Raw genomic sequence first — 57,671 nt, 5'->3', positions numbered from 1 at the left:
GGAAACGTATATGCGGATTTCAGACCTACCGGCGGGCATGGTAGTGACTATTGTACGAAACCTGTAATTTTGGATGTTATTCAGAAGATGATAAAAAAAAGAGAAATTCGTCCGAAAGAATATCTTTCCTATAAATACTTACCGGAAGTGGAAAAAAATTACAGAAATAAGATGCTATTCCTTCTTCGATCGGTTTTGTCAAAATTACGTCTGCTTTCGCTTGTTCGAAAGATTCGGTCGCGCTTTCGCGATTGGAATTAATCGGCCGTTTTAAGTATAGTTTATAAATAATTTTTAATGCTTTTTTGGTTGAGTCGATGCGTATAATCGTCAACGGATTCCATAAGCCTCAATATTTCCCTATTATATCCTTCCTTGTGGATTTTGTCGGAGCGGAAGTCTGTCATATTATTTATGAGGAAGAAAAGATTCCCTTACGAGTCGAAACGAAATATTATGCATGCGCTGTTCTTTCGCATGAGTATATTTATGAGCCTCTTGGCGTGGAGCTTTTACCCTTGGATTCGGATTTGCTGAAGCGATTGTCGGATTGCGAGGCAGTAGCTTTAAAAATGATGGAGCGAGATGAAATTCGGGGCGAGTGGTCTTACGATAAGCGGAAGGAAGTGTATCTCCGGCACTTACGATATTGGAACCATGTGATCGAAACGGAACAGATCAAATTATTTGTTTCTTCCAATATACCGCACGTTGTATATGACTATATAATTTATTGTTTATGCAGAGTGAAGGGGATTCGGACAGTTCTTTTTTATCAATTCCAGCCTGGACTTTCATTCTCAATGAGCGATTGGAAGGACCCGACTCCCGGTATCAGAGAGCGTATCGCTGCTCTGTCGTGTTCCGGAGAGATGGCTCTGTCTCCGAGGTTGGAGCATGAATGGCAAATGAATGTGGTGAATCGAATCAGCGAAATTCCGTTTTATATGCTCACTCCTCCGAACCAGCAAATAAATGAATTTAGTAAAGGAAGATTTCCTTTTTTTAAAAGCAGAATGAAGAATCTATTGATTAAGCCCTGGCGCTTGGTTCTTTTTGTTTGGAACCTGCGTCAAAGGTTGAATCAATACTATAGCCTATTGAAGGAACATTACTTGCTAGATAGGTCGGAAAAAATAAATGATTACTATCGAAATCTCTGCGTAAGTCCTGATCTGAGTCAAAAATTTATTTATTTTCCTCTTCATTTGCAGCCGGAATTATCTACCTCTCCAATGGCCGGGGTGTATGTGGATCAGTTGTTAATAGCTCAATTGATGAGTGCATATCTTCCCGAGGGCTATTACATTTATGTGAAAGAGCATCCGAATCAGAATATGCTATATCGTAGCGAGGATTTCTATAAAACTCTTTCAAGTTTAAAATCGGTGAAGATCGTTCCGAGGAGCTATGATACGTTTAAATTAATTGATAATAGCTTTGCTGTTGCAACTTGTACGGGAACCGCGGGTTGGGAGGCTTTTTTAAAAGCTAAAAGTGTTTTTCTTTTTGGTTATACTTTCTATCAGAATGCGCCTAATGTTTTTCCGGTTAGATCGAAAGAGGATTTCGAGAAGGCTCTGCGGGATATTTTAAGTTATCCGAGAAAGGAGGATTGGACTTCGATTCGAGCTTTTTTGAAGGCGCTGGATACTCATGCAGTGTACGGAAATATTGATCCGGACTATATGCAGAATTCTGAATTAAGCTGGAAACAGAATTCGTCCATAATTATTGAATCTTTGAAAAAGAGCTTATCTGCCGATTATAGATGAATCTTATTATATACGGACTTTATAATTCGTATCACTTTCCCATGATTGAGGCCTTGCATGAGGAATTTGAAATCGACTATTGTGAAATAATAGGAAACGCGGAGTCTAACGCAACCCAGGCAAGTTTTTCCGAAGGATATACGTTTCATGATTGGCATGCGATCTCTGGAGGTTACTCCGGGTTGGACTGGAATTTGATTGATCCTTTGGATCAGAATTTGATCGAATCCATGCGCGAATGTGAGGTGGAGGTCTATCGGATGATGGACAGGAAATCCAGGAACATTCTCGATGCATGGCCATACGAATTTCGTAGAAAAATCTATTATGAACATTTGCGATATTGGAACCATGTCTTAACCAAACGTGATTTTGATGCTTTCGTTGCATTGAATATTCCGCATGAAGTTCTTGATTTTATAATATTTCATCTATGCAAAGTTAGGGGCATTTCCACCTTTTTCTTTTATCAATTTCAGTATGATATGACCTTTTTGATGTCCGACTGGAGGGAACCGCTCCCTGGCTATTGTGAAATTGAAAAGAAGCTTCGCGATAAATGGGAGAAAGGTGGATCGGTAGAACTTGAGTTGTCGGAGCGATTGTCTGAAGAAGTGCATTTTCAGACTGATGAAAATGGCCAGCACATCCCTTTTTATATGCGTAAAAAGAAAAAAACCTTAGGAAAAAGGCTGCTCAGTGGTTTTACTGAGTTCGCACTTTTTTTAACAGGTCTCTATAAAGACTTGCGATATTTAGTTAAATTGATGGACATTCATTCTCTTCGACAAGTCGTAAGGAAAAATAATTTTAGAAAGGCTGTTAGTAGACTTGAAAAAGATTCATTGATAGCGCTCCAGGGATTACATTATATTCCGAATAAAGAAGATCGTTATATTTATTTCCCTTTGCATTTACAGCCGGAACTATCGACTTCGCCTTTGGCAGGAAGATTTGCTGATCAAAATTTAATTTTAGAAATGCTCTCGTATTATTTACCCGAGGATGTTCTGATATATGTTAAAGAACATCCGAACCAAGATTTTTCTAGAAGAGGTCGAGATTTTTACAAAAGGTTGTCCGAGATTAGATCTGTTCGGATGATTCCGAAGGAATTTAGCTCGAAGGAGCTTTTGTCAAATTGCATCGCCGTTGCAACGGCAAGCGGCACTGTCGGCTGGGAAGCCATCTTTAAAAATAAACCGGTTCTGCTTTTTGGAAACACTTTTTATCAATATGCTCCCGGCATTTATCAGATTCGTAATTCCATAGATTGCAAGTTCGCAATTGCCGAAATAATTTCTCGAAAGCATACAACTTCTGAATTTGATCGAACGGTATTTTTGAAACTGGTCGATTTATTTTCAATTAAAGGAAATGTTGATATTGAATACCGAATCGCCAGCAAGCTGGATTTTTCCCGAGACATCGAGGCATTGAGCGCCGCCTTGATACGAGTAATGCGCGAAAAGATTAAGGGAGTCGGACCGGAAGGGGTTTAATGTAATTTGAAAATCTTATTTTTTTCCCCGCATGCCGCCATATGGGTACATTCATTCCCGGAAGCGCTTATTGCGGAGGCTTTGCAAAATTACGGACATGAGATTGTTTACGTGGGATGTAATTCTTCCTATAGTGAATATTGTACCGTGATGAGCGCACTGGGGTTAACCCAAGATTCGATCGCATCTTTAAAATCTGCGGCGTGCAAAAATTGCTCCTCTCACCGAGCTTTGTTGCGTCATAGATTCAATTTTCGTGAAATCGAAATAGGAGACAAGTTAACGGATCGGGAACGAAGTTTTGTGAAAGAAACCTCGAATAAACCTATAACATTTCTCAAAAATTACAGTGTAGATAATGTTCCTTTGGGAAAAAATTCACTATATGAATTACTGTTGCAATTGAAAAAAAGTGACCTTGAGCTTTCTACCGAGGAGGAGGAATTTTATCGAATTGCCTTTCGGAATGCTTTGTTAACACATTTAGCGGCTAAACGAATTATAGATGAAGAAAAGCCGGAGTGTTTGTTTGTATATAATTCGCTCTACGTCGTTAATCATTCCTTTGCTATGGTAGCACAAGGTAAGGGGATTCCGTTCTATTTTTTACACGCAGGCGAAAATATCGCTTCCAGACTTTCTTCGATGATCGTCTACAAGGGATATACTTTCGAATACAGAAAGGATCTGATCAAATACTGGCCAATCTTTAGAGAAATACCTCTCGATTTGCAAGCAATTCGAAATGTTGGAAAGCATTTTCGCGAATTATTTAAAGGATCACATTTTTTGGTGTATTCGTCAAAATTAAAAGGAACTTTAAGTATCAGGGAAAGTTTAGGAATTCCTAAAGAATCGCGGTTAGTCGTCGCAACACTAAGTAGTAACGATGAGCGCTATGCTTCAGCTTGTGCTGGGGTGAGTATAGAGGATACGAAGAAGGTGTTTTCGAATCAAATCGAATGGATCGAGGCTACGATAAATTACTTTAAGACAAGAAAAGATTTGTATCTTTTGATTCGGGTCCATCCTCGGGAATTTCCGAACAAGCGAGACTCCGTTAAATCTACTCATGCAAAAGAATTAGAAAAAGTACTACAAGATTTACCGCATAATGTGATTATAAATTGGCCTGAAGACGGTTTATCTTTATACGATCTGTCGAAAGAGACCGACCTTTTTTTAAATGCATGGTCTAGTGTGGGCGAGGAAATGACCTTGCTTGGGATTCCGGTTCTAATTTATTCGAATGATTTGATTTTATATCCTGCAGATTTGAATTTAACCTGTAATGATAAGGAAAGTTATTTTCGGCAGTTGGAAAGGGCGTTGAATGAAGGATTTGATTTTAATCGGATTATTCACGCGTTTCGGTGGTACGCAATGAAATTTTCCGCTGGAACATTTCAGGTTTCCACTTTTCTTCACAGTGGGGAAGCGAGAAATGCTTTGTCTCACCGATTAAAATTACTTCAAAGTAAACTTCAAACGATATGGTTACTTTTTTCATCCAAGTTTTCGGCTTCGTCCCGCCAGAAATTGTGTTTGAAGAGATCGTTACCGCTAGAGTTTCGGGAAATGAACTACGAACGAAATATAGTGGATAAAAGCCTTTTAAGTCGTGTGATTGTTGGTTCCCTAAACAGTAAATTGGATTTGATGCTTCCCTCTAAGTCTAAGGTATCGCAGGGAAAGGAATTGCAGTTTGTGAAGAGGGAGATGAAGGGATTGGTGAAGGTTCTTTTTTCAAATGAATTGGAAAAGGGTTCCGCATCAACAGAGACCTTGTATGCAAATCTTCAAACCTGGATTTCTTCGGCTAATTAACAAAGTATTCATTAAGCGTTATTGAGAGTTTGGTGCCAGTTTAATATGCGTCTGTATCGGTAGAGGATCGTGCTGAGAATTATTAAGAAAATCGTTATTTTCTTGTTTTATCGCGATAGAAAAATCGCTGAAGAGTTTGGGAAAATTTCTTGGTCGCAAGAAGGTGAGGACGTCGTACTATGCGAGTTGATCGGAAATCGTACTTCGGGATTTTACGTTGATATAGGAGCGCACCATCCGTTCCGTTTTTCTAACACTCAATTCTTTTATAATAAAGGTTGGCGAGGGATCAATATTGAACCTACTCCGGGCGCTATTATCGAATTTGAAAGATACAGGCGGGAAGATATAAATTTACAGATCGGTATCGGTGTTTCGAAAAATCCTATCGATTTTTTTTGTATGACCGATCCCGCTTTGAATACGTTTAATCGGGAAAGAGCTCTCGCCTTGGAGAGTTCGACAACGTATAAGATCGATAAGACCGTATCTATTCCGGTTTTTGAACTTAAAGAGATTTTATCTAAATATTGTCATGGGCGAAAGATCGATTTTCTGACTATGGACGTCGAGAGTAAGGAGGAAGAAGTCCTCCTTTCAAACGACTGGGAATCGTATCGTCCGGAATATTTAATGATTGAAATATTGAATTTCGATCCGGAAAACCCAGGGAAGAGTAAAATTCATGAATACCTTCGCGCGCAGGGATATTCATTAGTTGCTTATACAGGACGGACAATTTTTTATAAAAACGGCCGTGGTATCTAGAGAGTGCGTTCATTGTACGTATAGTATACGTGTACGCATGTGAGGTTGATTGAAAAACGAGTTTGCACCCATTGCCTTATTTGCCTATCGTCGGTTGGCTCACACCAAGCGGACAATTGAGGCGTTACTTGAAAACGCGGAATCGAAGTATTCTGAAATCTTTCTATTTTGCGACGGCCCTAAGAATAAAGAGGTAGAAGATAGCGTTCTGGAGGTGAGAAATTACCTAAGCATAGTCTCCGGATTTAAGTCCGTAAAATTGATTTTTAGGGAGCGCAATCTTGGGTTAGCAAAGTCAATTTTAACGGGAGTTACGGAAGTATTAGCTCAATACGATTCTGTAATCGTCTTAGAAGACGATATTGTTACACACCCTCAGTTTTTAACCTACATGAATTATTATCTGAAATTGTATGAAAACGATGACAGAATTTCCTGCATTAGTGGTTATAGTTATCCGATCGCCGACCTTCCCGAATTTTTTTTTCTAAAGGGAGCCGATTGCTGGGGATGGGCAAGTTGGAGTAGGGTTTGGTCTAGATTAAATTCGAACGGTTCTGAACTTTTGCATCAAATCGAGGGGAAAAATCTGGAAAACGATTTTGATTTCTACGACTCTTTTCCTTATACTCAAATGTTAAGAGACCAAATACAAGGAAAAAACGATTCTTGGGCAATTCGCTGGTATGCGGATTGTTTTCTTAAAAATTTACTTTGTCTCTATCCGGGAAGATCTTTAGTACAAAATATCGGTCTAGATCTTACGGGTACTCATTCTGGTTTGAATATGGATCTTTCTCCCGAAGTTTCAAAAAGTCGTTTTCTTTTTACGCCAAATTTAAAAGTGGAAGAGTCGATTGTTGCCAAAAAAAAATTCGCACGTTATTTCAAACCGCGTAAATTCCCTTTTTTCCGTTTAATCCGAAGAATAATTTTGAAATTGCGATAGTATATGCGTGATTTACGGCATTTTATCGGAAGAGTATTGCGCAAACTTTCTCTCTATTTTTTAGAGAGTCCAAAGGAACATCTTTGGTTTAACGGGAATTTTACTTCGTGGAGTGAAGCTAGTAAAGAATGCGATACTTATGCTTCCCCAAATATTTTAGAGGCTGTAAAAAATTCGTTATTGAAGGTCAAATCCGGCGAGGCTGTGTACGAAAGAGATTCAGTCTTATTCGATAAAATCGAATATTCGCTTCCCGCTTTGATAGGGCTTCTCTATGCTACCGCCTCTGAGAAAGGCCGGTTAAATGTACTGGATTTTGGCGGTTCTTTAGGCAGTAGCTATTTTCAGAATCGAGGTTTTTTGAGTTGTATCAAAGATTTAAAATGGTCCATCGTGGAACAAAAGCATTTCGTGGAGGAAGGTCTACGCAATTTTAAGGACGGAATTTTAAATTTCTATTATTCTATAGAGGAATGTATGGAAGAAGTTCGTCCGAACGTTTTACTTCTTTCCAGTGTATTACCCTACCTTCCCGATCCGTACGCGACGCTCCATAAACTATTGTCGCATGATTTTAAATACGTGATAGTAGATCGAACTCCATTTCTTTTAAACGGAAAGCCAGATCGTATTTTAATTGAAACCGTGCCTCCGGAGATATATGAAGCTGAATATCCGATATGGTTTTTCAACCGTGAGCGCTTTTTGGAATATATGAATTTCGCGTATGAGCTGAAAGGGGAGTTTTTTGCATTGGACCCGATGACATTGAAGGGGGAAGACACTGCATATAAGGCTTTTATATTCACTCGAAAATGATCTTCTTCAATTTTTATTTAGAAACGCCGCATTTTAATTTTACTAATATTTAGAATATATGCTAGACCCGATAATTGTAAAAAATTCTGAGTATATTTTTTTGAAGACTCAACAAGGAGGGAAAAAAGGCGCCTTAACAGTTCTCGAAGGGGAGAAAGACGTCCCTTTTTCGATCAAACGAGTATATTATATAACTAAAATCGAAGCCTTGACTCAGGTAAGAGGACTGCACGCACATAAAAAATTAGACCAAGTAATATTTTGTATGAATGGAAGTTTTCTACTGCACCTCGATGATGGAATACGGAAGCAAGATATTTTAATGAACTCTGAAGCTGTAGGGGTAAGGCTAGGTCCGGAATTATGGCATTCGATGAAAGATTTTTCTCCAGATTGCATTATCATGGTAGTAGCATCGGATCATTATTCCGAAGACGATTATATTCGAGATTACGGGGAATTTATTAAGTATTTGGAATTTAACCATTGATAGAATATGAAAATTTACGAGAGGTGAATCGTCCGTTTTTCGAGGAGTTCCAAGAGGAGGCTCTTCGAGTAATCGAGTCGGGCTGGTATATTTTAGGGGAATCAGTTCGGAATTTTGAAAAAGAATTCGCGGATTGGAATGGAAATGAATTTTGTATCGGTACGGCGAACGGATTGGATGCTTTGATTCTTTCTTTGGAGGCCTTGTGTTTGCCTAAAGGTTCGGAGATAATTGTTCCGGCAAACACATATATCGCCACCGTGATTGCCATAATAAGGGCCGGGCACCGTCCGGTTTTTGTAGAGCCGGACCCTGAGACATTAAATATTGATTCGGCTCGAATTTATGCAGCAATTACTCCTAAGACCAAAGCCATACAACTTGTACACATGTATGGACGTATTTGCGATATGGTCACGATCCAGGAAATTGCGGATCAATTTAACCTGCTTGTTTTGGAGGATTGCGCTCAATCTCATGGAGCGTGTCAGAGCGGAAAAAAAACCGGAACATTCGGAATCTTGAATTCGTTTAGTTTTTATCCGACTAAAAATTTAGGAGCTTTGGGCGATGCAGGAGCTGTCGTTACGGATGACCCTGGCCTCGCAGACCGTGTAAGAGCGCTAAGAAACTATGGTTCTAAGATTAAATATCACAATGATTTCATAGGTTATAATTCTAGATTAGATGAAATACAAGCGGCTTTTTTACGGGTGAAATTGAGAAAAATAGACGCAATCAATTCGCATAAAAAAAAATTAGCGGCCCTATATCGAGAGAAAATTCGGAATCCTTTAATCTGCGTTACAGCTCCCTGTCCTGAGGAAGAGAACGTTTATCATATATTTCCAATCCTTTGCTTTCAGCGAGATCGGCTTAGAAAATATCTATTGGACTCGATGGTTAAAACCGAAATTCACTATCCTCTTCCTCCGTATAAACAGCCTGCAATGTTGGAAGCTCTTGCAAGGGCGGACTGGAAAGCCGATCCGAGCGGCTACCCGATCTGCGACAAGATCCATCAGAACGAGCTAAGTTTACCTATTTCTTATGCGACAACGGAATCCGAAGTCCAAATAGTCTGCGACATATTGAATCAATTCCGTTAAATTTAAAACCGCTGTATTAAAAATCTATATGATTAGGGGCTAGGGTCTTTCGATGGAAAAGGATGCTAAAATTTATATTGCGGGTATATATGGTATGGTAGGCTCGGCTATCGCTAGAGCCTTGCGCGAAAGGGATTTTAAAAATATTATAGGACATTCTTCGGAGGAATTAAACTTAATCCGTCAGGTGGATGTGGAGGAATTTTTTAGAAAGGAAAGGCCCGACTATGTCTTTCTCGTGGCGGCCAAGGTTGGGGGTATTTATGCCAACAATACATATCCGGCTGATTTTATTTATAATAATCTACAAATTCAAAATAACGTATTCCATAGCTCCTACGTATATCGAGTTAAAAAGCTCTTCTTTCTCGGGTCCTCGTGTATCTATCCTAAGTTTGCGGAACAGCCGATCAGGGAGGATTCTCTTTTGACGGCTCCTTTGGAGCCAACCAACGAGGCTTACGCGATTGCGAAGATAGCGGGGGTAAAGATGTGCGAATTTTATAATAAGCAATATCATACATGCTTTATATCTGCAATGCCCACTAATTTGTACGGAAAAGGGGACAATTATAATGCAATGAATTCTCACGTGATTCCTGCTTTAATTAGGAGATTCCACGAAGCAAAGATGGCTAATTTGCCGGAAGTGGTTATGTGGGGAACAGGTAAGCCTTTGCGAGAGTTTTTATATGTCGATGATTTGGCGGATGCTTGCGTCTTTTTGATGGATAATTATCAGGATGACCGAACCATAAATATTGGTAGCGGGCGCGAAGTTTCCATTTTCGATCTGGCCGACATCATTAAGAAAGTGGTAGGTTATCAAGGAAATATCGTTATGGACGCTACGAAACCGGATGGTACTCCTCGAAAATTATTGGATTCCACTCGGTTGAAAGAAATGGGGTGGTCTCCGAGGATTGACTTAGTCGAAGGACTTTCCGTTACGTATAAGGATTTTCTTTCGGGTAACGTCAGAATCTGAAAACTTAGCTTATGCTAAATTTTTGTACTCTTTTTGATTCCAAATATTTTTCTAGAGGAATCGTCTTGCTTAAGACTCTCGAAGAGAGTTGCAGGACAAAATATCATATCTATGTATTTGCATTCGATCAGGATACGTTTATTGGATTAAAGAGATTAAACCTACCAAACGTCACTCCGATATCTTTGGGGGATTTTGAAAATACAGAACTTCTGAACGTAAAAAAGGAACGAACTAAGCAAGAATACTGTTGGACTTGCACCCCTTCGACTATTTTTTACTGCATTCAAAAATTCAAATTGGATCAATGCACTTATATCGACGCTGATCTGATGTTCATGCAGGATCCAAAGATTCTTTTGGATGAAATGCCTGCGAATAAATCGATACTTTTGACTGAACATCGTTACACTCCGAAATACGACCAAACAGACCAAAACGGGATTTATTGCGTTCAGTTCATATCTTTTAAGAACGATACGAACGGTATTAGAGCGCTGGATTGGTGGAGAGAAAAATGTATAGATTGGTGTTACGCTATTCCGGACAAAGGAAGGTTCGGAGATCAAAAATATCTAGATAATTGGCTCAGTATGTTCGAAGGTGTTCACGTCTTGCAGCATTTAGGCGGGGGAATTGCTCCTTGGAACGTCCAACAGTATGCTTTTTTTTCAGAAAACGATCAAGTTTATGGAATGGAATTTAACACTAAAAGGGAATTTAAAACAGTATTTTATCATTTTCATGATTTTAAGCTGCTTGAGGACGGATGGTGGGGGCATTCGGGAAATTACGATATATTCGATTCCGTATATTTTTTCTTTTATAGACCTTATTTATTCAAATTATTAGAGTTCGAAAAGTTGTACGAAAATATACGGACCGACAAGGTTAATCTGCCGGAAAATTTAGAAACTAAATTCTCCAAGGAAATCTTATCTTTGTTTGGACGTTTAAACCGTCGGGAGGATATTTCTTACGGATTGTCCATCTTGAATCGAAATCGAACCGAAGACGTTAAAACAGAACTCGTTTCGTATTTCATAAAGCATAGCCTGAGATTAACTCACGCAGACAATATTTATAATATAGAAAGAAGAGATAATATATTTGATCCTCAGAAATATAATGCGTCAATTTTTTTTCCTGCGGAGAGAAATACCACTTATTGGAACCGAAGATGTGAGGTTCAGCCGTTCGATTTTGATACTTCATTCTTTAAAATACGCTTCAATTTAAAAGATTTAGGTGTCAATCTTTCACAAATCTCCTGGGCTCCTGTTAAGTGGGGCTATGTTTCAATTCGGATAGAGAGTATCGAATTTAGGGCGTCTGAAGATAAAGAAAATTTGAAATTTAAGATTGCCGTTAAGGGAATTTCTCATAACGGAATTAGGAGAGCGGGAGGGTGGGTAGATTTTTTGCGCCTAAATCCTGTATTCATGAATATACCTGTGCCCGAAACCGCTGAGATATTATATATTTTGGGGCAATGGAAATGGCATTCTCCCGATGAGTTGGGTGAACGGGTTTTTCAGGAGATTAAGAAAAATCCGATTTACTGGTTGAATTATTTTTTTACGGACCCGAAAGCATTCCTCCAAAAAGGACTTTTACGCGTCCGAAATCTCCTTAATTAATGAGAATTGATGTAATTAGCCTTTTGAAAGATTTTTTCGGAAACGTGTTCATGAAATTTGAAAGGCAATTGCAGCTGCTTAGGAGGCTATTTTGAAATGATTTTACCCAAGATTATATCGATTGTTACTCCTTCTTTTAATCAGGATAAATACTTAGAACGAACGGTTCATTCTGTTCTATCACAGAGCGGTGATTTTTATTTGGATTATATTATCATGGACGGAGGGTCGACCGATTCTTCGCGAGAAATTATTAAAAAATTCGAAACTATCGTTTTATCCGGTAAAAAAGTGGCAAACTTTGAGGGATTAGAGTTTTATCTTCCGGCTAAAAACCTGGGAGGAATTGGGTGCAAAGGTGTTAGCTATCGCTGGTTCAGCGAAAGGGACAATGGGCAAGCAGATGCTATTAACAAGGGTTGGTCGATTTCTAAGGGATCTATTCTTGGCTGGTTAAACTCGGACGATATATATCTTGAAAATGCGTTCGAAACCGTCCTCAAGAGTTTTGCTAAACCAGACGTGTTCTTTATCTACGGAGGAAGCTTTCATATAACCGTAGATGATTTAATTATCCAACAATATCCGATGGAGTCATACGATCGTGGCAGATTGGTGGATTATTGTTATATTTCTCAGCCGGCTGTTTTCATGAGAAAAGAGATCATAGATAAAGTTGGATTATTGAACCAGAATCTCATGTATTGTATGGATTATGAGTATTGGCTTAGAATTTCCGCAACGATTCCCTTGACTTTCGTTAACAAAATGCTCGCTTGCACGCGTATTCACGGAGAAACAAAGACAAGTTCAAAAATGAAGGTGCTTTCTGAAATTGTCCGCATGCAGAAAGCACTCATTGGAAAGGTTTCGAGATATTGGTTGGATTCCTATGTTGATTTTTGGTTGACAAAAAAAATTAAGATCGATCCTTCATTTACTTTTCTTCGCAGAGTCGTTTATATTTTCTTTTTTGTATTATTTGATGTCAGATTTAATTACGGTAGATTTACTTTGAAACGTATATTTCTCTGAATTGTTGGAGGGATTTTGAAAGAATTTTACAAAAGTGTTCAGGAAATTCCTTACGGAGATAAAATTATTTCTTTATTGGAAGTGGAAGGGGGCGTTATTCGAAGAATCATTAGTTATAATACTTGGAATAAGGAAATTCTTTTGTATTCAAACTCCGTTAATTTACGTTTATCTGGACCCGAATTTTTCTCAAAGATCGATAAATCCGAATTTGAAAAATACGAAAACTATCTTTGATATCTTTTTTTTCGCTTAATCGTGGAAGCCGATGAATATATTTTTTATTCTTCAAGAAGCTGGTTAATGGAAAAGAAAGAAATTCCGCAATATCGAAATCACAACTCAAATTTGTGAAAAGCGTATAAATAATGCAAAAAATCCTAATAACCGGTGGAGCTGGCTTTATCGGTTCGAATTTAGTCCATTCTATCCTGCGGGATTCTATTAATACGAAAGTCGTTGTTTTAGATAAGTTAACCTATTCGGGAAACTTGAATAATCTATCTGAATGGTTTTCCGTAGAAAACTTTGAGTTCGAGCAATTGGATATAACAAATCCTACTGCAACTGATAGCGTATTTGAAAAGCATTCCGACTTTAAAGCGGTAATTCATTTAGCGGCCGAAAGCCATGTGGATAGGTCGATTGTTCATCCAGGAGATTTTATCAACACAAACGTGGTCGGTACTTTTAATCTATTAGAGTCTTTTAAAAAAAGAGCGGGCAATAAGAGAGGTCCACGATTTCTGCATGTTTCCACCGATGAAGTTTTTGGCTCCTTATCTCTTTCCGAGCCTTCCTTTACAGAGCATTCCAATTATAAACCGAATTCTCCTTATTCAGCGTCTAAAGCCGCTTCCGATCATTTGGTCCGGTCCTATTTTCATACCTATCATCTGGATGTTCTTACTACGAATTGTTCCAATAATTTCGGACCGTTCCAGTTTCCCGAGAAATTAATTCCCGTGACGATTATTAGCTGTTTAGAATGGAAAAAGATCCCTATATACGGTAATGGAGAGAACATAAGGGATTGGCTCTATGTTGAGGATCATTGCGATGCCTTGAGATTGGTTTTGGCGGACGGCATTGCCGGAGAGACATACAATATAGGAGGTCGAAACGAATACAAAAACATCGAGATAGTATCTTTTATTTGTGAAATTATGGATCGGCTTATTCCTAAGTCGGAATCTTACAAATCCTTGGTCTATTTTGTAGGAGATAGACCTGGACACGATTTCCGTTATTCTATTGATCCTGCCAAGATGGAGTCTGTTTTAGGTTGGACTCCAAGATCCATATTTAAGGATGCGCTCGAAGTTACCGTTCAATGGTATATTGAAAATGAGGAATGGTGGCGGGACATTCGGTCCGGAAAGAAAAGACGGAACTTCGAAAGTAAATTTTAAAGGGAATAGAATTGACTATTAGAAAAGGTATCATTCTTGCCGGAGGAACGGGTAGTAGGTTGTATCCTGTTACTCAAGCGGTTTCCAAACAGCTTCTTCCGATTTACGATAAACCGATGATTTATTATCCTTTAGCAACGCTGATGCTTGGCGGAATTCGCGAATTGTTATTAATAACCGACAACGAATCGATCGGTTTATTTAAACGATTGTTAAATGACGGTAGTCAATGGGGTATTCAAATTGAGTACGCGATTCAAAGCCATCCTAACGGGATTGCCGAAGCGTTTCTTATCGGTCAAAAATTTATCGGCAATGATCCCTCGGTATTGATTTTGGGAGATAATATCCATTTCGGAAATGCTCTGTCCGAAATGTTAGAAAGAGCCGATTCGAATCGGGAAATATGTACGATATTTGCGTATCCGGTAAACGATCCCGAGAGATATGGGGTAGTAGAATTTAGTAATGATCGGAAAGCTATTTCGATCGAAGAAAAACCTTCTTCACCGAAATCGAATTTTGCCGTTACCGGTCTTTATTTTTATAATTCCGAAGTGATAGAAATTACAAAATCTCTGAAACCTTCTGCAAGAGGGGAGCTGGAAATCACCGACGTGAATAAGGTATATCTAGAGAGAAATAAATTGAATGTGGAAGTGATGGGAAGGGGTTACGCTTGGCTCGATACCGGAACCCCCGAATCGCTTTTGGATGCATCCGTTTTTATCGGCACTATTGAAAGAAGACAAGGGCTTAAAGTAGCTTGTTTGGAAGAGATTGCATATCGAAAAGGTTATATTTCCGCTGAGAACTTGGAGGAGAGAATCCGAGCTTTGAAAGGAAATTCTTATAGTCAATATTTGAATAGAATTTTGAAAGAAAATATATTTTGAATTTTTTGCAAGAGTTCTTTCTATACGCCGTGTCTTTCCGCTTTAAAAATTACCAATATCTTACCGATAAAATATGAAAGTTCTGTATGATCATCAGATTTTTTCCATACAAGCTCATGGAGGAATCTCCAGATATTTTTCAGAATTGATCAAAAGTTTTAAGGAAGATTCCAGTCTCGGAGTGCAGACGGAATTAAGTCTGCGGGTCAGTGCGAACGAATACATCCGCTCGGTATGGAATCCTAGATTTGAAGATCGGTTTTTCCCACATCGACAACATTTTCCCGGAAAGAGAAAGCTGACTCGGATCGCAAATCTACCGAATACTCTTATCGAACTATTTTTAAATCGTTTCGATATTTTTCACCCGACCTATTATTTCCCCTATTTCCTGCCCTTTCTCGGGAAGAAGCCTTTCGTTTTGACTGTCTATGATCTAATACACGAAAAATTTCCGCAGGACTTTGCGGGAGATCGGACCTCGGAATACAAGCCTATTCTTATCGAAAAGGCGGACCAGATTATTGCGATTTCCGAATGTACTAGGAAGGATCTTCTGAAGATTTACGACGTTCCGGAAGAGAAAGTGCAGACTGTCCATTTGGCGATCGAACCTAAGGTCGGAAACTTTAAGAATTCCAATATTGAATTACCGTCGGGGGATTTTATATTGTTTGTCGGAGGTAGGGGAACCTATAAGAATTTTAAATTTTTATTAAAATATTTACCTGAATTTTTCCGTTCATATCCGGAGGCTTTTTTGTTCTGCGCGGGTGGGGGAGAATTCGATTCGGAAGAAAGATTGTTGATTGAAGAGGCAGGTCTTGGCGGGAAAGTGCTTCGGAGGACTGTGACCGACGACCAGTTGGTATACCTTTATTCCAAAGCGAGAATCTTTGTATTTCCGTCTCTTTATGAAGGTTTCGGGCTTCCGGTTTTGGAGTCCATGGCTTACGGCTGTCTGCCAGTGTTGGCCGATAGAAGCAGTTTGCCGGAGGTTGCTGCCGACGCCGCGATTTACTTCGATCCGGAATCAGGGAATTCTTTGCTAAGCGCAATGGAAAGAGCTTGGGTAGACGAAGGGACTCGAAAAAGGATATTGAAGTCGGGAGAATCGAGATGGAAGGATTTCTCTTTGCGTAAGACAGCAAAGGAGACGGTGGAAGTGTATCGAAAGATTGGAAAATAAGGAACTCTGAATCGAAAAGATAAAATGAATTTGGAATATTTTAAAGGACGGAAATGCTACGTAGTAAATTAATTATATATATATTGATTTGTCTTAGACTTCCTGCAACAGTATTCTTTTATATACGATTGAGTCTTCTGAGTAGGAATTTGGGAAAAAAAATCATAATATATACATCTCCCTACGGTCAATTAGGAAATCGTTTAATTCTATTTCTACATTTTATACAATATTGCAAAAGGAAGAACGCAGTTTTTCTTTTTCCTGCCTTTTCCGAATATTCTGATTATTTCGCTAATTTCGAGGATGGTTCCGTTTCAAGTTACCCAAAGATTGGAAGACATTCCTTATTGAATCCGTCCAACTGGAAAAAATATTCAGTATATATAGATATTTTAGTGGCAATACAATCTAGATTGCCGCGGAGTTTTCCTACGTTTTTCGCGAAGAAACTTCCGTTTTTCGAATATTCTGATTCTACGAATAATCGATCCAAAGTCTCAAACTATTCCGATAAAATCGAGTTTTTAGATTCGGAAAGTTTCGAAACTGAAATCCAAGGGAAGGACCTCATCGCATTGTTCGGATGGAGATTCCGGATGAAGAATTTCGAAATCGATCCGGAAACGAAACGTTCGATTCTCGAATACCTGGCTCCGAATGCGGAGATTCTTTCGAAATCGGACCGATTGCTTTTTTCTTATAGAGAGAATTTCGATCGGATTATCGCCGTCCATCATAGACGAAAGGATTATCGAATCTGGTTGGATGGAAAATTCTATTTCGAACCCGAGTTGATCCGAAAAAAAATGGAGGAGCTGCGATCCGAACTGGAATCCCAAGGGTTTCGAAAAATTCTTTTTCTGATTTTTTCGGATGAAAAAGGGGAAGACTATTCCGTTCCCGGCGCATCCGTGATTCCCGCCCAAGGTTCGATGGTGGAAGATCTGTACTGCATGTCGCGCTGCGATCTGATCTTAGGACCGCCTAGCACGTTTTCAGGTTGGGCTGCGTATTCGGGAGGGGTTCCTATTCTCCCGATCTATTCTTCCGAAGACCCGGTTCGATTGGATCTTTTCCGGAAAATAGAAGTTTGGAACGGAGTGGAGATCCCGTTGGTATCGGGAGAAAAATTCATCCTTTAATCGGAGATGTTCAGTGTTTGAAATCCAAAGGATCGTCGGCCCCGTATTGAAAGGTTCCGAACGATTGTTCTTAGAATATACCGGCAAGTGTCCGAAGCAGGAAAATCAAAACGGCCAAACCGTTTTCGATCTGGAAGAAGGAACGAAAGTCTCGTTCGGAACCTACTTTAACGCCTTGTTCCCTAGATACGCGGAGGAGGCGTACGGTACCGGCACTTACCGTTTCGAATGTGAGGCGATCGGAAACGGCTTTCTCTCTTTGGAGGCGTCCGAAGGAGGAAAAGAGAAATCGAATCTTTACGGCAAGGAAATCAAACAAGGTAAAAATCGAATCTCCATCGAATTCGAAGTGAAGAAAGGAGGATCGGGGTTCATCTATCCGGTTGTGGAAGCCAAAAAGGGAGGATTGAGATTTTCTTCCGGACGGTTTTTAACGCTAAACAATAAGGAAAGAAACGGACGATTGGCCGTTTGTATCTGTACTTTTAAGCGAGAAGAATATCTGATCGCCAATCTCAAGGCCTGGGCTCAAGATTCGGAAATCGTAAAGAGAGCAGTTTTTTATATTTCGGATAACGGACAAACGCTCAAGCCGAGAGATCTTCCTTCCGGCTGCGAGTTCCGTCTTTTTCCGAATCCGAATCTTGGAGGTTCCGGAGGCTTTGCCAGGGCTTTCCTGGAAGCAAAGGACGAAGGAAAATGCGATTATTATCTTTTTTGCGATGACGATGCGATCGTTCATCCGGAATCCATTTTTCGGACTTTGGCCTTTTTCGATTCCAAAAAGGATCCCGACGCTTATCTTTTATCCGGAGCCATGCTGGATTTCAGGAGACCCCTGGAAGCGGTGGAAGTAGGAGCCAAGTTTTTGATCGGAGATTCGAGGGTAAAGTCCTTTTATTTGGGCGCGAACTTGTCCGATTCCGTGGATTTGGATTCGATTTCGAAAGCGGAACGAAATAAAAACGCGAATTATTCCGCTTTCTTTTTTACAGGGTTTGCAGAGCGAAAAGGAACAGATTCCGATTTGTACCCTCCTTATTTTTTAAGAGGAGACGATATTACCTTCGGTCTGAGTCGGAGTAGGAATGGAGTGGAAGTGTTGACCTATCCAGGGCTCGCCGTCTGGCACGAACCTTTCTACTCTAAAACCAATTCTTGGGTAGAACATTACAGTTATCGAAATTCAGGAATCGTACACTTACTTTTTCACGAAGGCGGTCCTTGGGGACTCATTCGAGTCTATTTTGTCCGCTTTTATATCTTTTTATATACGTTTCAATACGAGAATCTAAGAGCGGCTCTCGAAGGAATCCATCAGATTTTGGCCGGGCCTGAAGAGTTCGTAAAACTGGATCTGCAGCAAAAACATTCCGAATTGATGGGGCGGTATACTCCGGAAGAGGTTTGGTCGGGGCAGAAACCTCGTACTTCTATGATTTCGAAAATTCTAGGATTCCTATTTCTTCCCGTTTCTATTCTTAGCCTCAATACGATTTCGATTCCTTATCTCCGGCGTCCAATCAATCGATCAGCGGGGGCTCTTTCGATTCTCCTGGACGGGGCGGGTGCTTCGGTCACTTTGGATTACGACGAACGTAGGGAACCCGTGTATATCCGGAAAAAGGACTTCTTTCGGTCTTTTCGCCTTGCCTTGTCCGCGCTCCTAACCATCGTTGAAGTATTGATCCGTCATCGTAGACTTTCCGAATCCTGGAAACGCGAAGCGCGGCATTTCAGTTCAGAAACTTTTTGGAGAAGCAAACTTGCACCATACAGGTGAAAAAGCACCGCGTAAAATCCTGATCGTAGGCGCCGGTTTTTCCGGTGCCGTAGTGGCTCACGAACTTTCTACTTCGATTTTTCCCGCCCCCGAAATTCTCGTCTTCGATCAGAGATCCCATATCGCGGGTAATTGTCATACTCTCCGGGACTCGTCCACCGGAGTTATGGTCCACGAATACGGTCCTCATATTTTCCACACGGACGATCTAGAGACTTGGAAGTATGTGAACTCTTTCGTACCTTTCCGCCCTTTCGTGAATCGGGTTAAAGGCGTTCATAACGGTACCGTCTATTCCCTCCCTGTAAATCTTCATACGATCAATCAACTTTTTGGAAAGCAATTGGGACCGACGGAAGCTAGGGAATTCATCTCTTCCCAGGCTGACAAGAAGATCGGGGAACCCGCCAATTTCGAAGAACAAGCTTTGAAGTTTCTAGGAGATCGGATTTACAAGGCCTTCTTTTACGGATACACCCGTAAACAATGGGGATGCGAACCGAAAGAATTGCCGGCTTCGATTCTGAAGCGCTTGCCGGTCCGTTTCAACTATGACGACAACTATTACTCCGATCCGTACCAAGGAATTCCTGAGGCAGGCTATTCCGAAATCGTGAAAAAAATGCTGGATCATCCCAATATTCGTATCGAGTTGAATCGAAAATTCGTACCGGACAAGGATCAGGACGGTTTCGATCACGTATTTTTTACGGGGCCGATAGACGAATACTTCGGATTTAAACACGGAAGGCTCGGTTATCGGACTGTGACTTTCGAAAGGCACGAAGGGACGGGCGATTTTCAAGGGAACGCGGTATTGAACTACTGTGATCCGGATATTCCCTGGACTCGAATCCACGAACACAAACATTTTGCTCCCTGGGAAAACCACGAAAAAACCGTATGGTTCAAAGAGTTCAGTAAGGAGACATCCGAGAAGGATATCCCGTATTATCCGAAACGATTAACCGAAGACCTGGAGATCTTTGCCAAATACGAAAAAGATGCATCGCAATTGTCCAAGGTCACTTTTCTCGGAAGATTGGCTACATACAGATATATGGATATGCACCATGTGATCAAAGAAGCAAGGGAAACGGCGGGGAAGTTTTTGGATTCGGTCCGTAGATAGGCGAACGCCAGATTTCGCTTAACAAAGCGTTTTCTAACCTAAACTCAGGTATTTCCGCCAAAACTGCACGCTTGGGAATTCTAAGGAGTTCCTTCGGATCTCTTCGCAGATGAGCGGAAATTCCTTCCAGATCCGAAACGTCAGGGACATGCAGTCCCAGCCCAATCTTCCCAAGCCGGTTCCGTCGGCTTGTAATTCCAAAACGGATTTTTGAAGGGATTCCGCTTCGCTTCCCGAAGTAGGTAGGGCGCCGTTCAGGATGTCCTCGAGCGCTTTTCGGGTGTACTTTAGCGCCAATTCGTTACGCCAAATGAGGTTCTTGAAAAGTCTGAAGAGGGAGAATCGCAGAAAGTCCGAGCGATCGTATCTTCGTATTCTCAGCACACTGAGAATAAAATAATTTCTAATCTGATAATAGTAGTTCCATTTCCTGACCCGTTTCGGAAACGCCTCGTGCCAGGCTCCGACTCCGTTTAAGGAAATCAATTTCGAACCGTTCCGAAGGGAATATTCCACGTCGTCCCCCTTTAGAAAGAAGGGAAGAGGAAGTCCCAATTCCTTCACGACTCTCGTCGGAATGCAGCAAAACCACCATCCGGCGTACGCTCCCTCCGACGCCTCGGCATCCCCCCCAAAAAGACATTCCGTTTTTCTTAAGTCCAAACCGCTTCCGTTCAGTTTCGTGGAAATCCCGTTCCAAACGGCGTTCCGTTCGTATTGCAGATAAGGAAGGGCTAAGTCGATCAGACTTCCCCCTATGAAATGTCTTTCGAATTCCTCACGGAGAAAGGAAAGGAAGGAATGTAGAATCTCCAGAGAAGTGACCGAAAAACGGATATCGTCGTCGAGAAGAAGGATATGGGTGAAGCGGGAATCTTTCAGGGATTCCAGGATGCCCCGAGCGAATCCTCCCGATCCCCCCAGATTTTTATTGGGAAATACTTCCAGAAAGTTGTCTATATCGCGATTTTTTAACGTATTTCCGTTATCGACCACCGATATTCGAAGATGATCGCGCAACGGAGAATGATCATCCTCTAAAATTCCTCTTCTTAAATTGAGAATATTCTTATCGATGAAATCTTCCCTTCGGAACGTACAGAAGACTATGGAAAGTCGGAGATCTGTCTTTTCGTCCCTGGAAGAATAAGAACCTCCATGGATTTCACACCCTTCCTCCAAGGATTCCACTTCCGGATATAGAAGTTCGTAGTCCAGATCTTCCAATCTCATTTCGGCGAGGAAGCGGTCCTTCACTTCCTCTTCCGCCACTACTTTAAAGCGGATGTCCGACCCTTTTCGATTTCCCCCTAGGATACGGACCCGAAACCTTCCTTTTCCGTTGATTTCCAGGTCCAACGAGGACAGTCTTGTGTATTTTTTCCAGGAATTCGGTGCGAAGGAATTGAAATAGGTATCGAAACCGATTCGGTCGCCCAGGGAAAGTACAAGCTTTCCGTTTTTAAGGGTAGGTTTGAACTTTCCTTTTGCGTAAAGTTCCGCGTCTTGGATTTCGTCTTCCTGCCAGAATCTGATCTTGTACAGCAACATGAAGGATAAAAGAATTATATTTTATTGAAATAGTATTTCTTAACCGCGACGAATCCCCAGATCCCCGTATAAAAAGCTGCCGCGAACCAGCTTAGTTTTTCCCTGTTCTTTAGCATCCGGAAATGCGGGAGGATTACGTTTTTCTTATTTGAAGTCAGTGCCCCTTTTCTGACCCTGTAGCTGGCGAGAATTTCCGGATTACCGACCCCGTAAGGAATCTTTTTTAGAATATCCAGCCAAAGCGCATAATCGTCCCGGAGGCTTTTTAAGCCGGTATCGAAGTACATTTTTCCCAGCGCTTCGGCGTCATACATGGCGGTCAATAGTCCCACTCGGTTATACAGTAGATTGTGCCAGTACGTGATTTTTTTCCGTTTCGCCATATAGGGTTTCAGCACTTCTCTGCCTTCCTCGTCGACGATACGATAGGAGCAAAAGGAAAATGCGGCCTTTTCCTCCCGCATCAACCGGACCTGTTCCTCTAAAAAACGAGGATCCCAGAGGTCATCCGAATCTAAAAACGCAACGTATCTTCCCTTCGCGATTTCGATCCCTCGGTTTCTGCTATCCGCGGATCCTGAATTTTTTTCCTTGAGAAAGGCCTTGATTCTAGGCTCCTTCTTTTGGTAAGAAAGCATGATGGAACGGCTGGAATCTTTGGATAGATCGTCCACCATAATCAATTCCCAAGAGCCGTAAGTCTGCTGTAAGACGCTTTCGATGCTCGCCTCTATGAATTTCTCCGCGTTATAGACCGGCATGATGATGGATACTAATTCTGACATACGCTCAAAAGGACCTAGTGCCATTGTTTCGAGGAAAGCCGTCCGGACCACAATTTTTTCCGGGCCAGCAAAGCTTGAATCCTCGGATCGGGGTCGTACTAGATTGACAGAATTCCTGCCTTCGGATGGAATTCCGTAACGCCTTTCCTAGTCTACCATGCCGAATTTTACGATTGATAAATCCGTCAAACTTCTCGTTTCCCTAATGCTTTCCTCCTTACCGGTATTTGCCGCCGCACAAGGATGGCTGCCATTTCCTGTCGGAGGAATGTTTTTCGTCTTTCTCTTAGCGGCCTGCTTCTGGATCTTCGAAATCATTCCCGGTCACGCTACTTCCTTGTTAGTCATTCTGACGGAGATCCTTCTTTTTTCCAATCCTGGAAAATGGGAAATCCTGCAGGTGTTCGGTCGTCCCGGACAAAAGTCTCCCCCTCCGAGCGTTTTTCTCGCCTCCATCGCGGACTCGGCCGTGATCCTTTTCCTCGGTAGCTTCGCGCTCGCTAAGGCATGCGTAAAAGTCGGAGTGGACAGATGGTTGGCAAACCGAGTACTGCCTCGTTTCGGTGACTCCCCGAAATACGTATTGATGGGGCTGATGATAGTTACCGCAGGAATTTCCCTCTGGATGAGCAATACAGCCACTACGTCTCTAATGATCGCATTAGTTTTTCCTTTATTACAAATTCTTCCTAAAGAAGAGAATTTCAGAAAAGCGATCCTGATCGGAATTCCTTTTGCCGCGAATTTGGGCGGGATCGGTACTCCGATCGGTTCTCCCCCCAATATAATCGCATTCGCGAGCCTGAAGAACCAAGGCTACGGTGCCGAAATCTCCTTCGGGACTTGGATGATGGTCGCGATTCCTTTGCTCCTACTGCTTCTTTTTTTCGCCTGGGTTTGGATCGTGAGGGCTTTTCCCGCGAGTTCCGGCCTGAGGCTGACCCTTCATTTCGGAGAGAAGGAGAGATCCGATTCCAAACGGAATCTGCGTTTCGTTTTAGGAACGTTTTTTTTAACCGTAGTTTTATGGTTTAGCGAGTCCTTTCACGGAATTCCTGCGGGAGTGGTCGCGGTCTTTCCTCTTTTGGTATTTACCGCCGTCGGGATCTTGGACTCCGGAGATATCCGTTCTCTGGAATGGGACGTTCTGATTTTGGTCGCGGGGGGAATCGCGCTAGGCACAGGAATCGAAAAGAGCGGCGCGGGGGAATGGTTCGGCACCTTGATCGGATCCCAGGCCGGTCCCAACGAGAGCTTTTGGGTCTTGGGAATTTTCTTTTCGGTGGGGCTTTTTCTATCCACGTTCCTCTCCAATACCGCGACCGCGAATCTTTTGGTACCTCTTGCTTTACCCGTAGCGGCTTTGCTTTTACCGGGGAACGAGGCCTACGCGATCCAGTTGGTTTTGGGAAGCGCGTTAGGCGCTTCTCTCGCCATGTCTCTACCGGTTTCCACTCCTCCGAACGCCGTGGCCTATGCCGTCGGTGGATTCGAGATCAAAGACATGGCAAAGATCGGAATCCGCATCGGGTTACTCGGTTTAGTTTCCGTCCTGATCGGATTTTTTCTCTTCGGATAACAAAAAATGAAAATCGTAGTCACGGGCACGACGGGATTCGTGGGCAAATGTCTTCTTCCTAAATTAAAAGATGCGGGGTTCGAAGTTCTTCCGATTTCCTCCAAACGTTTGGCCGAGGGAGATCTTTCCGAATTGAACGGCGAACTTTCCTGGTCGTCGGAAAAGATTTACGCCATCCTCCATTTGGGAGGTAGAGCGCATGTGATCCATGAAAAGGACTCGGATCCTGCCGCTGCGTTCCGAAGAGCCAACGTGGATACCACGAAAATCCTAGCCGAAGCCGCGGTCCGAAACGGCATTCCTCGTTTCGTGTATGTAAGCTCGATCAAAGCGTTGGGGGAAAGTTCCAACGAAGAACCTCTCACTGCGGAGGATTTGCCCAAACCGAAAGACGATTACGGCAGAACCAAATGGGAGGCGGAAGAATTGCTGAAGGAAATATCCCGTTCTTCCTCTCTGAAATTCACCATACTCCGACCTCCCCTGATCGTGGGGAAGGGGGCCAAAGGGAATCTGGATCGGTTGGTCTCCTTGGTAAGGACGGGGATCCCTCTCCCGTTTTCGGGGATCCGAAACAAAAGGAGCATGGTGGGAGTCAGGAATTTCTGCGATGCCATCGTATTCACTTTAAAGAATTCTAAAACGGAAAACGGTCTCTTTTTGGTAAGCGACTTCTCCCTTTCCACTCCGGAATTGTTCCGTCTCTTTTCCGAATCCTTGGGAATTCCGAGCCGCCTCTTCTATTTTCCTCCTAGTTGGATGATCTTTGCGGGAAGGCTATTCGGTTTTCGAGGAATCGTGGACAGATTGTTCGGTTCCCTCGTATTGGACGCTACCCCTTTGCTTTCCCTAGGGTGGAATCCGGCGGTCCCGATTTCGGAGGAAATCCGGGCTCTCTGTTCGGAAACTCCGCAAGAAAGAATTTCTTGATGACCCTCGGGAAAACCGCGGAGAGCGGAGATCCAAAACTGATTTCCAAATTCGGAGAAAGACCGAATTTGGCTCCGGCGATGGAGAATTTTTTCCGCAAACCTTTCCTCGGTCGTGTCGGATCGGAGATCCCTTTTTTTATCTTCGGATTCCTGCTTTGTTTCTGTCTCGGATGTTCTCGAACGGAGCAAGTCAAGACCGGTACGACCTCTTCTGAGCCGACTCCTCCGGCAAGCGGGATCGCGGAGCAGTTGCGGGAAAGCTTGGGAAAACTTCTGCAGCAGGAAGAGGAAGATCCGGAGCTGCTAAAGGTTCTGGTGGGCGGAGACGTAATGTTCAATTGGGGGATCCGGGACACCATTCGGGCCAAGGGAGAACTCGCTCCTGTCCGAGGTTTGAAATCCGTGTTCGACGAAGCGGATCTTCGGATGCTGAATTTGGAAACTCCCGTCGTTTCGGAAAAATCCTGGGACGTCGGAAAAGCGTACGTATTTCAGGCAAAGGATACGGACCTGGATTCCTTTTCGTATCTGGGTGTGGATCTTGTCTTTTTGGGGAATAACCATGCGATGGATCATGGAGCGGAAGGACTTGCGGAAACGGAAAAGTTCCTGAAAGCAAGAGGAATTTCTTATATAGGTGCCGGCAAAAATTACGCCGAGGCGCTCGGTCCTTGGTCCTTGGAGAAGAAGGGAACTAAACTGATCGTTTATTCCGCGACGAACGTGGCGGAAGGAAAACAGCAGTACGCCGGAGAAAAACCGGGAGTGTTGTTTTTCGAGCCGGAGTTTTTGGCTCCTAAGCTAAGGAGTCTCATTCCGATTCCGATCAAACCGAAGCGGACGTTCAAAAAAGGAAAAAGGATTCGGAACCTTCCTCCCAAAGCTCCCGTTCCATCGGCTTCTCAGTCCCCCGTCCGAGGATTCAAAATCGTATCCTTACATTGGGGAGTGGAATATTCTCCGATTCCCACGAAAGAGCAGAGGGACCAAGCCAAGGCTTTATTAGGAAACGGAATCCAGGTCATCGTCGGCCACCATCCTCACATTCCCCAAGGAATCGAGAGGGTAGGAAAAGGGATCGTATTCTATTCTCTCGGAAATCTGATTTTCGGAAGCAGGAACTCCTACCTGAACCATAACCTGATCGCGGTGCTACATATCAAAAAAGGGAACTTGCTTCGGGTGGAGCTCATTCCGATCTTCGGAAAATTCCAGACTGCAATCCATCAGGTTCGCACCTTAGAGGGGGAAGAGGCGCGCTCCTTTTTACGAGAAATTGCGGTCTTATCGGAAGATCTCGGAACGAAGATTCGGATAGATGGGGAACGAGGCTGGATAGACCTGGAGACTGCGAATTGAATATGAGGAAATCGATGAAGAATCAAAGAAGAAAAGGATGGAAGTCCGCCCTGTTATCCGTCTTGGGCGGGTTGGTGATCCTGCGGATCCTCTCCGCGTAAGGACGTACTCTCGTTTTCCCTGCTGTTCGGAGCGATCGTACTTTCCGACCCTACGTATTCCTTAGCCTGGCCTTTTATTACGAAAGTGGCGGCTTTTTTGGCGGTCTTGCCGATCTGCTTCTATTTCTTTTTCGGACAGGGGAAAGTTTTCCGAAACCTTTCTTTGTCGGTATTGTTTCTTTTGCAATACGTGCGCCCGGAGTTTTTTCTGGGCTTCTTTTTGTTCGCATTTTACGTTTTTTTAAAAGAGATTCCGGAGTTAAAATACGACAAATTCCGGAAAGACCCGATCTTCGTCTCGTTTTTTATCCTCTTTCCGATCTGCTTGGTTCTCTTCTCCGTTCTTTTTCCCGTTTGGGACAGGGAAAGAAGTGTGATCGCTTTTTTCCAACATTATGCTTTGAGAATGCATGAACTCGGACGATTCCCGGAGGACCCTTGGACCAACGCGGAGAGAGCGGTATTCGCCGATTTCGGTCCGGTGAACTCGATCTTCGGGGCCTTGCGTGCCGATCCGTATCGCTTCTTTTTGCACGTCGGGAGAAATCTTTCGGACTTCGCAAAATTTCTATCTTTGGGCGGCCCTCTCTGGCTCGGATTTTCGGGATTCGTTGTTCTCTGTGCGCTTCTTTGGCAAAAGAGAAAACGATTGCTCCGTTGGGCCAAAATACATCAGGACCTGGAGGTTTTTTGGATCTCCGCGGTTCTTCCTCCTTTCTTGGGAATTTCGATCGTTTATCCTAGGATTCACTATCTGATTCTGGTCGTCCCGTTTCTGTTTTTTTTACTAGCGGCGTTTTTCCGTTTTCGCAAGGTCCGGACTTTGGCATTGGTTTACGCTTCGGTTTGTCTGATTCTCGGAATGACGTCCTCGATAAACAAGTCGCCGAAACGGGAACTGGGAGCCTGTTCCAATCTTTCCCGGGCCCGGTTTTTCCAGTCGAAGGAAAGAATTCCCTCCGAAATCCGAATTCTTTCCACGCACGGATCTCTTTGCATGTATCTAGGTGGCAAAGATTGTAAATACATAGAACCGTACCGGAAAGGAAAGGAAAGGATTGGACAGAGTTCGTTTTAGAATATAAGATCAATGTGGTATTCTTGGACGAATCCCTTCGAACGGACACTCGATTCCGCTCCGATCGGAGGTTTCTGGAATTCTCGGAATCTCCGCAAAAGCGGGGATTTTGGAGAGCAGACATGGTTTCCTGTCCGGGAAACGAAATTTGGATTCGAGAAGCTTCTTTCTAAGCAGGTTCGTTGGCGGGAGAAAACCCGAAAAGCCGATCCTGCTTGACCGTAAGCCTTAGCGTCCAAAAATAGGACAAAATCCAATTCTTCTGCCCGCCGCAGATCGTAGACGGGCTTATATCCATAGGAGAAACTTTTGAGAAACTACGAGATAACTACAATTACGCGTTCCACCGCTAAGGAAGTCGCTAAAAACGAAGTGGTCGACATCTTCAAAAAGCATTCCATCAGCGTGACCGCCGAAGAAGATTGGGGCCAGAAAAAACTTTGGCATCCCATCAAACACCAGGACTACGGGACTTTTACCCATTTTAAGGTAAATGCCGATCACAGTTCCATCGAAAAAGTAGAGCGGGATTTTAAATTAAACCAAAATCTACTCCGCTCCATGATCGTCCGGCGCAATGGCTAACGATATCAATCGGGTGACTTTAGTAGGTCGCCTAACCCGAGATCCGGAATTCAAAACCGTAAACGGGACTTCCCTGGTGAATTTTTCCCTGGCCAACGGCCGTACCTTCGTTTCCAACGGAGAAAAGAAAGAGGAAACTCATTTTTTCGACTGCGAAGCGTGGGGCAAAGGGGCGGAAATCATCCAGCAATACTGCAAAAAGGGCAAACAACTCGTAATCGAGGGAAGGCTCAAGCAGGACACTTGGGAAACCATGGAAGGCAAGAAAGCCTCCCGCATCCGAATCGTCGTGGAGAATTTCCAGATGATCGGCGGGAAAGAAAGCGGAGGAGGGGACTACGGTAGTTCTCCTGCGGCCGCTACCGGCGGAACCGCTTATTCGTCTTCTCACGAAGACTTTGGCGGATCCGGAAACGACGACGATATACCCTTTTAACGAGGACACCATACAATGGCAGAGAACGAAGTACAAGAAGAAGTAGGAAGACAAGAAGCTTCCATGGACGGCATAATCGCCGGCGAACACGAAGGCGGCCGTCCGCCCAAAAAGCAGAACAAATACAAGAAGAAGGTTTGCCGTTTTACCGCGGACCCCGAGCTTGCAAAACAAATCGACTATAAGAATATCGAGCTTTTGGAAAGGTTCATCACGAATCGTGGGAAAATCATTCCACGTAGAATCACCGGTACGTCCGCAAAGTACCAAAGGATCCTAGCGCGGGAAATCCGCAAAGCCCGTAGTATCGGATTGCTTCCGTTCAAGGTCAACTGAGGAGAGCATCAATGAGAGTCGTTTTACAAAAAGACGTTTCCAATCTGGGCGACGCCGGAGACATCAAGGAAGTCGCGGACGGGTTTGCGCGTAATTTCCTCTTTCCCAAACGTTTGGCGGTTCGTGCCGACGAGGGGAAAACCAAAATGGCCATTCACCAGAAAAAATTGGCCGACTTGAAAAAAGAGAAACGGAAAAAAGTCATGGAATCCGTTTCTTCCGGTTTGAACGGAAAAGAATTCGAGATCGTGGTGAAAACGGGAGGCGGAGATAAGCTTTTCGGAGCCGTGACCGCCGCCGACGTAGCCGCTCTTATGAAAAAAGACGGTTTCGACGTGGACAAGCGCAAAATCGAATTTCCGGAACCCATCCGTAACCTCGGATCCTATAAATTGAAAGTCCGCTTGGCGGAAGGCATTTTCCCTACCATCACCGTTCATGTGAAGAAAGAGGAAGAAGCCGCTACCGAAGGCTGATGATTTAATTCGAATGCAAGCCGACTCCCTTTTCGAACTGGAATCCGAGAAGTCCTTCTTGGGTTTCTTACTCTTAAAGGGAGCGGAAAACCTGATAGATATTCCTCTTCATTCCGAGGATTTCTACCAGGATACCCACCGCAGAATCTATAAAGCCATTGTGGATTTGGTGGACAAACGGACCGCTATCGATCCGGTTTCCGTTTTAAATTTCCTAAAAGAAAATTCCCTCCTGAAAGATCCCGAAAGGGAATACGAGTACATTTATTCCTTATACAGGGACACGGTCGTTTCCCATCCGTTGGCGTACTACGCGGAAAGGATCAAACGACTTTCCGAACGCAGGACGTACGCCAAATTACTCCATAGCGCTCTGGAGATGATCCAGAAAGAGCCCGGGGAAAACGAATCCGTATTCAACCAGATCGAAAGGAGCCTCACCGAGGTATCCCGCGCTACGGATGTCAAAGGGTTATTGCCCGTTTCCCAGGACAAGGCCGCTCTTTCCGAATACATCAAGGATATCATGCAGAGTCGGGGTCAGATCAAGGGACTCCGAACGAACTTTACCCAATTCGACGAAATGACTTCCGGACTGAAGGAATACGAATTGATGGTATTGGCGGCCAGGCCCGGTAACGGAAAGACCACTCTTGCCATGAATATCGCCTCCAACGTTGCCTTAATCCATAACAAACCTGTGGTGATCTTTTCGTTGGAAATGAGCCGTATGGAGTTGCTTCTAAAGTTGGTCTGCGCATATGCGCAGGTGGAATCCAATAAACTGAAACGGTCGGAGGTGACAAAGTCCGACGCTCCCAAGCTACTGGATGCGATCATCAGGGTGACTTCCGCTCCGATCTATATCGACGATTCCGGCGCTCTGACTGTGGACGATTTCAAAGGAAGGATCCGGAAACTTCTGACCAACGAAACTCTCGGATTGATCATTGTCGACTACCTTCAGTTGATGAGCGATCCCAAAAACCGGGACGGAGGCCGCCAACAGGAGGTCGCGTCCATTTCCCGCACCTTGAAGCAGATCGCAAAGGAAGCCAGGTGCCCCGTAGTGGCTCTTTCACAGATGAACCGATCCATCGAGCAAAGGTCCAAGGACCAGAGGCCCCAACTCGCGGACTTGCGGGAGTCCGGAGCGATAGAACAGGACGCAGACATCGTCACGTTCATTTATCGTGGAACGGGAAAGGACGGCGAACAGGACGACAGTGTGAAGCCGGGTACGGCGGAAATCATTGTCGCTAAAAATCGATCCGGACCTACCGGTTCTTTTCCACTTGCCTTTCGACCCGAACTTTCCAGATTTGATAATATATGATTCGCGGTGGGGAATCCATCGATTCGCCGCGAAAGTTAAGGGAAAGAATTTTTGGAAGATTGGATTCTGAATCATTATAAGAATAGAACTTGGGCGGGAGAAACCTCCGTTCAACAGGCAGGAAATACGATCTCCGTGTTCGGCTGGGCTTTCCGGTTTCGAGACCAGGGCGGGGTGATTTTCGTGGATCTTCGGGATCGAACCGGAATCCTGCAGATCGTACTCCGAAAAGAGATCCTAAAAGATCATTTCCATCTTGCAGAAAAAATCCGATCCGAATATGTGATCGCGGTCCAGGGCACTCTGCGCAAACGGGATCCGGAAAGCGTGAACCCGAAAATGCAGACGGGAGAGATCGAGCTCGTCGCGGACAAACTGGAGATCCTGAACTCCGCAAAAACCCCTCCTTTTTCCTTGGACGAATTCGAGGAAACTTCGGAAGAACACAGGTTGAAATACAGATATCTGGATTTCAGAAGAGACGAGTTAAAGAATCGCATGGTAAAACGGCACGAGTTCGTCTTCGCCATCCGCAATTATCTGAATTCCAGAAAGTTTCTGGAGATAGAAACTCCGATCCTGAATAAGTCCACGCCGGAAGGCGCGCGGGATTTTCTCGTCCCTTCCAGATTGAATCCGAATTCCTTTTACGCTCTTCCCCAATCCCCACAGATATTTAAGCAAATTTTAATGGTCGGCGGCGTGGAGAGATATTTCCAGGTCGTAAAATGCTTTCGCGACGAGGATTTGCGCGCGGATCGACAACCGGAATTCACCCAATTGGATATGGAATTTTCCTTCGTTTCCCAGGAGGAGATCCTGGCGGAGATCGAGGGATTGTTCTCCAAAGTGATGAAGGACGTTTTTTCCCTGGAATTGAAGACTCCTTTTCCTAGAATGCAATACCGACAAGCGATGGAGGAATACGGATCGGACAAACCGGATCTCCGTTTCGGAATGAAGTTGGTCGACGTTTCCGAAATCGTTAAGAACAGCGATTTCCAGGTGTTTACGGTGGCCGTTGCGACTCACGGTGTCGTCAAGGCGATCTGCGTTCCGGGAGGTTCCGTGATTTCCCGGAAGGAGATCGAGGATCTGACCGCTTGGCTAAACAGGGATTACAAGGCCAAAGGCCTCGCTTACATGAAACACGGTCCGAACGGCTTGGAATCCACGATCACGAAACGTTTTAGCCCGGAGACCTTGGCAAAGATCTCGGAAGCCGTCGGTTCCAAAGAGGGGGATATGATCTTTTTCGGAGCGGACGAAAGGCAGATCGTAAACCATTCCCTAGGCGCTCTCCGCCTGAAACTTTCGGAAAGGTTTGACAAACCTACGGAAGGGCACTTCCATATTTCGTGGATCGTGGATTTTCCGATGTTCGAATGGAATAAGGACGCCAATCGTTGGGACTCCTTACACCATCCGTTCACTTCTCCGAACGATTCGAGCTTGGAGATCTTTTCCTCCGACGAAAAACTCCGGGACGGAGCGGGACAGGCTCTTGCCAAGGCTTACGATCTTGTCCTGAACGGGGTGGAGATCGGCGGCGGATCCATTCGTATCCATTCCAGAGAGTTGCAGAATCGGGTATTTTCGGCGCTTGGAATCGGAGAGGAAGAGGCAAAGGAAAAATTCGGATTCCTGCTCGAAGCGTTGGAATACGGGGCTCCTCCACACGGAGGAATCGCTTTCGGCGTAGATAGAATTCTGATGCTGATGACCGAAGGGAAATCGATTCGCGACGTGATCGCGTTTCCGAAAACGCAAAAGGGAATCTGCCTCATGAGTGAGTGTCCGTCAGAAGTCGAAGAAAAGCAACTCCAAGAGCTGAAACTCAGATTGGTGAAGGTATAAAGTCCATTAAGAAAGAGCAATTTATTTTCGAGAGTCAGGATCTCTATCGCAAGATCTGCGGGATCAACGATAGCGGCGTGAAAATCCTGGAAAAGCAATTGGAAATCGACCTGATTCCGAGAGGAAACGGATTCCAGTTGGAAGGGAGCGCGCCCAAGGTGGAGTTCGCCTTGGATTTCTTCCGCTTGTTGGAGGCGAATTATCGGGATCGGCCGGACCGGGAGTTCACCGATTCCTTCGATTTTGCGTATCTTTTAAAGCAGGTCACCAGGGAAAAAAGGAAGGAGGAAAGAAAGGGAGAGGCGGAACCTTTCAAACCCTCCGAAAAGATCCTCACCACCTATCGAGGAAAGCATCTTTATCCGAGGACCAAGAACCAGGATAAGTACATCCAATCTTTCTTGGACAATCTGATCACTTTCGGAATCGGTCCGGCAGGTACGGGAAAGACCTTTCTATCCGTGGCCATGGCTTGCCGGTTTCTTCAAAACGGGCTGATCGAAAAAATCGTCCTGACACGGCCCGCTGTGGAAGCGGGAGAGAACCTGGGATTTTTACCCGGGGATTTGAACCAAAAAGTGGACCCCTACCTTCGCCCGGTCTACGACGCGTTGAACGAATGTATCGGATTCGAAAAGACGCAGGAATACATCTCCCTCACGAAGATCGAAATCGCCCCCGTGGCTTTCATGAGAGGACGGACACTTTCCAAAAGTTTCATCATTTTGGACGAGGCCCAGAACTGCACCCTTTCTCAATTGAAGATGATTATGACTCGTTTGGGGCGGAATTCCAGGATGTGCATATCGGGGGACGTCACCCAGATCGATTTGGAACACGGAAGATCGGGTTTTGACCGTGTCGTAAATTTATTTAGGAACACGGAAAGTATTGGTCAGGTATTTTTCGGTAAGGAAGATATTACCAGACATCCTTTGGTGGAGACCATCGTAAGGAAGTTCGAAGAGTTGTAAAGACATGGTTCCCTTCAGTTCGACCCTGGAAAATGGAATGGCTTGGATCACGGATACCCTGACCAAGATACGTCCGATCTCTTTCGTAAGAAAATTCCAGGTAACCTTAACGGTGATCACTCTTCTCGTGGTGACGTGGATGTTGGCCATGCCCTTTTTCGGACAGGATAAGATCGATTTGTCTCCGGACGGACCTTATTCGGAGGGAAAAACCGCCATGGATAAGGTGGTCTCCACGAAAGAGATCCTGTACGAGGACGAGGAAAAGACCAAAGCCAAACGTTTGAAGGCTTTCCAATCCGCTCCGAATTTTTTCGACCGGGATTTTGCCGTTCTTACGGAGACGATCCGGCCCGCTATCCAAGAGGATATGGAGAATTATAGGATCTTCAAGCCCGCGGAAGGCAAGGGGGCTCAGGAAATTCTAAACGTAGTTCCCAGGTGGAAAAACAGATCCAAGGAGGAACTCGAAACCTTACTGAAGGTACCGAGTAAAACGAGAGTCAGGGACCTGGTGCTGCAATATAGTAACCTGGTCTTTTCCAATTTTTGCGTTTTGAGGGATGCCCCTCCCGAATATTCTTCCGTAAGAACGGTGGAAGCTAGAGTTCGGAATTCCGGCAACTCCGGGACGAGCAGTAACAAAGAGCAGGTTTCCTCTCTCGAAGGAAACCGAGTGATCCCTCGAACCTACCTCTACCGAGACGACGCGACGGTAACCGCATTGAATGGGCTGGCTTCGGAGAAGTTGCAGGCCATAGATCCGATCCTTCTCGGGGTCATACAAAGGCTTTCTCTCACCTATATCTACTCGAATCCGGCCTGCGTTTTCAATGCCCAAGAGACGGATGCGCAAAAAAAATTCGCTATGGATCGGACCGAGCCGGTTAACAGTAGAATCAACGCGGGAGAAATCATCGTCCGCGCGGGAGAAATCATCACGCCGGATATCTATCGGAAACTATCCGTCGTAAACAAATACGCTACACGCGCGAATATTGCGTCCATACTTTCCATTTTATTGATACAGTCCATCTTCGTGATCATCGTTTACGCTTTTCTGAAAAAATACAATCCCAAGCGATTGAACGACGTTTCCAGTAACGTGATCGTTTTTACTTTGATCTGGTCCTTGGTTCTCTGGGCCTACGTCGCTTCCAAGGCTTTTTATAATTTCGAGAACAGCTACGATTCCGTCTTTTATTTCGCGTTAGTCGTTCCTGTAGGAATGGTCTGTCTCATCCTATCCATGGTTTACGACGAACAGTTGTCCATAGCGATCGGTTTCTTTCTTTCCTTCTTCATTTTTGCGGCGTCCAGATACAATCCCACTTCCTTTATCCTAGCCTTCGTGATGACGGTAGTCACCGCGACCTACGGAAGAAAAATGCGGAAGCGAATCGATTTCATCAAAGCCGGGTTTTATATGGCGCTGGTGCAGATGCTGATTTCCTCCTCCGGTTATCTTTTCGATTCTAGGAATTATTGGGTAGCGGTACCGTCGGGTTCCTATCTACGGGATTTATGGGAATCGAATATATTCAAATTGTATCTGCTCTGTCTCGTTAACGGATTCGTATGTTCCACCCTGACCCAACTGTTATTACCGATTTACGAATACGTGTTCAATATTCCTACGCGATTCAAGCTGATGGAACTTGCGGACACAGGGCACCCGCTTTTGCAGGATTTGTTGACTAAGGCACCTTCCACCTACACCCATACGTTTCTCGTCGCGGCCATGTCGGAAAGGGCGGCCCAAAATCTGGAATTGGATTGGCTCTTGACCAGAGTAGGCGTGTATTTTCACGATATAGGTAAGATTCCGAATGCCGGATTTTTCGTGGAAAACCAACACTTGATCCCTAAGAAAGAGAACATAGACAAGAACAATCCGGCTCTTGCTGCCAAGATCGTGATCGATCACGTTTTGGACGGGATAGAGATGGCAAAGAGGGCCCGTCTTCCCAGAGAGGTGATAGACTTTATTCCGGAACATCACGGCACTTCCACGATGGCCTTCTTTTATCATAAGGCATTATCCGAATTATCTCCTTCTCAGAAAAAGAAATTGAGAAAGGAGGATTTTCAGTATCCGGGACCGAAACCTCAAAGAAAGGAAACCGCGATCGTCATGATCGCGGATAGCCTGGAGGCAGCCAGCCGTTCTCTGGAGGAGGTCACTCCAGAATCCCTGGAAAATCTGATCACCAAGATCGTGAACAGCAAATTGGCGGAAAACCAATTGGACGAATGCGGTCTGACCCTGGGAGATCTGGAGGTGGTAAAATCCTCGTTTAAGGAAGTGCTCTTGTCCAGCCTGCATTCCAGACCGAAATATCCGAAGCCGGAGGAAACCAAGGCTCTGGAAGAAAAGAACCGGAACGCCATTCTCAGGGGCGGAAGAAAAGCCTCTTAGGTGCGGACTTGATCGATTTCTGTCCGGATATTTCCGTCGACGACTTGCCCGAGTGGCTGATGGAAAGGAACGTACTTCCTAGGATGGAATCCCTTTTGAAGTTCTCTTTTCCGCGGAACGATTGCCATCTTTCCGTTTTGCTGGTCGACGATTCCTCGATCCGAGAAATCAACCGTGTGCGTAGGAATAAGGATAAAGCCACGGACGTACTTTCCTTTCCTTTATCCTTTGACCTTCATCCCTGGGATCTGCCTCCGAAAAAAGAGTCTTCATTCGGGCCGATCTTGCCCCTAGGCGAGATCGTGATTTCTTGGGAAACCTGTAAGGAGCAAGCGAAGCAGATCGGTCATTCGGACGAAGAGGAATTCTTCCGATTGTTCGTGCACGGGTTCCTGCATCTGATCGGTTACGATCATGAAAGGGGATTCGAGGACGAGGCGTTGATGCGAAGGATGGAGGATCTATGTCTGGATCTCATTCTTCTTTAAGAAAAACGAAAGGGATCGTGATGGAAAGTCGGATTCTGCCGGAGGGGGACGCGTTCCTTCGTCTGCTTCCGGAAGAAGGGGAAGTCGCGAGTTTTCGGGTAAAGGGAATCAAAAAAAGCAAGACTCGTCCGATCGCGGCGGCTGAGCCCGGTTCTTTGGTTTCCCTCGATTACTATCGGACCCAAGGAAGAGAGACTTACAATGTAAAGGAGATCGGATTACTGGATCGGTTCGAGACTGCCAAAAACGGATACGCCGGAATCGTGCTCGTTTCCTATCTCGTGGAACTCGTCTCTTCCTTTTTGACCGAAGGGGGAGCGCATCCCCAGGAATATAGGCTGCTGCACGCCGCACTTCAGGAATTGGATGCGGACGGATTCAGCCCCCTATTTTTGCCCTTCTTCAAGTTGAAACTTCTCTATACGGGGGGATTTCTCTCGAAAGAAATTTCCTGTTCCGTATGCGGTAAAGAACTGGGGGAAATGAGCTCCTGCAGCCTGGAAGACGAACATTTCGAAACGATCTGCGGAGACTGCAGGACTCCGCATCCGGATCGGATCGGACTGGTCCGATTCGTTTACGATTGCCTGAAAAGAAAATACCGGGATCTGAAAGAGGAAAAGATTTCCCTTGAACTCCTTAAGGAAGCGGATAGGCTGAGCAATCGGGCGCTAAAACCTTTGCTCGGACGAAGACTGAAATCCGAATCGATGTTGTACGATTCTCTGGAGGAAAGATTTGGATAAGATTTTTAAAACCTGTTTCGCCGTCTTATACGCGGTCTCACTTCTGTTCCTGATCGTACTGGATATCCGCTGGGGAAAGAAAGACGCCCTTCCCAAACCTACCTTCGGACCCGAAGGAAAGTCCTGCGTAACTCTTGAATGTATCCTTAGGGAAAAGAATATGGTCTTCGGGTCCTTGGATCGGAGTTGGAAATTGATTTCCTCCAAACGGTTGTATCCCGACTGGGACAGGACCCCCTCCAAAAAATAGGAATTGAATATCTTAGAATGAAAGAAACGGAAACCGTTAAGAAAACCGTACTCTCCGCGCTGAACGAAGCCGTTTTACACTATTGCAAAACGGAAGCTCCTCATCTGGATCCGAAGGATCTGAAAATTCGTATAGAGTATTCCAGAGAGGAATCCTTCGGAGACTATTCCACTTCTTTCCCTTTAGAGAATTCCAAACTATTAGGCCGAAAACCCTTGGAAACCGCAGCCATCCTCGTGAAGTTTTTGGAAAGTAAATCGGAACTCTTCGAAAAAGTGGATTTTACCCCGCCGGGGTTCGTCAATTTTCGGATGGCTCCTTCTTTTCTCGTCCTGTTTTTGGAATCCTGGATCGAGTCGAAACTTTCCTATCCTCAGGTTTCCGAACCCAAAAAAATCAGTTTGGAATTCGTCAGCGCCAACCCCACCGGACCTTTGAACATCGTTTCGGCACGAGCTGCGGCGACCGGGGACGCTTTGGCGAATTTGATGAAGGCGGTCGGCCACCGTGTGGAAAAGGAATTTTACGTAAACGACTACGGCAACCAGGTTTTCCTACTCGGGGTTTCCACTTTGGTGAGGATCCGGGAAAGTTTGGGAGAAGTAGGTTCCGTCCAGGAATCCGATGACGGACGTTCCTTGGAGGAATTACTTCAGAAAAACGTAATTCCTTCGGAAGGATACCGGGGGGATTATCTTAAGGAAATCGCAAAGTCATTGTTAACCGATCCTGCGAGAGGGGGTGAGATCCGGACCCTCCTGACCGACGGTAGTTACTGGACTCTCGCCGAAAAATGCGCACGTTGGGCGGTGGAATCGAATCTGATCTGGCAGAGAAAGGACCTGGACCTGTTCGGAGTGGAGTTCGATCGTTTTTTCTCCGAAACTACGCTTCACGATTCGGGAAAAGTCCTAGGAGTACTCGAGAATCTGAAGAATTCCGGAAAGATCTTCGAAGAGGAGAGCAAACAGGTCTTCCGTTCCACGGACTATGGAGACGACAAGGACAGGGTAGTGGTTCGGGACGACGGACGCCCCACTTATCTTTTGGCCGATATCGCTTATCATTTGGATAAGGTGGAAAGAAAGTACGATAAGATCATAGACATTTGGGGGCCCGACCACCACGGGTACATCGCGAGATTGGCGGGAGCGGTGCAGGCGCTGGGATATCCTAAGGAAAATTTCCAGGTGATCATCGCGCAGCAGGTAAACCTACTCATGGCCGGTCAAAAGATGAAGATGAGCAAGCGTGCCGGAGAATTCCAGACAATGGAGGATCTACTCGGGTATTTAGGAAAACATGCCCGCGACGTGGCACGTTATTTTTTCGTAATGCGATCCTTGGATTCTCCTTTGGACTTCGATTTGGATCTGGCCAAGGACGAGTCTGACAAAAATCCGGTATTCTATCTTCAGTATGCTCACGCTAGGATCTGCTCCATCTTTCGCGAAGTAGGGACCCACTCCGACGCGGCCGCGCTGCGCGATTTGGAAATGACCGAGGAACGAAAGCGCCTTCTTTTTTGGGCGGCGCGTTTTCCGGAGGAGGTTCTGGACGCCGCGAACAGCTTGGAACCGCATCGGCTTACGAATTATCTTCAAAACCTGGCAAGATCCTTCACCCAGTTTTACATCGCTAAAAACAACAGACTCAAGGATTCGGAAGAGTCTTTACGGACAGGCTTGGCGCGGATCTGTATCTTCGCGCAAAAGGCACTCTCTTCCGGTTTGGGTCTATTGGGTGTGACGGCCCCGGATCGTCTGGAAAAGGAAGCATGAAATCCCCTAGATTCGTAGTCGTCTCCACAGGTTCGGAACTGACGGCGGGTAGGAGTCAGGATACGAATTCCTCCTGGATCGCAAACGAGTTGTTCGGACTCGGATTTTCCGTGGAAAAATTCCTGGTACTTCCGGATTCGCCCGAGCGGATCGCGAGCGAGTTGCGCTCTCTTGCGAAAGAAGGGGACCAAGAAAATCCTCTCGTCGTCATTATGACCGGAGGATTGGGTCCCACTGAAGACGATTACACATTGCAAGTGGTCTGCGAATTAACGGACTCTTCCCCCGTAGAAGATCCGACGGCGTTGGACAGATTGAAGGCAATCTATAGACTGCGGGGAAGATTGTTCGAAGAAAATCTAAAAACCGCGATCCGGCAGGTTTCGATTCCGTCCAAATCCGAGGTTCTTCCGAATAGTGTGGGCATTGCTCCCGGATTTTGGGTGGAACTTTCTCCGGGTAGCCATCTCGGTTGTATGCCCGGAGTTCCGAAAGAAATGACCGCCATGTTCTCCTCTCATCTCGCTCCGGTATTGAAACAGATGTTTCGACCGGGAGAACTACATTCGGATTTTCTTTTCGTTTGGGGAATGAGCGAGTCCACGTTTCAGCAGGAATTTATACAAGGGATCCCCGCTTTGCAGGAAGGAAAAGCGATTTGGGGAGTGGCTGCGAAAAGAGGATTTTTAAGAGTCACGTACCAATCTGCAAAGCCTGAAGTCGTTTCGGAACTGATTCGGGCCACGCGAGAAAAATACGGGGAAATCTGCACAGGAGACGTGTTCGAAGAACTACCGAAACTGCTTTTGGAAAGAAAACTCACCGTAGGAACTGCGGAAAGTTGCACGGGCGGATTGACTGCGAAACTGTTTACGGACAGACCTGGATCTTCGGAATACTTTTTAGGAGCGATCGTCTCTTACGCGAACGAAGTGAAGGTAAGACAACTAGGAGTCCGGAAAAACACTTTGGATACGTACGGAGCCGTGAGCCGCGAAGCGGCGGAAGAGATGGCGGATGGCGCGGCGAAGGCGTTGGAAACGGATCTTGCAATCAGTATCACTGGGATCGCCGGTCCTGGCGGCGGAACTCCTACGAAGAAGGTCGGAACCGTATTCATCGGAATCCATGTCCGAGGAAAAAGCACGATCGTACACGAATTGTATTTTCCTTTTAAACGGGATTTGTTCCGGGACGCGACGGCGACGACATCTCTGTATTTACTATATAACAGATTGAGGAACGACGCATGATCCCGCAGATCTTCGGCTTGTCTTTGGTTTTCTTTCTCGGATTTTATTTTTTTCTCGGGAACCCTTATGCGGCGGCGAGAGGGTTGCAAAAGAATTGGGCTTGGAACAAGGAAGCGAAGCTGGGAATGTTTTCGGATCCCCGTTTTCCTTTTGAACCGGAAAAAAAACTAAACGGCTATAAAACGAAAACCGAATACGTTCGGATTCCGGACGGAACGGAAATCCCGATAAACGATACGGACAGAATCGAATATCCTCTTTCCTCCAAAGGCTACTGGGCATATAAGAAAATCGGATCCACGGCGGAATTCTTTTCGGAATCCGGCGAACGTCTTTGGACCAAAGAATATAGAAGCTACCCTAGAACTCATCCGAATGGAAATTTGATTCTCTTTCTTTCGGGAGACAACAATCAGGTTTTGATCGCTGATATTAATGGAAACGAAGCTGGCGCCAAAAAACTGGACGGACGGTTTTTGACGGATATTTCCTTTGCCGCGAACGGGGAAAGCTCGGTTCTTTTTTCAGGAGGGGAACTCTTCCTGTTAGGCGGAAAAGGCGAATTGCTATTCAAGGATTCCGTGGAGGAAAAAGAGCCGGTGTTTGCAAAGAGCCTGGCGATCTCCGCAAACGGAAATGTATTGGCCGTTCATTTTCTGAAGGGAAACCGCGACAGTATCCGCATCTACGACCGGAGCGGAAAGAAAAAGGAGGAATGGAATCTGAACCGGGTCTATCCTCACAAATTGGTTCTTGCCGTATCTCCCGAGGGGGAGGTTCTGGCCGGCTTACCGGAAGCGCTGGTGCTTTTTTCCCGAAACGGAAAACCCATCCTGGAGAAAAAACGATCCAAGGCGAATTCGGTATACCAAACCGTCTTTCATTCCGGGGCTTGGTTCGCGGGCGAAGCGGAAGGAGTCCTATATTTTATGGACGAAAAAGGAAATCTGTTAAAGGAAGACCGGATCCGATCCGCGGACAAACCTTTGCGTTTCTTTTCCGCGGAGGAACCCCGCTCTGCTTTTCTGGAAAGCGGAAAGGAGATCCTGCTATATCGGGAATGGACCCGTTAGGTTTCTTCTCAAACTTCGTATATGGACAGGGATTTGTATCCCTTGTTCGTTTGTTTGTCTAACAGGGCTATGATTTCGGTCTTTCTTTCTTTCGCAATATTGAAGATCAATTGGTCGGAAATTTCCCGACAGATGTAAAGACCCCTTCCGTGGGAATCCGCAAGTCCTGCAGGCAACCCGCTGGTATCCTCCACGGTAATATGTCTATCCAGACGCTTTAGGATTTCCTTTTTGTTCAAGGAACCGAAGTGATCTCGGACTACGATGATGTAGGAATTCTCCGCGATTCCGTAACCGATCTCGAAGTAATCCGTTTCTGCCAATTGTATGTTCTCCAGAGGAACGAGCAGATCCCGGGAAGGCAATTCGAACTGGTATTTGGAGTTCCCCTTAGAATCTCTCGGGGCTCGTATCATCGCGTTGGAAGTCAGTTCCTCCAGAATCTGATGAACCGCGTTGGGAGCTCCTTTTTCGATCAAATACTTGGCGATCCGGTTGCAGAAATAATTTCTTTCCTCATCCGAATTCACTTTTTGAAACACCACACCGTCTTCCGGGGGAAGGGCGAACCCGTCCTGTTCTTGCTCGAGCAGGATAAACTCCGGGCCGAAGTACTTTTCCACTCCGAATATGTCCTTACTTAGGAGTTTGCGTACCATTACGGAAATCAGATTGATGTCCAAAAAGGAATATTTCGGGATGATATTCCAGATATTGTGTTCGTACGCGAATTTGATATAGTCGTTTATGTTGTAGGCCGTCATGAGAGAATACAGTACGTTCGGATGATCCTTCTGGATGGTCTTGATCAGATCCAGACCGGATTTTCCCGGCATTCGTATATCGGTGATGACTAACTCTATCGGCTCCGAGGAAAGGATACGTACTGCCTCGTCGTAATTTTCCGCGTCGAAGACCTGGTAATCGCGGTTTAAAATATCCTTAATCGCTTCCCGTATGGAATGTATGTCTTCGACTACCAGTATTCTATGTTTGGACAATTTAATTTCCTCTGGGCTGTTCTAAGGGAAGAGAGACTCTGAATCTAGTCCTACGATTGTAGGAACGTACGGTCAATTCTCCGCTATGCTCTCTGACGATGGAATGGCAGATGGATAGTCCTAACCCGGTACCGATACCGGATTTGTTCTTGGTAAAGAAAGGGGAGAAGATCTTATCCAACATGCTTTCTGGAATTCCGCCGGCGGTGTCCTCCACGAATACGTGCAGCATATTCCTAGTCCGGCGGATCTCTACGCGGATTTTGCCCTCGCCGTAGTCGTACGCTTGGAGGGAATTCTTGAACAGGTTAATGAAAAGCCTTTCCATCTTGACCGGATTGAATTGAAAATAGGTGCCCGGCTCTCCCAAGATCTCCCATTCTACATTCTTGGATAGGACCGGATAAACCCAAATCACGGAATCCTTCGCTTTCAAAATCGTCTCGTAGATATCTGCGGAAGTTGTTACCAACTTGTCCGGTTTGGCGAAACTGATGATGTCCGCAACGATCATAGCGGCACGGGTCAAATCTTCCTTGATCATCTCCAATCGTTTCCGGAAGAAATCCGGATCCACGCTAGAGAGATTGTTCATTAAATTTTGGAGCGTCAGGCTCATACCGGTCAAGGGGTTGTTCAATTCGTGGGCTACACCCGAAATAAAGGTTCCGAGAGAGGCCAGATTCCGGATGCGTAGGTTTTCGTCCTCTTTTTCCTTGAGTCTGGTGATATTGCTGATTTTTTCCACCACCGAAACGACCTTTCCTTCTTTTTTGATGGGAAAGAAATCCAAATAAAGGGTTTCCTTTTGGTCGTTGATCACATGAAAGACTTCCCGTCCGATCGCGTTCCTTCCTTCGAATTCGCGGTTGAAGTCTGCCTCGTTTTCGTGATGTTCCTTCATGGGACAGAAAGGACAAATGCCGGACCGATTGTATAAGAGGGCATAGCATTTCCTTCCTAATACGGACGGGAAATCCGATTCGTCGGAGAACTCCAGCGTAGCGCGATTGACACGGCGAACCCGAAACCCGGGATCGATGAGAACCAGGGGTTCCGTAATTCCGTCTAGAATCGCTTGGAGTTCCTCCGCTCGGTCTTGGAGGTTTTCCATCAGGGATGACATCCGGTCAATATTCTAGGGATTCTTTAAAAGTTTGCAGTAATTTTTTTTGATTTTTCGCGGATTGTTGGTTTTGCATTTCCTGGATCCGAAGAACCTGAATGAAAAAATCCTCGATCAGTTTTAGGTAAAATTCCTTTTTGAATTCGGAACGTTCCCGGCTCACGCCTTCGTCCGGCAGATAATTCAAAGGATACTCCGCAGCCCTACCGTTTCGATCCGCATAAATCAGCAGGTCGTCCACATTATTGTCCAAAGGAGTATTGTCCGTCATTCGCACCAGAGTGGTGTCCTCTGTCGCATAATTTGCGGTCTTGATTTCGGACTCCACCTTGGACAGGGTGGAGCCGTTGAACTCCAAAAGAATGGATTTCTCCTCGGATCGTTCGATTCCTCCTGGGCTTCTGGACGGGGTCACGGAAAATTTCGTGATCTTGACCCCCTTTCGATTGGGGAAGGTCCCCACCCAGGAAACCACTGTACCTTGGGGAAGGCTTTCCATTCTTTCGAATTTCAGAAGTTCCCTTGCGACTCCTAAGCTTTCGTACGCTTTCAAAATTCTCTGGTTTAAGATCTGAGCGGTTCCTGAGGGAGACGAGGAAGTTCCCCCTTGGGATTGGGAAAGGATAGGGGAAAAAAAGAGGAGTAGAAAGAAGGACGACCAAAGGAGGAACTGTTCTGTTCTCCTTTGGCGGGTTCCCAAGGAGCGCTTACGGCTTGGGCTGTGCAGTCGGGGGAGTCGTGCTCTGGGGAGTCGGAACAGTGGGGGCATCGTTTCCTCCTTGTTTTTCCGGGACCGGAGCAGAGGCCTCAGGCACGACTTCCGGAACCGGAGTCGTATTGTATCCACTAGATTTTGCGAAAAGGAAAGAAAGAATCAGAGAAAGTGCCAAAAAAAGAAGGCCGGCAACCCGAGTCGTTTTGGTCAAAACATCCGCAGTGGAAGAACCGAATACGGATTGGCTGGCACCCCCGCCTAAAACGCCTCCCATACCTCCTTTTCCGGTCTGAATCATTACGAGCAAAATCAGAAAAAGGCTCACGAAAACGAATAGAACTAGAATCGTTCCGGTTATAAATCCCATGCTGAGAAACTTCCTAAGGTTTTTGGGTCGGTCCGAAGGTTCCGGACATACTTCTCATCCAAAGTACGGCGACTCCGCCTCCTGACAATTAAAAACCGTCCGAAAGAAGGGATTAAAAAAGTCCTAAATAACTTTCGAGCTTTTGGCTGGCGCCGCCCACCAACCCTCCGTCTATGTCCGGCTGGGAAAGCAGTTCCTTTACGTTGTCCGGTTTTACGGAGCCTCCGTATAGAATCGGAAGAGACGCTGCCACATCCTCTCCCGATTGAAAAAGCGCCGCTATTTCCTTTCTCAGGAAGGAATGCGCTTCCTGGGCTTGGACGGGGGTGGCGACTTTTCCCGTTCCGATCGCCCAAACGGGTTCGTAGGCAACCCAGATTTTGGGAAACAGTCCGCTCGTGATGTTTCCCAAACCTTCTCGGATCTGTGCGCCGAGTACCTGGAACGTCCGGCCTGCTTCTCTTTCAGAAAGGGTTTCTCCCACGCAATACACGACCGTAAAATCGTTCTCTGCCAAATAACGGACTTTCTGGTTGCAGAAAGAATTCGTTTCTCCTAGAAACTGGCGTCTCTCGGAATGTCCTACCAATGCGAACTTGACTCCGAATTCTTTCAGATGATCTGGGCTGGTTTCTCCGGTCATGGCGGTCAAGGAAGCAGGATAGATGTTCTGTGCCCCTACGTCGATTCCGCTTCCTTCCAGGATTTTAGCTACTGAGGCGAGATGAACGGCGGAAGGAAATACTAAGGCCCGCTTTTCTTTTCGGATGGCCGGAAGTTTCTCCCGGAGACCGTTTGCCAAGGCAAGGGCTTCCTTTTCCGAGAGGTTCATTTTCCAGTTCCCTGCGATGATTTTCGGGCGCATATTCTATTTCCTTCCTAATATTCTAGAGGTTCGCGGATTATTACTCCGGCTGTTTCAGAAGAGCCTGCACTCCCGGAAGTTTTTTTCCTTCCAGAAATTCCAAGGAGGCGCCTCCGCCTGTGGAAACGTGAGTGATCTTATCTTCCACTTTGGCTTTATTGATCGCTGCGATGGAATCTCCTCCTCCGACAACCGTTTTGGCCTTGGATTTCGAGACCGCCTTAGCGATCGCCATGGTTCCTTCCGCGAATTTGTCGAATTCGAAAACTCCCATAGGACCGTTCCAGACGATGGTAGAGGCGTTTTTGATTACTTTTTCGTAATTCGAAACCGTTTTGGGACCTATGTCCATTCCCATCCAGCCGTCCAGAATTCCCATCTTATCGACCGTCTTGGTTTTCGCCTTGGGGTCGAATTTGTCCGCGATGATATGATCCACAGGAAGTTGGAAATCCACTCCTGCAACCCCCGCGCGTTCGATCAGTTGGAATGCTTCCACTTCGAAATCCCTTTCCACCAGGGAGTTCCCTACCGGAATGGCTCTGGATTTCAGGAAGGTATAGGTCATTCCGCCTCCGATCAGGATATGATCCACCTTATCGATGAGGTTTTTGATCACGCTGATTTTGGAGGAAACTTTGGAACCGCCGATGATCGCTACGAAAGGCTTGGCAGGCCTAGAGAGAAGGCTGGAGAGTTCCGTGATTTCCTTGTACATCAAAAGTCCGGCAAAGGAAGGAAGCAGGTGAGCGATTCCTTCCGTAGAAGCGTGAGCCCTATGAGCGGCACCGAAGGCGTCGTTCACATAAACGTCCGCGAGTGAAGCCAATTTCTTGCAGAACCCTGCTTCGTTTTCCTCTTCTTCCTTATGAAACCGAAGATTTTCCAGAACGAGGATTTCCCCTTCCTTCAATTGTTTGGAGAGTTGGTTCGCTTGCTCGCCGACCACGTCTTTCGAGAAGAATACGGGAACGGAAACCAATCCTTGAAACACTTCGAATACCGGCTCCATGGAAAATTGAGGATCCGGTTTTCCTTTCGGACGACCTAAGTGGCTTCCGATGACGATCTTCGCGCCTTTCTTGATCAGAAGTTCTATGGTCGGAAGGGTTTTTTCGATCCTAGTCTTGTCGGTTACTTTGCCGTTTTCCAGAGGAACGTTAAAATCGACTCGGAGGAAGACGCGCTTCCCCCTTAGCTCTTCTTGCTCGAGTCTAGGTAATTGCATCTATCAGCCTTTTTTGACCATGTAGCGGATCAGGTCCAATACCCGGTTGGAATATCCCATCTCATTGTCGTACCAGGATACCAATTTAAAGAATCTGGAATTGAGTTCGATACTCGCATCGTGGTCGAAGACGGAAGACAGGGTGGAACTCAGGAAGTCGTTGGAAACGACCATCTCGTCGGTGTATCCCAGAATTCCTTTCATCGCTCCTTCGGAAGCTGCCTTGATCTTAGCGGAGATTTCCTTCAAGCTGGTTTCTTTGACCGTGCGAACCGTCAAGTCCACTACGGAAACGTCCGGAACCGGGATGCGGAAAGACATTCCGGTCAGTTTTCCGTTGACTTCCGGAATGCAAAGACCCACAGCCTTGGCGGCACCGGTGGAAGCAGGGATGATATTCTGCATTGCGCCCCGTCCTCCTCTCCAGTCTTTCTTAGAGGGACCGTCCACAGTGGGTTGGGTAGCGGTGGTGGCGTGAATGGTGGTCATGAGTCCTTCTTCCACTCCGAAATTGTCCAGTACGACTTTTACGATCGGAGCGAGACAGTTCGTGGTACAGGACGCGTTGGAAACCACATGATCTGCGGAAGGATTGTATTTTTCGTTATTCACTCCCATGACGAAGGTTGGAATGTCTTTGTCCTTGGCGGGGGCGGAGATCACCACTTTTTTGGCTCCCGCTTTCAGGTGCTTTTCCGCTCCCACTCTGTCCGTGAAAAGACCGGTGGATTCCACAACGTAATCCACTTTCAGGTCTTTCCAGGGGAGTTTTTCCGGATCCCTTTCGGAGACGCAGAGGATTTTCTTTCCGTCCACGATCAATTCTTTCTCGGTGTGCTCCACCGTTCCGTTGTAGCGACCGTGGGTAGAATCGTATTTTAAAAGATATGCCAGGTTATCCGGCGTTACGAGGTCGTTGATAGCTACGAATTCGAGATTCGGGTCTTTGATACCGGCGCGGAAGACCAGTCTTCCGATCCTTCCGAAACCGTTGATAGCGATTCTTGTCATGTTCTTCCCTTTTTTCCTTTGGCCTTTCTATGGAGTTGTGCGCGTTGAAAACCCGCTCAAGGAACATATTTTCAGGGTAAAACCTTCCTGAAAATCCGTTTTTTTAAGCCCGTAACGGCACAAAACCTCCATTTTACTTGAAATGGAGAGAGGGAAAAAGGAATTTCCCAAACTGTCATCCGCATGAAAATCTCGAGAATCCAGTTTCTATTTCTTGCGCTCGGTTTGGGGCTCGCCGCGTATTTTCTCAAGAACCTGATCGAATTTTACGGTTCTTTCTTACATTGGCCTGCGTATTTGAGTTTGGACGCGTCCCAATTGCGTGCGGAATCGGTTCTGATCCTCCGCGGAAAATTGCCCTACCTGGATTTCTATTCGTTCAATCTACCTGGGACGCATTGGACCAATCTGCTCCTGATGGCCGGATTCGGAACCGGAGATTTCGGGATCCGACTTTCCGAATTGGTCTGGATCCTCGCATGTGATGCGCTTCTGGTTTTGTATTTGTACCGGAATTTCGGAACCTTCTCCGCTTTTGCAGGCGGTCTTCTCTTTTTGACCCTTCCTGGAGAGGCGGCTCCGTACGGAAGTTTTCAGAGAGAAACGATTTTTCTCTTCCCTCTTTTGGTTTTTTGGAACATACTTTCTTTTCGTTCGGAAAAAGGAGCGGAGGAACGGAGGGCGCGACTGTTTCGTTTCGCTCCGGTCTATTCCGCTTTATTCGTCTTTTCCGTACTGATCAAACCTTTCTTCGGTTTATTTTTCGGGTTCGCACTTTTAGAGGAATCGTTCCGAATTTGGAAGGATTCCGATTCGCAGGAACGGTCCGTTTTTTTCCGTTTGAAAAAGAACGAGGTCCGATCCTTGTTCTTTTGCATTCCGGCAGGCTTCGCGGTTTTTTTGTTCTTATTTTGGCCGGCTGTCGTTTCCGGAAAACCGGAAGCGGTATTCGACGCGTTGTACTGGAACGTGCAATCCCACAATCGTTGGTGGGTTCTTCCCTCATGGAAATCCGCCATCTCTTCTTTGGCTTCTTTTTCTCCATCGGAATTTTTTCTTCCTCTGAGCAACGCTAGGGAAAAGAAATTCGGAGGTTATTTCGTATTCGTATTTCTAGCGTTTGTTTTGACGAAGAAATACAAAGAAGTTCCTTTCTCGATTTCTTTCTTAGCAGCGGGAATTCTTTGTTACTGGATCCAAAGAAGGGGATTTCACTATTATCTGATTCCTGCCTGGACGATCCTGCAGGTGATGGCTGCGATTTTGATCGGCTTCGGAGCGGAGACGACGGCTCGGCACCTGAAGATGGAAAGTCGGGATAGACCCCTCCAGACCCACGCCTGGATTTTACTTTTTCTCGCATTGCTGTACGCGTCTTTCCGAAGGCAGGAGATCACTTTGGGAATGTACCGGGCGAACGGTTTGGTCGGGCCCAAGTTAGCGCAAGGGTGGCAACCGTTCCGGCTCTACGAAGAGTTGGATCGGATCGTACCGGAATTGCGAAACACCCACGAAAAAATCTCGTACCTTTGTTTGGACAGCTCCACTTTCTCTCTGGCCGCAGTACTTCGATACGGCTTGGAGTTCGATTCCTTCTTTACCTTGGATTATGGTCTCTGGAGCGGTACTCCCGAGCAGGAATTTTTAAGAAAACGCCTGGGTTCGGAATGGGACCGGAGTCCCTTCGATCTCATCGTGGTTTCCAACGATCCGATCCAATGGAAAGAGGGGGAGAAAAAACGGAGATGGTCCTACCTAAAGGAACGGTTGGAAAAGGAATATGATTCCGTAGCTTCCTTCGAGGATATCACCGGTTCTCATTTCGAGATTTTTCGGAGAAAGGAATCGATCTAAAGCGCTTTTCCGATGAATTTCTCGAACGGAATCGGACCGAAGTCCCTGGAATCCAGGCAGTCATCCCGGTTGTCGCAGAGCAGGAAGAAATTTCGATCTTCCACCAACACGGAACCGAAATTGTCCCGGTTGGAATGGGAGGAAGGAAAAGGATTCCTAGAATCGGAATGAGAAATCTTGTAGGGGAGATTTCCTTCCGTCTCGGGAATATTATTTCGATATAATACTTTCTCCCTCATGGAAATCGTGTCTCCCGGCTTGCCTACGATCCGAGCCAAGACCACTTTTCCCGGTTGGGAAGGATGTTCCGCCAAAACCACGTCGCCCAAAAATAGGGAAGCGGGTCGGATCCAACGTAATACATAGATCCGCTTTCCTTTCGGCATCGCCGGATTCATCTCGGAGGTTTCCGGAGAATAGGGAAATAGAACCCAGGAACGGAGTAGGAGCGCGATCGTTATGCCTAACCCGAGTGAAATTCCGAACAGTTTTGCGAATCTCTTTTTGTCGAATTTCTTTTCCTTTTCGCCGAAACCTTTGTGAGCCGTGAACATCCTCCCCATCTTTCTTCCGCAGTCTCGACGGTCAAAAGGAATTTCGACTTGTGGGACGGTGTTGTGCGGGAGACCATGGAAGCGATTCGAAGGAAAGTAAGGGAGACCCAGATGGTAGATTTTGCCGGTCACGGAACTGTGCTCGAATATTTAGGAAAACGTCCTAAGATCCATGACAGCGTATTTTTAGCTCCGGGATCCCAGATCGTGGGCGATGTCACTATCGGAAAGGATTCCTCTATCTGGTTCCAGACTCTGGTACGCGGGGACGTGAATTACATACGTATCGGAGAGAACGTGAATATCCAGGACATGACTGTGATCCATGTTGCGAGAGACGTATATCCGGTGGAAATCGGAAACCACGTTTCCATCGGACACCGTGCCACCATTCACGGATGCATCTTACAGGATTATTCTTTCGTAGGAATGGGGGCGACCTTGATGGATGGAGTGGAATTGGGGGAATACGCCTTCGTTGCCGCCGGCGCCTTGGTCACTCCAGGGAAAAAAATTCCGCCGGGCGCGATGGTCATGGGTTCCCCCGGAAAAATCGTAAGAGACATTACGGATAAGGAGAGGGAAATCATCGTTCGTACTACGGGAAATTACGTTAAGTACAAAACGAACTATATGAACGACCCGTTCTATTCCCGGCCGAGCTACGAATGATGGAACCCGGACAAGTTCTTCCCGATCGGGGAACGTATTTGAGGGGAACTGGAGTCATAGGTTGGCCTTTAGCCTCCCTTCTGCTACTCTTAAAGTCTAGATTCGGAGGTTTTCGGGTCTTCGTGGAACCTTTCCGCCTGCAAAAGTCCGAAATTCCTCAGCTATTGTCCTTATCCGAAAAAGGCGCGGAGTTAGTGGACGATGGAGAAAACGGAGTCCGACAGTACTTCCCTCATTGGGTTTCCAAAAAAGAAGCCTTGGATTGCTCTCAAGTTCTCTGCGATTCTTCTCCGCCGGGAATCGCGGAGAAGCGGATCGGAGAATATGAAACTTCGGAGTACGGTCACATCCGTCTGTTTATCGCGCAGGGAAGCGAGCACAAATTCGGTCCCCAATTTCTGTATCCGGAAAGCGCTCCTCTGTTGGAGGGGAACCTTCCCAGATTTCTGCACGTTTCCACCTGTAATACTCATACGTTAGCCGGAATCCTGCGCCCTTTTTATGAAGAAAAGCCCTCCGAATTGCCCTCCATTCTGGAAGAGGCGGATTTTTTCGTGATCCGGAGGGACGCAGATATGGCAAAGAACGATCCCCACGTGACCGGGCCGCTTCTGGTTCTTCCAGAATCCGAATCAGGAACGCATCACGGAAGATTGTTAAACGAAGTTTACGAGCCCTTGGGATTCGGTTTGAAAATCAGTTCCTCTTCGATCACGATCAATTCTCCCTATATGCACTTGATCCGTTTTCGGATGAGGTTGAAAAAGGAAACCCGGCGGGAAAAGATTCTGCAAAGGATAGCGACCGATCCTTTTTTGTCCGTGACGGAACTGATTTCCACGAATTCGATTTTTTCTTCCGGACGGGATCGAGGTTTGTACGGTAGAATTTTTTCCCATGCGGTCTTTCCCACCAACGCGCTGGAAGTGCAAGGTAGGGAAGTTCGAGGGTATGCCGCGACTCCCGGAGACTCCAACGTTCACATCTCTACGTTGTATGCGGTATACAGAGGGCTCGGGTTTTCTTGGGGTTCGGAAACGGAGGCTTTTTTGTCCGCGATCGTTCTCCGGTCTGTTTGAGTTTGGGGTTCGTTTTCGATCGGAAGAAGGCCCGATCCACCAGAATGACGGAAAAAATCAGGAATCCCCTCTTTTTTTATTGAAAATATTTGATATATTGAAAAACCCTTCTAATATAGTAGCCAAGCAGAGAGCAATGTTTCAGAGGTAGGAAAAGGAAATGAAAGCAAATAATATCCTAGAGACAATAGGAAATACTCCTCATGTGAAGATCAATCGTCTCTTCGATTCCAAGCATAACGTTTATGTGAAATTAGAACGATCCAACCCAGGCGGTTCCATCAAGGATCGTATCGCTCTTTCCATGATCGAGGATGCGGAAAAAAGCGGTAAACTTACCAAAAATACAGTCATTATCGAGCCGACTTCCGGAAATACCGGAATCGGTCTGGCTCTCGTAGCTGCCGTAAAAGGATATAGATTGATTCTGGTCATGCCCGAGTCCATGAGTGTGGAAAGGCGCAGGATCATGGCTGCTTACGGCGCGGAATTCGACCTCACTCCCCGCGAAAAAGGGATGCCCGGTGCGATCGAAAGAGCAAAACAATTGGTATCCGAAAATCCGAATTCCTGGATGCCGCAACAGTTCGAAAACGAATCCAATATCAAAATCCACGTGGAAACGACCGCGGCGGAGATACTAAAGGATTTTCCGAACGGAGTGGACGCGGTGATCACCGGAGTCGGAACCGGAGGACACATTACCGGAGTCGCGCAAGTGCTGAAAGCGAAGTTTCCGAAAACGAAAGTCTTTGCAGTCGAACCGGAAGCTTCTCCCGTCATCTCCGGAGGAAAACCCGGACCGCATCCGATCCAAGGAATCGGAGCCGGATTCATTCCCAAGAACTTACACACTGATCTTTTAGACGGAGTCGTACAGGTTTCCAAAGACGAAGCCTTCGCTTTTGCTCTACGTGCCGCTAGGGAAGAAGGAATCTTTCTGGGAGTTTCTTCCGGAGCAGCTCTTGCCGCAGTTGCGAAAAAACTTCCGGAATTCCCCGAGGGAGCTACGATCCTTACTTTCAATTACGACACCGGAGAAAGATACCTTTCCATCGAAGGTTTGTTTCCCGTTCCCTCTAACGGTTAACAACGGTTGATACTCGCCGCTTTCTTTCGAAAGCGGCTCGCCCTAAAAAAGAACCCTACAAAATCCCGGCTTTCGCCGGGTTCTTTTCCGGAAATAGTTTTATATAAAACAAATTCTTCTTTCCGTTTGATTTCCAACCGACGGAAATATTAAAAAATTCTTGTGTAATTCCTTCGTCCTTTCCCATTTGATTCCAGAACTCTTTCGCTTAGTAAGAGAATACATTCGGGATTAATAACCATGTTCGATCGTTTTCGCGTTTTAAGAGAAATTTCGGAATTGGATCCGGAAAAGGACTGTCACAAGATCGCTTTTCTTTCCGGTAGTTACGATTTCCCGCAAGACGTGGAGATCTCCTTGGGTCTGGCTTTCTTTCGCACGTATGCGATTCCTTCTATCGCCAAGATTCTGGACGCCACAAAGCAGTTCGAAAATTTCGGGCAGAAGAGATACGACGATACCACTCTGATCCTAGGGGAATTTCTGGAAAACGGGTTGGATAGCGACAGTGGAAAACGTGCCATCGACAGATTGAACGAGATTCATAAACGATACGGAATCAAGAACGAGGATTTTCTCTATACCCTTACTACGTTCATTTTCGAACCGGCTCGCTGGAATGATCGCTTCGGATGGAGAAAATCCTCTCCTAAGGAAAAGCTTGCGAATTTCCATCTCTGGAGACAGATCGGAGAAAGAATGAACATCAAGAATCTTCCCCGCACGTACGAGGAAATGGAAAAGTTCAATCGGAATTTCGAAAAGGATCGTTTCCAAAAGACTCCGGAAGGAATGCGATTGGGTGCGGCCACCATTCGTATCGCGGTGGGTAGGCTACCGAATCTTCCCGGAGTCCATTATTTGGTTTCCCAAGCCCTGTTTTCCTTGATGGATCCTCCTTTGCGTACCTCGATGGGGTTTTCCGATCCGAATCCCGTTTTGAGATTTCTTACGATAGCGACCTTTAAAATACGCGCGTTTTTGCTTAAGTTTCTGTGGCCTCCGCGAAAGAAACCTTTCTACGTGACGAAGAGAAAGAGCCCGAGTTATCCTGACGGATATTTGATTGAAAACCTGGGTCCGAGGTAAATAGTACAAGCGGGCCGGAGGTTTTCCGACTCATTCCTTTCAATGACCAAACTTCTCGTAGTCGAATCTCCCGCCAAGGCCCGAACCTTGTCCTCGTATCTCGGATCCGATTTTATCGTGCTCGCAACCTTCGGGCATCTCGTGGACCTCCCTCACGATCGGCTCGGGATCGACCTCGGCTCGGATTTTCTGCCGGAATATGAGCTTTTGCCCGGAAAGAAAAAGGTATTGGCTCCGATTCTGAAAGCCGCGAAACAGGCGGAGCACATCTTCATAGGAACGGATCCGGACCGCGAAGGGGAATTTATCGGTTCGGTGCTATGGGAAAGGATCGGTAAAAAATCCGCACTTCGTCGGGTCCGATTCCGGGAAATCAGCAAGAGCGCCGTCTTATCCGCATTAGGCGAACCTACGGATCTGGACTTGGATCTGGTGGAATCGCAAGTGGCGCGCAGGATTCTGGATCGACTGATCGGATATAGAATCAGTCCGTTCTTATGGAAGGCGTATACTTCCGGAACTTCGGCGGGAAGGGTACAGTCCGTAGCGTTGAAATGGATCTGCGAGAGGGAAGAGGAGATCCGTTCCTTCGTGCCAGAGGATTCTTGGGAAGTCAACTCTAAGGTTCGCTTCGGAACGGAAAAGGACGAATTCGTTCTGTTTCGGAGAAAAGAAGGCGCATTTTCCGAGGAGGGGCCTGCGGCTTCTCTGGCTGCTCTTCTTTCGGAGTCCGGAGCTAGATTGAGAGTCACGGAGAGAAAGGAGAAAAAAGGAGAAACATTGCCTCCTCCTCCATACACCACTGCGAGCCTGCAACAGGACGCTTTCCGAATGTACAAATTTCCGGCTGCTAAGACTTCGAAGCTCGCGCAGTTGCTGTACGAAGGAGTGGATTTGGGAAGGGGGAAGCGCCAAGGATTAATCACGTACATGCGGACGGATTCGGTGCGGATTTCGACGAACTCCAAAATCGAACTGAGAAAACAAGCGGCTCTTTCCTACGGGAAGGAATCCGTGGCGGAGGGAACGGATTCCCATCGAAAATCCAAGGGAAAAGCAAAGGCCCAGGATGCGCATGAAGCGATTCGTCCCGTGGATCCTTCCCTGACTTCCGAGGAAATCTTCTTTCTTTCGGACAAGGCCTTGAGTAAGGACGCGAAAAAACTCTACGAACTGATTTGGAAGCGGGCTGTCGCGTCTCAGATGAAACCGGAAAGATGGAATCAGCTTCGATTTTCGGCGGAGGCAGGGGGAGAAATTTGGCAGGCGGAAATCAAACGAACGGAGTTTCCCGGTTATCGGGTCGTATATGGAGGAAGAGCGGAAAAAAAACCGGAATGGAAGATCGGGGAATCCCTCCTTCCCGAAACCTGGAAGGTGGAAAAAAAGACTACGGAACCTTCTCCTAGATATACGGAAGCCACGCTCGTGGGTAGATTGGAAAAGGAAGGGATAGGAAGACCTTCCACGTTCGCAAATATATTAGAAACTCTTTATAAAAGAAAATATACGATCTCGGATAAGGCCGGCATTTTATCCACGAACCTGGGCGAAAGGGTAAATTCCATTCTGCAGGAAGTCTTTCCCGATCTATTCCGGGAAGGATTCACTTCCGAAATGGAGTCGGAGTTGGATCGGATCGCGGAAGGATCCGTTTCCCGCTCCGAGGTACTGAAGCGTTTTTATTCCAAACTGGAGTCCACACTCAAACGGACCGACTCCAAATCCGTCTCCAAGGAACGGAAAACCGTTCCGAAAACGGTACTAGGTTACGGAACTTGTCCGGTATGCGGAAAGGGAGTCAGAGTGAGAAAAAGATCCTCCAGAAAAAAAGAATATTATGTGTGTTCCCGTTTTCCGGAATGCGACTATGCGGAATATTTATAAGTCCTAGGACCGTTCCGTGATCGTCACCCAGGAACCGTTCCGATTTTCCGAAACCACTTTGCGATCGTACAGATCGGTCAGCTTCTCGGAGGTGAACGCATTTTCGATCCGGCCGGAATACAGGATCTTACCCGATTTTAAGATTGCCGCGTGCTCATAGAAAGGAGGGATCTCGTCCAAACGATGGGTGATATAGATGGATGTGAAGTCCCGTCTTCTTTTGTACGAAATCAAAAATTCGATGAATTCCTCTCTTGCGGTGAGATCCAAACCGGAGCAGGGTTCGTCCAAGATTACGAAGTCGGGAGAGGTGGACATGGCGCGTAAGAAAAGGACTTTCTTCTTTTCTCCGGAAGAGAGAGTTCGAAACAACTGCTTCCTTTTGGCTCCCATTCCGTTTTCTTCCAAAATGCGATCCGCCTCTTTTTCTTCCCAGGCACTCGGATCCCGATAATAACCGATGGTATGAAAAAAACCGGTTAGGAGTACGTCGAAAACGGTTAGGCTTCTTTGGAGAGCGCTTTCCTGTTGGGAGGAATCCAGAACGCCTATCCGGGTGCGGAGTTCCTGCAGAGGAGCTTCTCCGAACGCTTTTCCGAACAATTCGATTTTCCCCTCGGTGGGCCATTCCGTTCCGTATACCAGATTGACTAAGGTAGTCTTGCCGGCTCCATTTCTACCTAAAAGAGCCCAGTGTTGGTATGCGCCGATTTCCAGATCGATTCCGTCCAGGATCGGAATTCCGGATCGAAGAAAACGAATTCCCCTCAGAGTCAACAAAGAAGATTCAATTTTCTTCATTCGATCGTTCGTAGGCTTTGGACAACTTTTCGCAGGTGTCCTCGAATTTCCTCTTATCATCCAGTTCGAATTTTCTCAGGATGCTGGAATCGATCGCATAATACGTGACTTTTCTCTCGAGAAAATCCGTCATCATATTGGCCAGATAAACGGTTTCCACTAAGTCGGCATAAATACTCTTGGATACCATAAAAGGTCGGTGGTGAAATTCGATCATGCTCACGAGATCGGGAGGAAAATCCCATTTTTTCGCGAGCATTCCTCCTAACGTAGGATGAGAAATTCCGATGGAAATCTCCTCGAAAATCGTGGAGCTGCTCAGGTCTCTATGCTTTTGATACGCGCTTAATTTTCGGAATAACGCGGGGTCCAAAGCCAAGAGTACGAGTTTTCCCAGATCATGGAGAAGGGCACCTGCGGCGGCGATATCCGCGATTTTCGAAAAGCCCGCTCTTTGGGAAACTTGGCGGGCCAAATA

At 45.9% G+C, this 57,671-nt stretch carries 54 protein-coding genes (2 of these 54 cut by a window edge); 42 read left to right on the top strand and 12 right to left on the bottom strand.

Annotated elements, in window-relative coordinates; all coding sequences use genetic code 11:
- The 18 genes from EHO60_RS11375 to glf form a co-directional block, all read left to right on the top strand.
- A protein-coding gene (locus EHO60_RS11375; RefSeq protein WP_135768315.1) for an accessory Sec system protein Asp2 crosses the window boundary here: on the top strand, nt 1-261 show its final stretch. 675 nt of this gene lie to the left of the window's left edge; 261 of the gene's 936 nt are visible here — the last part of the coding sequence; its start codon lies off the left edge, out of view; the stop codon is at nt 259-261.
- Between the two features lie 56 nt (nt 262-317).
- A complete protein-coding gene (locus EHO60_RS11370; protein WP_246028280.1) occupies nt 318-1,775 on the top strand; it encodes a capsular polysaccharide export protein, LipB/KpsS family in 1,458 nt (485 codons plus the stop codon).
- Nucleotides 1,772-3,277, top strand: a complete 1,506-nt coding sequence (locus EHO60_RS11365) for a capsular polysaccharide export protein, LipB/KpsS family (protein WP_135768314.1) — start codon at nt 1,772-1,774, stop codon at nt 3,275-3,277. Before EHO60_RS11370 ends, EHO60_RS11365 begins: the two co-directional genes overlap by 4 nt.
- 6 nt (nt 3,278-3,283) lie before the next feature.
- The gene (locus EHO60_RS11360) at nt 3,284-5,104 is read left to right on the top strand and encodes a capsule biosynthesis protein (protein WP_135768313.1); all 1,821 of its coding nucleotides are present in this window, start codon (nt 3,284-3,286) and stop codon (nt 5,102-5,104) included.
- A gap of 102 nt (nt 5,105-5,206) precedes the next feature.
- Nucleotides 5,207-5,872, top strand: coding sequence for an FkbM family methyltransferase (locus EHO60_RS11355; protein ID WP_167880209.1), 666 nt, complete (start codon nt 5,207-5,209; stop codon nt 5,870-5,872).
- Nucleotides 5,873-5,921: 49 nt separating this feature from the next.
- A complete protein-coding gene (locus EHO60_RS11350) occupies nt 5,922-6,821 on the top strand; it encodes a glycosyltransferase (protein WP_135768311.1) in 900 nt (299 codons plus the stop codon).
- 3 nt (nt 6,822-6,824) lie between these two features.
- Entirely contained in the window at nt 6,825-7,640 is an 816-nt protein-coding gene (locus tag EHO60_RS11345; protein ID WP_135768310.1) for a methyltransferase, TIGR04325 family, read from the top strand.
- 58 nt (nt 7,641-7,698) lie between these two features.
- The gene (locus tag EHO60_RS11340) at nt 7,699-8,130 is read left to right on the top strand and encodes a sugar 3,4-ketoisomerase (RefSeq protein WP_135768309.1); all 432 of its coding nucleotides are present in this window, start codon (nt 7,699-7,701) and stop codon (nt 8,128-8,130) included.
- A complete protein-coding gene (locus EHO60_RS11335) occupies nt 8,127-9,239 on the top strand; it encodes a DegT/DnrJ/EryC1/StrS family aminotransferase (RefSeq protein ID WP_135768308.1) in 1,113 nt (370 codons plus the stop codon). Before EHO60_RS11340 ends, EHO60_RS11335 begins: the two co-directional genes overlap by 4 nt.
- A 52-nt stretch (nt 9,240-9,291) precedes the next feature.
- Nucleotides 9,292-10,227, top strand: a complete 936-nt coding sequence (locus EHO60_RS11330; protein WP_135768307.1) for a GDP-L-fucose synthase family protein — start codon at nt 9,292-9,294, stop codon at nt 10,225-10,227.
- A gap of 65 nt (nt 10,228-10,292) precedes the next feature.
- A complete protein-coding gene (locus tag EHO60_RS11325) occupies nt 10,293-11,867 on the top strand; it encodes a hypothetical protein (RefSeq protein WP_246028279.1) in 1,575 nt (524 codons plus the stop codon).
- A 96-nt stretch (nt 11,868-11,963) separates the two neighbouring features.
- On the top strand, nt 11,964-12,902 hold the full coding sequence (locus tag EHO60_RS11320; protein ID WP_135768305.1) for a glycosyltransferase family 2 protein: 939 nt from the start codon (nt 11,964-11,966) through the stop codon (nt 12,900-12,902).
- Nucleotides 12,903-13,270: 368 nt separating this feature from the next.
- Nucleotides 13,271-14,314, top strand: a complete 1,044-nt coding sequence (gene rfbB / locus EHO60_RS11315; RefSeq protein ID WP_135768304.1) for a dTDP-glucose 4,6-dehydratase — start codon at nt 13,271-13,273, stop codon at nt 14,312-14,314.
- Between the two features lie 11 nt (nt 14,315-14,325).
- Nucleotides 14,326-15,210 carry a glucose-1-phosphate thymidylyltransferase RfbA gene (gene rfbA / locus EHO60_RS11310; RefSeq protein WP_210409360.1) on the top strand — a complete coding sequence of 295 codons (885 nt, stop codon included), beginning with the start codon at nt 14,326-14,328 and terminating at the stop codon, nt 15,208-15,210.
- 73 nt (nt 15,211-15,283) lie between these two features.
- Nucleotides 15,284-16,399: a glycosyltransferase family 4 protein gene (locus EHO60_RS11305; protein WP_135768303.1), complete on the top strand. Its 1,116-nt coding sequence runs from the start codon at nt 15,284-15,286 to the stop codon at nt 16,397-16,399.
- Nucleotides 16,400-16,998: 599 nt separating this feature from the next.
- Nucleotides 16,999-17,544 (top strand): O-fucosyltransferase family protein, encoded by a 546-nt coding sequence (locus EHO60_RS17270; protein ID WP_246028278.1) that lies wholly within the window; start codon nt 16,999-17,001, stop codon nt 17,542-17,544.
- Nucleotides 17,545-17,557: 13 nt separating this feature from the next.
- Entirely contained in the window at nt 17,558-19,327 is a 1,770-nt protein-coding gene (locus tag EHO60_RS11295) for a glycosyltransferase family 2 protein (protein WP_135768301.1), read from the top strand.
- Nucleotides 19,311-20,459, top strand: a complete 1,149-nt coding sequence (gene glf / locus EHO60_RS11290; RefSeq protein ID WP_135768300.1) for a UDP-galactopyranose mutase — start codon at nt 19,311-19,313, stop codon at nt 20,457-20,459. The genes EHO60_RS11295 and glf overlap by 17 nt, the downstream gene beginning before the upstream one ends.
- 33 nt (nt 20,460-20,492) lie before the next feature.
- Here the strand turns inward: glf and EHO60_RS11285 are convergent, their stop codons facing one another.
- Together EHO60_RS11285 and EHO60_RS11280 are read right to left on the bottom strand one after the other, a co-directional pair.
- On the bottom strand, nt 20,493-22,010 hold the full coding sequence (locus EHO60_RS11285; protein WP_135768299.1) for a glycosyltransferase: 1,518 nt from the start codon (nt 22,008-22,010) through the stop codon (nt 20,493-20,495).
- 14 nt (nt 22,011-22,024) lie between these two features.
- Nucleotides 22,025-22,795, bottom strand: coding sequence for a glycosyltransferase family 2 protein (locus tag EHO60_RS11280; RefSeq protein WP_135768298.1), 771 nt, complete (start codon nt 22,793-22,795; stop codon nt 22,025-22,027).
- Nucleotides 22,796-22,952: 157 nt separating this feature from the next.
- Here EHO60_RS11280 and EHO60_RS11275 point away from each other — a divergent pair, with 157 nt between their 5' ends.
- The 18 genes from EHO60_RS11275 (at nt 22,953) to EHO60_RS11190 (ending at nt 41,854) form a co-directional block, all read left to right on the top strand.
- Nucleotides 22,953-24,374, top strand: a complete 1,422-nt coding sequence (locus tag EHO60_RS11275) for an SLC13 family permease (RefSeq protein ID WP_135768297.1) — start codon at nt 22,953-22,955, stop codon at nt 24,372-24,374.
- Nucleotides 24,375-24,380: 6 nt separating this feature from the next.
- Complete coding sequence (locus EHO60_RS11270) at nt 24,381-25,304, top strand: NAD-dependent epimerase/dehydratase family protein (RefSeq protein ID WP_135768296.1); 924 nt, start codon at nt 24,381-24,383, stop codon at nt 25,302-25,304.
- 80 nt (nt 25,305-25,384) lie between these two features.
- Nucleotides 25,385-26,665: a CapA family protein gene (locus tag EHO60_RS11265; RefSeq protein WP_135768458.1), complete on the top strand. Its 1,281-nt coding sequence runs from the start codon at nt 25,385-25,387 to the stop codon at nt 26,663-26,665.
- Between the two features lie 264 nt (nt 26,666-26,929).
- Nucleotides 26,930-27,844: a hypothetical protein gene (locus EHO60_RS11260; protein WP_135768295.1), complete on the top strand. Its 915-nt coding sequence runs from the start codon at nt 26,930-26,932 to the stop codon at nt 27,842-27,844.
- Nucleotides 27,845-28,153: 309 nt separating this feature from the next.
- Nucleotides 28,154-28,429, top strand: coding sequence for a 30S ribosomal protein S6 (gene rpsF / locus EHO60_RS11255; RefSeq protein WP_135768294.1), 276 nt, complete (start codon nt 28,154-28,156; stop codon nt 28,427-28,429).
- Nucleotides 28,422-28,865 carry a single-stranded DNA-binding protein gene (locus EHO60_RS11250; RefSeq protein ID WP_135768293.1) on the top strand — a complete coding sequence of 148 codons (444 nt, stop codon included), beginning with the start codon at nt 28,422-28,424 and terminating at the stop codon, nt 28,863-28,865. The genes rpsF and EHO60_RS11250 overlap by 8 nt, the downstream gene beginning before the upstream one ends.
- 15 nt (nt 28,866-28,880) lie before the next feature.
- Nucleotides 28,881-29,201, top strand: coding sequence for a 30S ribosomal protein S18 (rpsR, locus tag EHO60_RS11245; protein WP_135768292.1), 321 nt, complete (start codon nt 28,881-28,883; stop codon nt 29,199-29,201).
- 11 nt (nt 29,202-29,212) lie between these two features.
- Nucleotides 29,213-29,677 (top strand): 50S ribosomal protein L9, encoded by a 465-nt coding sequence (rplI, locus tag EHO60_RS11240; RefSeq protein WP_135768291.1) that lies wholly within the window; start codon nt 29,213-29,215, stop codon nt 29,675-29,677.
- A 13-nt stretch (nt 29,678-29,690) separates the two neighbouring features.
- On the top strand, nt 29,691-31,013 hold the full coding sequence (gene dnaB, locus EHO60_RS11235) for a replicative DNA helicase (RefSeq protein WP_135768290.1): 1,323 nt from the start codon (nt 29,691-29,693) through the stop codon (nt 31,011-31,013).
- Between the two features lie 51 nt (nt 31,014-31,064).
- Complete coding sequence (aspS, locus tag EHO60_RS11230; RefSeq protein ID WP_135768289.1) at nt 31,065-32,870, top strand: aspartate--tRNA ligase; 1,806 nt, start codon at nt 31,065-31,067, stop codon at nt 32,868-32,870.
- A gap of 5 nt (nt 32,871-32,875) precedes the next feature.
- Nucleotides 32,876-33,844 carry a PhoH family protein gene (locus EHO60_RS11225; RefSeq protein WP_135768457.1) on the top strand — a complete coding sequence of 323 codons (969 nt, stop codon included), beginning with the start codon at nt 32,876-32,878 and terminating at the stop codon, nt 33,842-33,844.
- A gap of 4 nt (nt 33,845-33,848) precedes the next feature.
- A complete protein-coding gene (locus EHO60_RS11220; RefSeq protein WP_135768288.1) occupies nt 33,849-36,263 on the top strand; it encodes an HD family phosphohydrolase in 2,415 nt (804 codons plus the stop codon).
- Nucleotides 36,264-36,346: 83 nt separating this feature from the next.
- Entirely contained in the window at nt 36,347-36,751 is a 405-nt protein-coding gene (ybeY, locus tag EHO60_RS11215) for an rRNA maturation RNase YbeY (RefSeq protein ID WP_210409365.1), read from the top strand.
- Complete coding sequence (gene recO / locus EHO60_RS11210; protein WP_135768287.1) at nt 36,727-37,497, top strand: DNA repair protein RecO; 771 nt, start codon at nt 36,727-36,729, stop codon at nt 37,495-37,497. The genes ybeY and recO overlap by 25 nt, the downstream gene beginning before the upstream one ends.
- Entirely contained in the window at nt 37,490-37,747 is a 258-nt protein-coding gene (locus EHO60_RS11205; RefSeq protein WP_135768286.1) for a hypothetical protein, read from the top strand. The genes recO and EHO60_RS11205 overlap by 8 nt, the downstream gene beginning before the upstream one ends.
- A gap of 17 nt (nt 37,748-37,764) precedes the next feature.
- On the top strand, nt 37,765-39,528 hold the full coding sequence (argS, locus tag EHO60_RS11200; RefSeq protein ID WP_135768285.1) for an arginine--tRNA ligase: 1,764 nt from the start codon (nt 37,765-37,767) through the stop codon (nt 39,526-39,528).
- Nucleotides 39,525-40,781 carry a nicotinamide-nucleotide amidohydrolase family protein gene (locus tag EHO60_RS11195; protein ID WP_135768284.1) on the top strand — a complete coding sequence of 419 codons (1,257 nt, stop codon included), beginning with the start codon at nt 39,525-39,527 and terminating at the stop codon, nt 40,779-40,781. The genes argS and EHO60_RS11195 overlap by 4 nt, the downstream gene beginning before the upstream one ends.
- Complete coding sequence (locus EHO60_RS11190) at nt 40,778-41,854, top strand: hypothetical protein (RefSeq protein WP_135768283.1); 1,077 nt, start codon at nt 40,778-40,780, stop codon at nt 41,852-41,854. Before EHO60_RS11195 ends, EHO60_RS11190 begins: the two co-directional genes overlap by 4 nt.
- Before the next feature lie 8 nt (nt 41,855-41,862).
- Here the strand turns inward: EHO60_RS11190 and EHO60_RS11185 are convergent, their stop codons facing one another.
- The 7 genes from EHO60_RS11185 to gap all read right to left on the bottom strand — a co-directional run bounded on the left by EHO60_RS11185 (nt 41,863) and on the right by gap (nt 48,167).
- Nucleotides 41,863-42,855: a response regulator transcription factor gene (locus EHO60_RS11185; protein WP_135768282.1), complete on the bottom strand. Its 993-nt coding sequence runs from the start codon at nt 42,853-42,855 to the stop codon at nt 41,863-41,865.
- A 1-nt stretch (nt 42,856) separates the two neighbouring features.
- On the bottom strand, nt 42,857-43,981 hold the full coding sequence (locus tag EHO60_RS11180) for an LIC_12097 family sensor histidine kinase (RefSeq protein ID WP_135768281.1): 1,125 nt from the start codon (nt 43,979-43,981) through the stop codon (nt 42,857-42,859).
- Nucleotides 43,982-43,985: 4 nt separating this feature from the next.
- Nucleotides 43,986-44,750 (bottom strand): endostatin-like outer membrane lipoprotein LenA, encoded by a 765-nt coding sequence (gene lenA / locus EHO60_RS11175; protein ID WP_246028276.1) that lies wholly within the window; start codon nt 44,748-44,750, stop codon nt 43,986-43,988.
- Nucleotides 44,689-45,063: a preprotein translocase subunit SecG gene (gene secG / locus EHO60_RS11170; RefSeq protein ID WP_135768280.1), complete on the bottom strand. Its 375-nt coding sequence runs from the start codon at nt 45,061-45,063 to the stop codon at nt 44,689-44,691. The genes lenA and secG overlap by 62 nt, the downstream gene beginning before the upstream one ends.
- Before the next feature lie 112 nt (nt 45,064-45,175).
- A complete protein-coding gene (tpiA, locus tag EHO60_RS11165; protein ID WP_135768279.1) occupies nt 45,176-45,928 on the bottom strand; it encodes a triose-phosphate isomerase in 753 nt (250 codons plus the stop codon).
- A gap of 40 nt (nt 45,929-45,968) precedes the next feature.
- Nucleotides 45,969-47,156 (bottom strand): phosphoglycerate kinase, encoded by a 1,188-nt coding sequence (locus EHO60_RS11160; protein WP_135768278.1) that lies wholly within the window; start codon nt 47,154-47,156, stop codon nt 45,969-45,971.
- 3 nt (nt 47,157-47,159) lie between these two features.
- The gene (gene gap, locus EHO60_RS11155; RefSeq protein WP_135768277.1) at nt 47,160-48,167 is read right to left on the bottom strand and encodes a type I glyceraldehyde-3-phosphate dehydrogenase; all 1,008 of its coding nucleotides are present in this window, start codon (nt 48,165-48,167) and stop codon (nt 47,160-47,162) included.
- A gap of 183 nt (nt 48,168-48,350) precedes the next feature.
- On the opposite strand from gap, the gene EHO60_RS11150 reads away from it, so the two are divergent.
- The gene (locus EHO60_RS11150) at nt 48,351-50,021 is read left to right on the top strand and encodes a dolichyl-phosphate-mannose--protein mannosyltransferase (RefSeq protein ID WP_135768276.1); all 1,671 of its coding nucleotides are present in this window, start codon (nt 48,351-48,353) and stop codon (nt 50,019-50,021) included.
- On the opposite strand, the gene lepB is transcribed toward EHO60_RS11150, so the two are convergent.
- Nucleotides 50,018-50,575: a signal peptidase I gene (lepB, locus tag EHO60_RS11145; RefSeq protein ID WP_135768454.1), complete on the bottom strand. Its 558-nt coding sequence runs from the start codon at nt 50,573-50,575 to the stop codon at nt 50,018-50,020. The two genes, EHO60_RS11150 and lepB, sit on opposite strands and share 4 nt — an antisense overlap.
- 111 nt (nt 50,576-50,686) lie before the next feature.
- On the opposite strand from lepB, the gene EHO60_RS11140 reads away from it, so the two are divergent.
- The 5 genes from EHO60_RS11140 (at nt 50,687) to topA (ending at nt 56,392) form a co-directional block, all read left to right on the top strand.
- Entirely contained in the window at nt 50,687-51,247 is a 561-nt protein-coding gene (locus EHO60_RS11140) for a gamma carbonic anhydrase family protein (protein WP_135768453.1), read from the top strand.
- A complete protein-coding gene (locus tag EHO60_RS11135) occupies nt 51,247-52,326 on the top strand; it encodes a hypothetical protein (RefSeq protein WP_135768452.1) in 1,080 nt (359 codons plus the stop codon). The genes EHO60_RS11140 and EHO60_RS11135 overlap by 1 nt, the downstream gene beginning before the upstream one ends.
- Before the next feature lie 160 nt (nt 52,327-52,486).
- On the top strand, nt 52,487-53,416 hold the full coding sequence (gene cysK / locus EHO60_RS11130; RefSeq protein ID WP_135768275.1) for a cysteine synthase A: 930 nt from the start codon (nt 52,487-52,489) through the stop codon (nt 53,414-53,416).
- Nucleotides 53,417-53,656: 240 nt separating this feature from the next.
- Nucleotides 53,657-54,505 carry an oxygenase MpaB family protein gene (locus EHO60_RS11125; RefSeq protein WP_135768274.1) on the top strand — a complete coding sequence of 283 codons (849 nt, stop codon included), beginning with the start codon at nt 53,657-53,659 and terminating at the stop codon, nt 54,503-54,505.
- Nucleotides 54,506-54,547: 42 nt separating this feature from the next.
- The gene (topA, locus tag EHO60_RS11120) at nt 54,548-56,392 is read left to right on the top strand and encodes a type I DNA topoisomerase (protein ID WP_135768273.1); all 1,845 of its coding nucleotides are present in this window, start codon (nt 54,548-54,550) and stop codon (nt 56,390-56,392) included.
- Nucleotides 56,393-56,395: 3 nt separating this feature from the next.
- On the opposite strand, the gene EHO60_RS11115 is transcribed toward topA, so the two are convergent.
- Both EHO60_RS11115 and EHO60_RS11110 read right to left on the bottom strand, forming a co-directional pair.
- Entirely contained in the window at nt 56,396-57,193 is a 798-nt protein-coding gene (locus EHO60_RS11115; RefSeq protein WP_135768272.1) for an ABC transporter ATP-binding protein, read from the bottom strand.
- A protein-coding gene (locus tag EHO60_RS11110) for an HDOD domain-containing protein (protein WP_135768451.1) crosses the window boundary here: on the bottom strand, nt 57,180-57,671 show its final stretch. 990 nt of this gene lie beyond the right edge of the window; the window shows 492 of its 1,482 coding nt (coding positions 991-1,482); its start codon lies off the right edge, out of view — the gene reads right to left on this strand; the stop codon is at nt 57,180-57,182. The genes EHO60_RS11115 and EHO60_RS11110 overlap by 14 nt, the downstream gene beginning before the upstream one ends.

The organism is Leptospira fletcheri (genome assembly GCF_004769195.1).
Classification (GTDB): Bacteria; Spirochaetota; Leptospiria; order Leptospirales; family Leptospiraceae; genus Leptospira_B; species Leptospira_B fletcheri.
The sequence above is the reverse complement of the archived record's forward strand: the minus strand, read 5'-3'. Positions and strand labels throughout refer to the sequence as shown.

What these genes read in the sequence shown, in the direction of transcription:
- EHO60_RS11370 (WP_246028280.1), top strand. Translation starts at nt 318, where the DNA reads ATGCGTATAATCGTCAACGGATTCCATAAGCCTCAATATTTCCCTATT.
- EHO60_RS11365 (WP_135768314.1), top strand. Translation starts at nt 1,772, where the DNA reads ATGAATCTTATTATATACGGACTTTATAATTCGTATCACTTTCCCATG.
- EHO60_RS11345 (WP_135768310.1), top strand. Translation starts at nt 6,825, where the DNA reads ATGCGTGATTTACGGCATTTTATCGGAAGAGTATTGCGCAAACTTTCT.
- EHO60_RS11340 (WP_135768309.1), top strand. Translation starts at nt 7,699, where the DNA reads ATGCTAGACCCGATAATTGTAAAAAATTCTGAGTATATTTTTTTGAAG.
- EHO60_RS11330 (WP_135768307.1), top strand. Translation starts at nt 9,292, where the DNA reads ATGGAAAAGGATGCTAAAATTTATATTGCGGGTATATATGGTATGGTA.
- EHO60_RS11320 (WP_135768305.1), top strand. Translation starts at nt 11,964, where the DNA reads ATGATTTTACCCAAGATTATATCGATTGTTACTCCTTCTTTTAATCAG.
- rfbB (WP_135768304.1), top strand. Translation starts at nt 13,271, where the DNA reads ATGCAAAAAATCCTAATAACCGGTGGAGCTGGCTTTATCGGTTCGAAT.
- EHO60_RS11305 (WP_135768303.1), top strand. Translation starts at nt 15,284, where the DNA reads ATGAAAGTTCTGTATGATCATCAGATTTTTTCCATACAAGCTCATGGA.
- EHO60_RS17270 (WP_246028278.1), top strand. Translation starts at nt 16,999, where the DNA reads ATGAAGAATTTCGAAATCGATCCGGAAACGAAACGTTCGATTCTCGAA.
- EHO60_RS11285 (WP_135768299.1), bottom strand. Translation starts at nt 22,010, where the DNA reads ATGTTGCTGTACAAGATCAGATTCTGGCAGGAAGACGAAATCCAAGAC.
- EHO60_RS11280 (WP_135768298.1), bottom strand. Translation starts at nt 22,795, where the DNA reads ATGTCAGAATTAGTATCCATCATCATGCCGGTCTATAACGCGGAGAAA.
- EHO60_RS11275 (WP_135768297.1), top strand. Translation starts at nt 22,953, where the DNA reads ATGCCGAATTTTACGATTGATAAATCCGTCAAACTTCTCGTTTCCCTA.
- EHO60_RS11270 (WP_135768296.1), top strand. Translation starts at nt 24,381, where the DNA reads ATGAAAATCGTAGTCACGGGCACGACGGGATTCGTGGGCAAATGTCTT.
- EHO60_RS11265 (WP_135768458.1), top strand. Translation starts at nt 25,385, where the DNA reads ATGGAGAATTTTTTCCGCAAACCTTTCCTCGGTCGTGTCGGATCGGAG.
- EHO60_RS11250 (WP_135768293.1), top strand. Translation starts at nt 28,422, where the DNA reads ATGGCTAACGATATCAATCGGGTGACTTTAGTAGGTCGCCTAACCCGA.
- rpsR (WP_135768292.1), top strand. Translation starts at nt 28,881, where the DNA reads ATGGCAGAGAACGAAGTACAAGAAGAAGTAGGAAGACAAGAAGCTTCC.
- rplI (WP_135768291.1), top strand. Translation starts at nt 29,213, where the DNA reads ATGAGAGTCGTTTTACAAAAAGACGTTTCCAATCTGGGCGACGCCGGA.
- dnaB (WP_135768290.1), top strand. Translation starts at nt 29,691, where the DNA reads ATGCAAGCCGACTCCCTTTTCGAACTGGAATCCGAGAAGTCCTTCTTG.
- EHO60_RS11220 (WP_135768288.1), top strand. Translation starts at nt 33,849, where the DNA reads ATGGTTCCCTTCAGTTCGACCCTGGAAAATGGAATGGCTTGGATCACG.
- ybeY (WP_210409365.1), top strand. Translation starts at nt 36,347, where the DNA reads ATGGAATCCCTTTTGAAGTTCTCTTTTCCGCGGAACGATTGCCATCTT.
- recO (WP_135768287.1), top strand. Translation starts at nt 36,727, where the DNA reads ATGTCTGGATCTCATTCTTCTTTAAGAAAAACGAAAGGGATCGTGATG.
- argS (WP_135768285.1), top strand. Translation starts at nt 37,765, where the DNA reads ATGAAAGAAACGGAAACCGTTAAGAAAACCGTACTCTCCGCGCTGAAC.
- EHO60_RS11195 (WP_135768284.1), top strand. Translation starts at nt 39,525, where the DNA reads ATGAAATCCCCTAGATTCGTAGTCGTCTCCACAGGTTCGGAACTGACG.
- EHO60_RS11190 (WP_135768283.1), top strand. Translation starts at nt 40,778, where the DNA reads ATGATCCCGCAGATCTTCGGCTTGTCTTTGGTTTTCTTTCTCGGATTT.
- EHO60_RS11180 (WP_135768281.1), bottom strand. Translation starts at nt 43,981, where the DNA reads ATGTCATCCCTGATGGAAAACCTCCAAGACCGAGCGGAGGAACTCCAA.
- lenA (WP_246028276.1), bottom strand. Translation starts at nt 44,750, where the DNA reads ATGCCCCCACTGTTCCGACTCCCCAGAGCACGACTCCCCCGACTGCAC.
- secG (WP_135768280.1), bottom strand. Translation starts at nt 45,063, where the DNA reads ATGGGATTTATAACCGGAACGATTCTAGTTCTATTCGTTTTCGTGAGC.
- tpiA (WP_135768279.1), bottom strand. Translation starts at nt 45,928, where the DNA reads ATGCGCCCGAAAATCATCGCAGGGAACTGGAAAATGAACCTCTCGGAA.
- EHO60_RS11160 (WP_135768278.1), bottom strand. Translation starts at nt 47,156, where the DNA reads ATGCAATTACCTAGACTCGAGCAAGAAGAGCTAAGGGGGAAGCGCGTC.
- gap (WP_135768277.1), bottom strand. Translation starts at nt 48,167, where the DNA reads ATGACAAGAATCGCTATCAACGGTTTCGGAAGGATCGGAAGACTGGTC.
- EHO60_RS11150 (WP_135768276.1), top strand. Translation starts at nt 48,351, where the DNA reads ATGAAAATCTCGAGAATCCAGTTTCTATTTCTTGCGCTCGGTTTGGGG.
- lepB (WP_135768454.1), bottom strand. Translation starts at nt 50,575, where the DNA reads ATGTTCACGGCTCACAAAGGTTTCGGCGAAAAGGAAAAGAAATTCGAC.
- EHO60_RS11140 (WP_135768453.1), top strand. Translation starts at nt 50,687, where the DNA reads ATGGTAGATTTTGCCGGTCACGGAACTGTGCTCGAATATTTAGGAAAA.
- EHO60_RS11135 (WP_135768452.1), top strand. Translation starts at nt 51,247, where the DNA reads ATGGAACCCGGACAAGTTCTTCCCGATCGGGGAACGTATTTGAGGGGA.
- cysK (WP_135768275.1), top strand. Translation starts at nt 52,487, where the DNA reads ATGAAAGCAAATAATATCCTAGAGACAATAGGAAATACTCCTCATGTG.
- EHO60_RS11125 (WP_135768274.1), top strand. Translation starts at nt 53,657, where the DNA reads ATGTTCGATCGTTTTCGCGTTTTAAGAGAAATTTCGGAATTGGATCCG.
- topA (WP_135768273.1), top strand. Translation starts at nt 54,548, where the DNA reads ATGACCAAACTTCTCGTAGTCGAATCTCCCGCCAAGGCCCGAACCTTG.
- EHO60_RS11115 (WP_135768272.1), bottom strand. Translation starts at nt 57,193, where the DNA reads ATGAAGAAAATTGAATCTTCTTTGTTGACTCTGAGGGGAATTCGTTTT.